The following is a 56,792-nucleotide window of genomic DNA, read 5'->3' on the forward strand; positions in this document are numbered from 1 at the left end:
GAGCAGGAGTAGTAACGAGGGCAATGAGGGCTGGTCGGCCCCTCCTGGATTCCCTGGGTCTGCTTCGAAGGGCGCTCCGTTCGTGGGCTCCATAAGCGGTGGAATCGGCGGGAGAGATGAGGGTGTAATCAACGCGGCGAGCAGAGACAGTACTCCGAGAATCACGGCAACCGCGAGGAGAATCCCGAGTGCTGTTCTCCAGTGGTAGTACAGATACACCACCACAACGAACACAACCAGAAGTGCCAGCAGTGTGAGAAACTCCGAGAGGTACGGTATCTGTAACGTCTCTCCGGGCGATGGGCCGGGATCCGGTGGCGGCGCCAGACCGCCAGTAGTGCCGCCCCCGCCATCGTCCGGCCCGGGGAGACCATCCGTCTCTGGAAGGACGGTCGACTCGATCGTCGCCGCGACCAGGCCAACAGCGAAGATAGCGAGGACTGCAATCAGTCCCGACCGAGTCGTGTCGTTCATGGAGGTAGTGTGGACGTAATGCCGAGTACATATATTGGCGTTTGGGTCATCGGCGTTTGGGTCGCCGAGTGCTGTCGTCGGGCAGCCGTCCGAACGCTGTGAGAGCGTCGCGACAGAACTTTTTCGCCTGAGGATTTCGGTAGGGACGTGACTTCAGAAACACTGACAGACGAAGCCCAGTACGACTGGCTCACGCTCGAGGCCGACGAGGAACTGCTGTGGTCGAGTCGGCCACACCGGAGTAGTCTCGTCCCCGCATTCGTCGTCGGAATTCCACTCTCTATTGTTCTCATCGGGCTTGTGATCCTGCTCGGAGCGTATCTCACCTACAAGAACACGAACTACGTCGTCACCAGCTCTGGGCTGTACAAGAAAACCGGCATTCTCTCGCGGGACGTCCAGAAAATTGGGTTCGACAAGGTGCAAAACATCTCTTACAGCCAGAGTGCGATCGGTTCTTACTTCGGCTACGGCGACGTTCAGGTGAGTACTGCCGGAAGTTCGGGCGTCGAAATGACGTTCCGAAGCGTGCCGGCGCCGGCGGACGTCCAGGAGCTCATCGACAGCCGGATCGAACGCGGGGAGGACCGCAGCGACGGCGAAAAGGAGGACGTCCTCGTCGAAATCCTCTCGGAACTGCGTGCCATTCGCCACGCCGTCGAGGAAGGAAACGACGGAACCGAGGAAGGAAACGACGGAACCGAGGAAGGAAACGACGGAACCGAGGAAGGAACCGAGAGCACCGACGGCGACCTGACGGAACGATGAGTTCGGTGGCGGCCGACGACTGGCGTCGGTTCGACGAGGAGGCCGTGTTGTGGGAGGCGACACCGCGAACGACACGCGCGCTTCCGGGCATGGGACTAAGCGTCGCCTTGCTCGTGGGCGTGTTCTGGCTCGCAGTCACCGTCAGCGGTTGGGCGCTGGTGCTCGTTCCGGCTGCGGCCGCTCCCGGGTTGTTCCACTACTTGCGCGTGGTCACGACCGCGTTCGTGTTGACAGACCGGGAGATCACTGTGAAAACTGGAATCCTCGGCCGTTCTGTTCGAAGCGTCGAATACAGCCGCGTCCAGAACGTCGGCTATTCACAGGGGGTCACCGGCTCGGTGTTCGGGTACGGCACCGTCGAGATCGAAATCGCCGGCGGCCGCGATCTGCAACTGTACGACGTGTACGATCCGACGGAGCCGTACGAAATCGTCCGGGAATGTGCTACCGGAACGGCCACCGAGATCCCGGGGTCGCTCGAGACGTGGGAGGCGATCCGCGAGGAAGTGACGGCGTTACGGGAGCGTATCGAGTCTCAATAGCGAGACGGAGTAATTCACCCCGAGTCAGAACGGGATTTTCACTCGCGATCGTTCTCCCGGGCAACGAGCGTCGATACGCGTGCGTTCTCCTTTATACGAATGCCCGATCCGCCGACGGCGAGGGGAACTCGAGGCAGTTCGTTCACCTGGAGCGTCGGATGGAACACACCGCGTTCGAGTAGTTCCTCGCGGGTCTGGAGCGTGAACGTCCTGTCATGGGTGAGGAGTGATTCGTTGTATTCGAGGAGGTACTGTCCGGCGTCCAGGTGCCACCACTCGTAGTCGTCATCGGGGTGTCGCTTCCGGCTGTCGTGGGGGGTTGTTTCAGCGGGCTCCAGTTCGCCGCCGCCGAAATCGACTCTCCCGGGACCGTCGACGTCGTACACGCTTGCCACCGTCAGATCGAAGCCGCGATCCCGGCGTTGGGTCGGTTCGTGGACGATTCCATCCAGGATCTGCGTGTACACCACCATATCGATATCATATGCGGCCAGCCAAGTTGAGTGTCGGGGTCACACCGTTCGTCTGTGTTCGTGTTCCAGGAAAGCGAACGGAAACTGAACCCGACGGACGAAACTCGCCACAACCGCGCCGGGTTTCCGAACCGCTACGGATGCGCGTAGTAGACGACCGATTCTTCCTCGCCGTGATCGTCCACGCGGACGAACCCGACACGTTCGAACTGGATCATCTCGTCGACCGCGGTTTCCGCGAAATCCGGTTCTGCAACGCCACGGACGTCGCCGTCGGGCGTCCGCATGCGGACTGCGACACCGCCGTCGGCCGGGGTCCAGTGGATCACGGGAACGCCCTCCTCGCGCACGGCGTCGATGTCGTCGCCGGTCGGGACGAACGCGCCGTCGTCGCCCTCTCCGGCGTCTCCGGCCTCGTATCGCACGCAGCCGAACCCCTTTAGCCACGTTCGCTCGCCGGCGTGCGGCATGTCGTCGTCCTCGATCAACACCGCGTCGCCGACGGGAATCTCCCGCTGACCTCGGTCCTCGTGATCCGGGTGCCGCGGCGGCGTTCCGACAGCCGATCCGTCGGGTTCGTTTTCGCCGTCCCGGACTGGCACTTCGACGGCGGGCGCCCCTGCCCGGTCGCGCACCAGGAAGTAGCGGTCCGCCTCGTCGTCCACGAGATCACGGTTGTTCGCGTACACCGTCGACATCGCGAGATCAACGTCCGTGGTCGACATCCCCAGCCCGATCATCGCCTCGACGATCGCCTCCCCGCGGATTCCGCGTCGTCGAACCGACGCGAGTGTTGGGGCGCGGGGATCGTCCCATCCGGTCAGTTTCCCTTCGTCGATCAGGTCTTTGATCGTCGAGGTCGACAGTTTCACGTCGTACTCGTCGATCTGGACGTGCCCCCAGTGGAGGACTTCGGGATACTCCCAGTCGAAGTAATCGTAGACGAACCGCTGGCGCTTCGCCGAATCCTGGAGGTCGATCCCGCGGATGATGTGTGTGACGCCAGTGAGGTGGTCGTCGATCCCCGATTGGAAGTCGAGCATCGGCCAGCAGCGGTAGTCGGCAGCCTTCGGTCTGGGATGGGGCGTGTCGATGATCCGGAACGCGACCCAGTCCCGCAGGGCGGGGTTTTTGTGTTCGATGTCGGTTTTTACCCGGAGAACCATCTCGCCGGGGGCGTACTCGCCGTCGATCATCGCCTCGAACTCCTCGCGAACCGTCCCGGGATCCTTGTCCCGGTTCGGCGAGGGTTTGCCGGCGTTTTTCAGCTCGGAGAACTCCTCGGCGGGCAGATCACAGGTGTACGCCCCGCCGAGGTCGATCAGTTCGCGGGCGTGCTCGTAGTACGTCTCCAGACGGTCACTGGCTTTGAGTACCCGATCCGGTTCGAAACCGAGATAGTCGATGTCGTCGAGGATCGCGTCGTAGGCGTCGAGATCCGGCCGCTTCGTCTCGGGGTCGGTGTCGTCGAACCGACAGATGAACTCCCCGTCGTACCGATCCTTGTACGTGCCGATCACGGCGGGCATGCGGGCGTGTCCGAGGTGCCACGGCCCGTTGGGATTGGGGGCCGCACGCATCACCACCTCACCCCGCTCGGCGTTCGGCAGCTCCGGCAGCACGCCCTCCTCGTCCTCCACTTTTGCGTCGAGTTCTTCGACCATCTCGGGCGCGAGGTCGGCCAGCCGATCCCTTCGTTCGCTCTCCGAAAGGTCGGCGACTTCCGCAACGACGCCGGCGACGACGCCGGGAACCTCGTCGCCGTGGGGTCTGAATTCGGGGTTCTCTCCCATGAGTGGCCCAATGATCGCGCCGACATCCGGATCGCTCCCGTGCTTGAGGGCGTTGAACAGGGCGTGTCGTTTCGCCTCCGCTCGGACGCGCTCTTCGAGTGTTTCGTCCATTGACGGAGGCTTCGCCTGCACGCAGTAAAAAGGGATCCGAAGACGCTCGGATCCACAGACGCGCTCCTGTAGGAGCGGAGCACACCCGGGTAGGGGCATCTGCTCGTTCGGATGCCGCGAGTAAAAGTCGACCGTCGTTTTTGACCCGACAATACCGACCAAATACCGCCTGTACCGTGAACGATCCCCGGGTTTTAAGCGTGCCTGTAGTGCCGGACCACATCCGACATTTAGCAGTCGACTCTGTGACTGGATGGATCGTGACCGTCACGAACCAGGACGAGAGACAGCTTTTTCGCTCCGAGACTGCTTCGTTCGGTCATGGACACGGGCGAGGGCGTCGTCCGATCGCTGTTCGAGGATCCGGAGCGGTTCGCCGCGATTCTCGACGCCGACGGGACCGTCCGCGAGATCAACGACGCCGCTACCGATCGTCTGGACACGCCGCGGGAACGGCTGGAGGGAAAGCGATTCTGGGCGCTCCCGTGGCACGGCGGTACCGAAAGCCGGCGAAAGCTCCAGCACGCTGTCGGTAGCGCGTCGAGCGGCGAGTACGCGAACGTCGAGGCGACGGTGGAGCCGCACACGAACGGCGCCCCTGGTGGCGACGGAGTCGCCGGGACCAAACTCGAGTTCCGGCTCCAGCCGATCGACGGAACTGACACCCGGGCGGACGGCTGTCGCATACTCGTCCAGGGGACGGTGCAGGCGGAGCGGGAACGACTCGAACGGGAGCTACGGGAATCCGAGGAACTGCATCGGGTTACGCTCGCTAACATGACCGACACGGTGCTCGTGACGAACGACGACGGCGAGTTCACGTACGTGTGTCCGAACGTTCACTTCATCTTCGGCTACACAGTCGAGGAGATCTACGAGTTCGGTACGATCGACGCGCTCCTCGGCGAGGACCTCTTCGACAGACAACAACTGGAGTCGAAGGGAGTGCTCACCAACCTCGAATGTACGGCGACCGACAAGGACGGGAAGGAACACGCGCTGCTTGTGAACGTCCGAACGGTGTCGATTCAGGGAGGGACAACGCTGTACAGCTGCCGGGACATCACCAAACGGAAACAGCGCGAGACCGCGCTGACTCAGTTACAGGAGACCAGCCGCGAACTGCTGTACGCCGAGACGAAACCGGAGGTCGCGACTCGGGTGGCGAAGGACGCGACGACTGCGCTTTCGGAAGGCGGCGTCGCGCTGTATCGGTTCGACAGCGAAGAGAACGTTCTGTATCCAATGGCGGTGTCTCGGCCGCTGTTGCGGGCTGCCGGATCGCTGCCGGACGTGAGCCTGGATCAGCAAACCTGCATCAGCAGAGCCTACGTCGACGGTCGAACGACCTCACGAACCGACGTGGGCGAAAGCGACCTCCCGGACAGTTTGCTCGGGACCCTGTCGGGCGTCGTCGCCGTTCCACTGGGCGATCACGGCGTGTTGCTCGCGGCTGTCACGGGGGATGCAGATCTCACCGACGTCGACGTGGAGATCGCCGAACTGCTCGCGGCGACGGCCGAAGCGGCGTTCGACCGCCTGGAACGGGAGACGCAGCTCCGGGAGCGCGACGAGACACTCAAAAAGCGAAACCGGCGGCTGTCGGAGGCGAACCGTCTAAACGAGATCATCCGGGAGATCGACCGGATCCTTGTGAACGCAGACTCCCGAGAGGAGATCGAACGTGGCGTCTGCGAGCGGCTGGCCACGAGCGATCGGTTCACGTTCGTGTGGATCGGGGAGGCCACTGCGCGCGATCGTCGCCTCCGGCCGCGGGAATGGGCCGGGGACGGCAGCGGCTACCTCGACGATGTCTCGTTGTCGGTCCAGGACGATATCGGCGTTCAGGAACCGACACTCCAGACCGCACGGAACCGGTCGACGACGGTCGTCCCGAACGTCGCAGACATCCTCCAGGAGGCCGACTGGTGCAAGCAGGCAGTCTCCAGACAGTTCGACTCGATCATGTCGGTCCCGCTTTTGTACGACGACGTCCTGTTGGGAACGCTCACGGTCTACGACGACGAGCCCGACTCCTTTAGCGACACCGTCCGATCGGTGTTCGAAGAGCTCGGTGCGACGATCGGCTCGGCGATCAACGACGTTCAGCGGAAGGAAGCGCTCCAGAGCGACACCGTCTTCAGGCTCTCGTATCGTCTCGAGGATCCGGCATCGATCCTCTCGCGGCTGGCTGGCAGCCTCGATTGCCGCCTCGAGGTCCGAAGCGAGGTGACGCGTGCTGACGAGAGCACGGTGGTGTTCGTCGACGTCGACGGCGTCTCCCCGGAAGCGGTCGCGTCCGAGGCTGCCGAACTCGTTTCCGTCCGGGACTGTGAGGTGATCCGAACGGGGGACGATAGCGGTCTCGTCAGCCTGACTGTCGACGAGCCGTTCGTGACCTCGCTGCTCGCGAACCACGGTGCGACGCGCAGAACCCTGACGGCCACTCCGGACGGGCTCGAACTGGTCGTCGACGTTCCGGACGCGTCCACCTCGCGGGCAGTGGACGAACTGCTCTCCACGCAGTTTGCGGAGGTCGAACTGACTGCACGCCAAAAGCAACTCCGGTCGAGAGACACCGACCGCGACGTGGGGGCGCTGTTGACCGCGAGACAGGAGGAGGTGGCCCGAGTAGCCTACCACAGCGGTTTTTTCGAACCTGACAGGGACGTTTCCGGGCGCGAGATCGCGGAGACGCTGGACATCTCGCATACGGCCTTTTACAACCACATCCGGCGGGTCCAGGACAAACTGTTCACGTCGCTGTTCGACGGCGGCGACGGGTATATAGAGGTTGAATAGTAAACACCCTCATTTCCGTCCAGGGTTTACAGTTCAACCTGTGCAGCTATCTTCGGGTAGTTCTTACCCATTTTTGTAACAATGTGTCGCGACGCAGCTTACGACGTCGACGGGCGCTCGGAGTACGAATGTTCCAAATGCGGCCGGACCGTCACCGCGGCGAGCTACCCCGGCGACTGTCCGGAGTGTGCAGCGCCGTTGCGCAACCGAGCCACACCGTTCGAGTAATTACCCTCCATGTCTCAACTAGCGACGATGGAAGCTACTGGTGAGGAATCCGAAAACGAATCTGCGCTCGAAACCGCAAGACGTCAGCTGCGCGAGGCGGCCGCCCACGTGGACATCGATCCCGGCGTGATCGAGCGACTCAATCACCCGACCCGCGTCGTCGAGGTGTCCGTGCCGATCAAACGCGACGACGGCTCAGTCGACGTGTTCACGGGGTACCGCGCACAGCACGACGACGTTCGTGGCCCCTACAAGGGCGGCATCAGGTATCATCCCGACGTCTCTGCCCAGGAGTGTGTCGGGCTCGCGATGTGGATGACCTGGAAGTCCGCGGTGATGGATATCCCGTTCGGCGGCGCGAAAGGCGGTGTGGTCGTGAACCCGAAGGAGCTCTCGACGCGGGAAAAAGAGCGGCTCACCCGTCGGTTCGCAGAGGAGATCCGGGACGAGGTGGGACCACACCGGGACATCCCCGCCCCCGACATGGGGACCGACGGGAAGACGATGGCGTGGTTCATGGACGCCTACAGCATGCAGGAGGGCGAGACCTCCCCCGGCGTCGTCACCGGGAAACCGCCCGTCATTGGTGGCAGTCACGGCCGCGAAGAGGCGCCGGGGCGCAGCGTCGCGATCATCGCCCGGGAGACGATCGACTACTACGACATGGACATCCGTGACACCACTGTCGCCGTCCAGGGGTACGGGAGCGTGGGGGCAAACGCCGCCCGACTCCTCGACGACTGGGGGGCAAAAGTCGTGGCTGTAAGCGACGTGAACGGGGGGATCTACGACACCGGTGGCCTCGACACTCGGACGATCCCCTCTCACGAGGAGGAGCCCGAGGGAGTCATGCGCCAGGACGCACCCAACACCGTCACGAACGAAGAGCTGCTGGAGCTCGACGTTGACGTGCTGATCCCGGCGGCGATCGGCAACGTGCTCACTCTCGAGAACGCCGACCGGATCCAGGCCGACATCGTCGTCGAGGGGGCGAACGGCCCAACGACCTCGGGCGCCGATCGGGTGCTCGAAGAGCGGGGAATCCCGGTCATTCCGGACATCCTCGCCAACGCCGGCGGTGTCACGGTGTCGTACTTCGAGTGGCTCCAGGACATCAACCGCCGGAAGTGGTCGAAAGAGCGCGTGTACAACGAACTCGAGTCGGAGATGCTCTCTGCATGGGACTCGGTCCGCGAGGAGGTCGAAGCCGGCGACGTGCACTGGCGGGACGCCGCGTACGTCGTCGCCCTCGAACGGATCGGTGCAGCCAAAGAGGCGCGGGGACTGTGGCCCTGATCGTCGGTTCGCTCTCTTCCCGGGCGAACAGTTAAGTCCGGAGCCGGGACCATCCCGGCACGATGGTGCTTCGACGTCATCCGTCGGCGACCTGTAATCGGTGTGATTCGGCGTTGTACTACCGATATCTCGAGGAGTCTACTGGCTGGCAGATTTCCGTCACGTGTGATCCGGAGAAGGGGTGTGGCCGGGACGTCGTCTCGAAGCGTGCCCCGAGACACCACGTCGATCGACCGGAGGAAGCGCGGGCGGTCGCGAAACGCCTCGCCGGCGAACTGTGAGACGGAACGCAGTCCCGGAACCGTATCTATCGGGCCCTTTTTAACCCCCTGGGCGACAATAGCAGTTCAATGAGTACACCGTGGGACAGCTGGGACCACGTGCTGAAAGTCGATCCCGACAAGGATCTGGTGGCGGGAGAGACGTTCGCAGACGTCTGCCGGACCGGAACCGACGCCATCGAGATCGGCGGAACGCGCGGGATAACCGAAGAGAAGATGCAACGAGTGATCGAGGCGTGTTCTCGACACGACGTTCCGCTCTATCAGGAGCCGTCGAACCCGTCGGTGGTCATCGACTCCCCTGCCCTCGACGGCTACCTGATCCCGACAGTGTTCAATGCAGGAGACACCTTCTGGATCACCGGTGCCCACAAGGAGTGGGTTCGCATCGAGAACGGTCTCGACTGGGACCGCACCCACACCGAGGCGTACGTCGTGTTGAACCCGGATTCGGCGGTCGCAGAGTACACCGAGGCCGACTGCGATCAGTCCGCCGAGGACGTCGCCTCATTCGCCGCCGTCGCCGAGAAACTGTTCGGTCAGGAGATCGTCTATCTCGAGTATTCCGGGACGCTGGGGGATCCCGACGTCGTGTCTGCCGCCGCCGACGCACTCTCGAACGCGACGTTGTTTTACGGCGGAGGAGTCTCCGAATACGACGACGCCTATCTCATGGGGAGACACGCGGATGTCGTCGTCGTCGGAGACCTGCTCCACGAGGAGGGCGTCGACGCGGTGCGCGAAACGGTCGAGGGTGTGAAAGACGCCCACGCCGAGTCGTCGCAGGTCGACGCCGCGGGGCCGGACGCGGAGTGAGAACTCGGGACCGGATACTTTTAAGTCGGCCCTGGTGGAGGCCAGAACGTGCGACTCGTCCACCGTCGCGGTCCGCCGGACGCACGCGAGGAACGGACACTGGCCACGTCGGTCGAATTCGCCGACACCACGCTCCAGCAGGCCAGGGGGCTGATGTTCCGGCGATCGATTCCCGACGACTACGCGCTCGTGTTCCAGTTCGACCGCCCGGAGACGCGAACGCTTCACATGCTGTTCGTTCCGTTCCCGATCGACGCGGTCTGGCTCACGGGACCGGAGGTGGTCCGCGTCGAGCGACTCCGCCCCTGGATCGGCTTCGCCCGGGCGACTGCCGACACCGTGATCGAGCTACCGGCCGGTGCGGCCGCCGACGTGAGTCCTGGAGACACGGTCGACCTTCTCGAGGAAAACGCCGAGTAGGTCATCTACTCGGGGGAGAAAACCTCGGCCCGGGCGTCCGTGACGATCCCGTACTCCGCCCGGTCGACCGACGAAGGCGGCGGATTCTCGCCATATCGGGCGTGCAGGCTGGCCCGAACTGCCTCCCGAACGCAGGCGCGGGCCGCGTTTCCGACGGGGGTCGCGCTTCCCGAAAACCCCGTCTCCGGTCCGGACGGGTCAGCGGCGACGACGACTGCGTCGCTGGTTGTCCCCGGCGCGCCGATTTCGAAACACAGCGTCGCGGCTTTCGCTTCGGCCGCCACTGCCACGAGGTTTGCGAGTGCCCCCTCCGAAAGCGCGGCGGTTGTTCCGACGACGAGATTGACCGTTCCGATCGGGCGGTCCCACTTCCCTCCGTCAGGGAAGTCGGTTCCCACCGGATCCATCGGGAGCTCGGCGAGATTCGACACGCCGGCGGTCGCGTACGCCTCTACCGGCCCGAGTCTGGCTCCGCGTGCGTTCTCCGCGTCGACTCCGGTCAGGAGTATCGGTGCTGTTCGCCCGATCTCATCGGCCGGAAGGTCGACTACACCTGCGGCCGCCAACCGGTCGGCGACGTCGAGGGCGATCTCGTCGGGATGCCAGCCGTCCGGAACGGTGACGCTGTAGGCGGCGTCGGCGACGCGGCGCCCGCCGCGCCAGCCGGTGGACAGCCAGACGGTTTCGGGTCGCTCGATCTCGAGGATCCCCCCGTTGGTGCGGGCCTCAAACATCCAGCGCCTCCAGCATCCGGTCGTTCGCGTCTGGCCCTTTTATTGCAACCCGAACGTGGGAATCGAGCCCGCGGAAACTCCGCGCGTCCCGAACCGCGACTCCCCGATCGCGGGCGGTTTCCACGACTTCGTCGACTGTCCGTCCAGACGGAGAGACGTCGAACAGCACGTACGGCGCAGCCGGCTCCGAGGGCGGCGGAGAGACGGTATGGAACGCCGTCGAAAGCCGGCTCCAGATCCGTTCGCGCTCGGATTCGACCGATTCGCGGGTCTCTTCGACGAACGGATCGCCTCGCAGATCCGCTGTGAGACAGTGCGTCCCCACGCGGGCGGCGGGTGTCGAGAGGTTCCACGGTCGTCTCGCGGTTTCTATCCGTCCGCCGAGTCGGGCGGTCGCGACCGCGTAGCCGACCCTGATCCCGGGGAGCCCGAACAGTTTGGTCAGCGACCGGGCGACGACGACACCCTCGGTTCCCGCAAGCGACGGGGAATCGAGGAATCCGAGGAATGCCTCGTCGACCAGGAGGAGCGTCCCGGCGTACCGACAGCGGCGTGCGAACTCCCGTAGTCGAGCGGGATCCGGAAGCTCCCCTGTGGGGTTGTTCGGCGTGCAGACGACCGCGAGTGCGTACGGTTCCGGATCCGTCTCGAGCAGTTCGTCCTGTTCGAGGAACGTGGGTGTCCCGCCCTGGAGCCGGACCTCGCGCTCGTATTCGGCGAAGCTCGGTGCCGGAACCAGGGCGTCGTCGCCGGGCGAGACGGAAACCGAGACGGCGAGCCTGATCGCAGCCAACCCGCCCGGCGTGACGACGACGTTCGCGGGATCGATCCCATCGGGTGAAGCGTCGTCGGATTCGATGTCCCGATCAGCGTGGGACCGGTCGAGGAATCCGGCGGCGGCCCGCCTGAACGCGTCGTATCCGTCGTCAGGATATCTGCGGGCGTCATCGAATGCGGCCTCGTATATTTTCCGAGTCCCCGTCGGGGATCTCGGGTTCGTGTTTGCGCTGAAATCCAGCAGGTCATCGCGTTCAGTGCCACCGTGTATCGCGCGTTCGACGCCGTCGATCGAGTGTGGGTCCATCTACCGTTCCTCCACCGTACAGAAACGTTCGGCCACGCGAACGTCGCGTTTGCGGTTCACGTTCACCGCGAGCCGTGCGTCCCAGGTCCGGAAGCGTCCATCCCCGGAAGCGGTTTCCCCGCCGTCGGACCCGCCCACGTCTGTCGTCTCCCGTTTGGTGTGGTCGACTGCGACCACGTTGAGGCCCGCCGGTATCCAGGGGGCGTCGCCGTCGATGCTCACACCGAGTTCCCGCTTGAGCGCAGCCGGAACGACCGTCGTGGCCGATTGCACGCGAAAGACATCGCCGAGGGATCCGTCGTCGCCACCCCGAGAGTCGTCCTGTGCGTGCGCGATCAGACGTTTTATCGGTCCTGAAGCGAGCAACGGGAGGTCGGCGACGGCAGTGAGAACGGGGGGTTCGACCGGCCCCTTTTCGAGAGCGGTCTGTAGATCGGAAACGTAGCCGTTCCCCGGCGTCTCGATGCACGGCAGTTCACCCTCGAGGTGCGATCTGGTCGCCGGTGCGTGCGGCGATACAACCGCGTAGACCTCGTCGACGTGGCTGTTCTGGAGAGCGTTTCGGACCCGATCAACCATGGGTGCGCCGCAAATCGGTACGAGGGGCTTTTCGGTGTCGGATTCGAGACGGGTTCCCCGCCCGCCACACATCACGAGAGCGTCCATGCGATCACCCCCACGTGCAGGCCGACGAGTCTGGCAACTTCGTTTGTCGCGCCGAACACGTCGCCGTTGACGCCGCCGAGCAGGCTGTTCGCACGGGACGCGAGGAGCCAACCACCCAGGACCGCCCCGACGAGGGCGCCCGTGACGGGAAGTATGGCGCCGACGGGAGCACCCACCGCGACGACCGGCAGTGACACGACAGCGGGAACCGCCAGATCGGCGCTTTCGGCGTTTTCCGTAAACGCCGACCCCAGCCCCTCGTGTCTGGCAGTGCCGACGCAGGCGATCCCTGCCATCGACAGCTTTGCACCGACTTCGGCGGCCATCACGACCCCGAACACCGCCACAGGGCCGACGCGTCCGAGCCCGTAGAACCCGAATGCGAGCGCGACGAGCGCGACGACAGCCACGGATACTGCGCCGACGCCGACGGTGGTGTCCTTCAGGACATCGGCCCGGTCATCCGGGTCGCCGTGGACGACGGCCGCGTCGCCGAGATCGATCAGGCCGTCCAGGTTGTTGATGCCGGTGATCGCATACACTGCGAACAGGCCGACGACAGCCACGCTCACGGTGGGGAATCCCAGTGCGACGACGAGGGCGACCGGCAACCCGATCGAGGCACCGATGAGGTACCCGGAAAGAGGGAACGCAGCCGGCGTGCGTTCGAACGCCTCCCAGTCTCGGGCCCCTCTGCCGATCGGGACGCGCGAGAGGAACCCGACCGCCCCGCGAACTGCGGGGAGCAACCCGGCGGTCATCCGAGCACACCTCCGAGTCCGAGCACCCAACCGCCCGAAAGCAGGAACGCCGCGATCGCGGCGCGATCGACGATGCGAACGCCCTCGAGCCCGCGATCGACGTCGGGAAACGCTGCCGCGGGGTTGAGAACGTACGATCCCGGCTTCTCGAGTCTGACGTCGGCGACAGCCGACAACGTCGCCATCGGCCACCCCGAATTCGGCGAAGGCGGCGCTTTCGCCCACCTACTGGCCCGACGGACTGCCCCGGGATCGAGCGAAACCGCCGCAATGAGAACTGCACTCACGCGCGCCGGAACCGCCATCACGAGATCGTCGAGTCGGGCGCTGGGGCCGCCGACGGCTTTCGATCGGTAGCCGAGCATCGAGTCGAGCGTGTTGACGCCTTTTACCCAGGCGGCGGCCGCCGCGGCGATCGGGAGCGAGACGAGCGCGCCGATCGCGAACGCCACGAGTGGGGCGACGAGCCCGTCCGCGAGGTTCTCCGCGGCGCTTTCGACCGCCGCGCTGCGGAGTTCTTCGGCGGCAAGCGGCTCCGAATCGCGGCCGGCAAGCGCAGGGAGTCGCTCCCTCGCTGCGACCAGGTCCGACTCGCTGTCGGCGATGACTGCCCGCGCCTCCGAGAGGAGCAGCCGGCGACTGAGTGTCACGAACAGGGCGATTCCGGCCACCACTGCGTCCGCGGGACCGGGCGTGATGTGGACGACAGCCCACACTGCCGCAGCCCCTGCCAGGGGAAGCCCCAGTGCGAGCGCCCCGACCAGCCCGGGGCGCGCCCACTCGCGATCCACGGTCGCGACGACCGTCCCGAACCAGACGACCGGATGCAGCCCTTCGGGGGGTTCCTCGATTATCGCGTCGAGGAGAAACGCGATCGCGACCGCGAGGGTCGCCGACGCGCCGACGGAAAGGCCCGCGGGAACGCTCATCGAAGACGCGACATCGATCATCGGGACTGCACCTCCGAGAGTCGAGTCGGGACCGCCGAAAGCGGCACATCCCCGAGCAGTATCGGGGTTCCGCCGATCTCCTCGATCCCGCCGTCAGTTTCGGGGTCGTCGCCGACGTGAACGAGGGCCGTCGGATCGACGCCGAGCCGGTCTGCGGCGGCCTCGAACGCCCGTGGGTCGGGTTTGCGGTAGCCGACGTCGACGCTCGCGAGGACGGCGTCGAAGCGGTCCCCCAGTTCGACCCGTTCGAGCGTGCGCTCGACCAGGCCCGGTACCGAACAGTTCGAGAGCACGCCAACCCGCCCGTATTCGTTGGCGGCATCGATCGCTTCCGTAGCCCCATCGCGCAGTTCCGCCCGTCGGTCGAACGCGGCCCGAACCGCGGCTGTGACGACGTCCTCCCCGCCGTATTCGGCCCCGACCTCCTCGAGTGCCGCCCGAACGTGATCCGGAAGGGGAAGTTCCATCCCGGGCTCGATTTCGACGTGGGGGGTGGCGTACAGTTCGCACCAGTTGTCGGGAACGGAAACCTCCCGTGCCCGGAGTTCCTCCGCGACGGCCCCTGCCGGATCTTCCGGGCGGGTGGTCGACACGAGGGTACCGAAGAGGTCGAACGTCACCGCGATCTGTCGGTCGTCGTTGCTCACGAACGTGTCCCCTCCCGGGACGTGCGCGCTGCCGACGACAGGTTCAACGGTGAGAGATCCAGGTTGGTGGCGACGAGGGCGGCGGCAGCGTCGTATGGGTCCGACACGCCCGCGTCGTGGTCGTCGACTTCGGGTGGACGACGGCCGGCGGCGTCGAAGGCCGCCTCGAGAAAGCCACGCCGTGCGAGTTCGTTTTCGAACAGCCCGTGGAGATACGTGCCGAGCACGGTGCCCACTGACACGCTCGTCGGGCCGATCGGGCGATCGACCTCGTCCGTCGGGGCAGCTGTCTTCTGTCCGAGTTCGGTTTGGCCCATGTGGATCTCGTAGCCAGAGACGGTCCCGGTCGCACCGCCGAGAGCCGCCGTCGGTGCGAGCGTACGTTCGACGGGTTCGACCTGTTTGTCGGTCGAAAACCGGGTCTCGACGGGGAGCCGGCCGATCCCCTCGACCTCGCTCTCGCCGCCGGTTCCCTCCAGGTCGGCGTTCAGGATGCGCTCGCCGAGCTGCTGGTAGCCGCCACAGAGCCCGACGATCGGTCCCTCGAAATCGTCGATCTCCGCGACCATGCCGGCCTCCCGTAGTGCGAGCAGGTCATCGACGGTGTTTTTCGTTCCCGAGAGCACGAGGGCGTCGACGTCGTCCAGTGACGCGTCAAGTGGGAGGTACACCACGCGGACGCCGGGCTCGCGGGCGAGTGGCTCGAGGTCGGTCATGTTCGAGGCCCGGGGGAGCCGCGGGACGCCGATCCGCACGGTTCGGTCGTCGGGAACGCCGTCGTCGTCGCCGATGACAGCGCGTTCGCCGACCGCCGGCAGGGAGACGCTGTCCTCCTCGGGGAGTCCGGGGTCGTCGTAGGGCAGGACGCCGAGGACTGGCACGCCGGTGCGTTCCTCCAGTTCATCGATCGCCGGTTCCAGGATCTCCCGGTCGCCCCGGAACTTGCTGATCACGACGCCAGCGACCCGGTTTGTGACGTCCTCGGGAGCGAGTTCGAGGGTGCCGACGACGCTCGCGAACGCGCCGCCGCGTTCGATGTCGGCCACCAGCACTACGTCGGCGTCGGCAAAGCGCGCGGTTTCGACGTTCGCGAGGTCGCGATCGCGCAGGTTGGGCTCGCCGACGCTGCCGGCACCCTCGGCGACGATCACCTCGTGATCGGCGACCAGCCGCTCGTGGGCTCGTTTGGCCGCCTCGAGTGCGTGCTCCCAGTAGTCGCTGTAGTACTCTCCGGCCGCGAGCGTCGCGACCGCGTCGCCGTCAACGATCAACTGGGAGGAACCTTCGGCGTGGGGTTTCAAAAGGACGGGGTTGTGATCAGTCGTCGGATGGATCCGGGCGGCGTGCGCCTGAACGTACTGGGAGATCCCGATCTCGCCGAAGGCGTTCCCGCCACCTTCCGGGGCTCGGGTAGCCTTCGCCTTCGGGACCGCACGCGCGTTGTTCGACATGTTCTGGGCCTTGTACGGCGCGACGTCGAACCCGCGATCCGCGAGATGACGACAGAGGCCAGCGACGACGGTGCTTTTGCCGACGTGTGACGCCGTGCCGGCAACGAGGATCGTTCGGGTCACTTGTCCATCCATCTGTCGTGATCCGTCAAGAACGTACGGGATCCACGGCGACCGGCTCGGTACTTGCTTCGGGTGGTTATCGTCCCATGCGTGCAGCCTGCCGGGCGAGTTCGATGTCGTGGGACGGGTTCCGGGTGACGCTTGGGCCGTGTCCGACGTGCATCTCGGTGACGTCGTCTCCGACGAGTGCGTGGATTCGGTCGATGCTCTGGGTCAGTGTCTGACGGTCGCCCTCCGCGAGGTCAGTCCGGCCGAACCCGCCGTTCTGGAACACCAGATCGCCGGCAAAGAGGATCCCCGGGCCAGGGGCGTAAAAGCAGAGATGATCGTTCTTGTGTCCCGGCGTGTGGACCGCGAGGTAGTCGTGATCGCCCAGTTGGATGGTTTCCTCGTCTTCGATCCGATTGTCGGTGGCGGGCTGGTCGGTGTCGAACCCCCAGGTCTCGACGTCGAACGCCCCCTTCACCTCCGGGACGTTGCCGACGTGATCTGGATGGGTGTGGGTGAGCACGACGGCGTCGAGCGTCGCCGATCGGTTCCTGTCGCCCCCGGCGGCAGCGTCGTCGGGTAGCTCCTCGAGTTCTCGACGGATTCGGGGGACGATATCGAAGTTGGCGCCGGTGTCGACGAGCACGGTCCGGTCGCCCACCACGAGGAACGTGTTGCTCGTAAACGCCTGCACGCCGGCCGCCAGGTTGCGGATCATGGTTCCCTCTACGGGGGGTTGGTAGTTCAATGATCTGTATCTATTTGTACCTGGGCCCGGTCGTCTCCATCGACAACCGAGCCATGCAACAGTACCTCGATCTCGTCGAAGACGCGCTCGCAACCGGCACGTACAAGCCGAACCGGACCGGCGTCGACACGATCGCATCGTTCAGCCAGCACTACACGATCGACCTCTCTGCGGGATTCCCGCTGCTCACGACCAAGAAACTCGACGGCTTCCGCTGGAACTCCTTGATTCACGAAGTCCTGTGGTACCTCTCGGGAGAAGAGCACGTCCGAAACCTCTCGGAGGAAACCGGGATCTGGGACGCCTGGGCCGACGAGAACGGAACCCTCGACACCGCCTACGGCCGATTCTGGCGGCGATACCCCGTTCCAGCGGATTCGGGCCAGCTCCCGGGGGAGTCGTGGCCGGACGACAACAACCCGTGGATCACCGTCGAAGCGGAGTCAGTGGAGGGCGACGACGGAGGCGACGATCAGGGCGTCCGCCGAACGTTCGATCAGATCCAGTACGTGCTGGATGGGCTCCGTGAGGATCCCCATTCCCGGCGCTACGTGGTCAACGCGTGGCACCCCGCCAACGCGGCGGTGTCGACGCTTCCGCCGTGTCACTACACGTTCGTCCTCAACGTTCAGGGTGGGAAGCTTCACTGTCAGCTGATGCAACGATCCGGCGACATCGCACTGGGGATTCCCTTCAATATTGCCGCCTACTCGCTGCTCGCGAACGCGATCGCCCAGCGCACCGAGTTCGAGCTCGGCGAGTTCGGCCACACGATCGTCGACGCCCACGTCTACTGCGGGCAGGGCGATCGCGGGGAGTGGTACGCCGAGAACCTGCCGGCACTGCAGCGACGCCTCGCGGACGTCGACCGGGCGGCCGACTACGCGGACGTCAAGGTGTGGGTCGAGTCGGAAGCGCCCGCGGAACCCCCCGATGAGGAGGGGTACGATCACGTTCCCGGGCTGCTCGAACAGCTCACCCGCGAGCCGAACGCACGCCCGGAGATCGATATCGCGAACAAACCACTCGACGAATTGACCTTCGAGGACGTGACCCTTCGGGGGTACGACCCGGAACCGGGCATCGAGTTCGCGGTCGCAGAATGACGACGTTCACGCTGATCGCCGCGGTGGCGGAAAACGGCGTCATCGGCGACGGGGGCGGGATCCCGTGGGAGCATCCCGAGGACCTCCGGCGGTTCAAGCGCCTCACGACCGGTCATCCGGTGGTGCTTGGCCGGCGGACCTACGAGGGGATCGAAGCCAGGCTCGGCGGACCGCTTCCCGACCGGCGAAACGTCGTCCTCTCGCGATCGAATCCGGACGTCCCCGCAGAGGTGCTCGTCGCCGAGTCGATCGAGGAGGCGGTCGACATCGCCGAGGCGGCGGCCGACGAGATGGGCGTCTCGGAGGTGTACGTCGCCGGCGGGGAGACGATCTACGAGGCGTTCCTTCCGCGGGCCGACCGCATGGAGTTGACCGAAATCCACGAGGCTCACGAGGGAGATACCCGGTTCCCGTCGTGGGAGCGCGACGAATGGACGGAGGTCGAACGGGACGATCGGGAGGACCTCTCGTTCGTGACGTACGAACGGCGGTCGTAGACGGCAGCGTTTCACCTCAGAGACGCCCTGGAGGACTGGCAGGTGTCGTGCCGATTCGCGAGGCTTTTTCACCGCGGCAGCCATAGCCATCTTCGATGACCGAACAGACGGCCGGATCACTGTCGTCGAGAATCCAGGAGGACGGACGATGAGAGGCAACGACCAGCAGGCGTACGACCGCGGTACGTCGCTTTTCTCGCCCGACGGGCGGATCTACCAGGTCGAGTACGCCCGCGAGGCGGTCTCGCGTGGCGCGCCGAGCGTCGGGATCCGGACACCCGAAGGCGTCGTGCTGGCAGCGCTGGCACAGCCCTCCTCGGAGCTGATGGAGGCCGAGAGCATCGAGAAGCTCCACAAGCTGGACGATCACGTGGGGACGACGAACGCCGGCCACGTGGCCGACGCGCGGAACCTGATCGACTACGCGCGACGGTTCGCCCAGGGGAACCAGCTGCGATACGGCGAGCCGGTCGGTGTCGAGGCGCTGACGAAACACGTCACCGACTACATCCAGGAGAACACCCAGATGGGCGGCACTCGGCCGTTCGGGGCTGCCCTCTTGATCGGCGGGATCGAGGACGGCAACCCGCGGCTGTTCAGCGCCGACCCCTCGGGGACACCCCACGAGTGGCGAGCGACCGTTATCGGCGCCGACAGAAGTGAGATTCAGTCGCTCCTCGAAGACGAGTGGGACGAGGAACTCACGCTCGAAGACGGGATCGAACTTGCGGTTCGGGCGCTGCAGGTCCGCTCCGAGGAACTCGAAGCCGAGCACGTGAACCTGGTAACAGTGACGCCCGAGGAGGGCTACCGCCAGTGTCCCGTCGAGGACGTCCAAGACGTGCTCGATCGGATCCTGGAGGACGACGGCGAAGGCGACGAGGAAGACGGCGAAGGCGACGAAGACGAAGCTAGCGACGACACCGAGGAGTAACCGGCCCGTTCCGCCGACTGCGATGATTTTACGCCCCCGGGAGGCGACCCGTGGGTATGCACCTTCTGTATGGCGGCCACGTGGCCGACGCGTCGGGAACGAGGCGTGCCGACGTCGCGATCGAGGACGGACGAATATCCGCGATCGGCACGAAAGACCCCGCACTCGATGAAGAAAACGCCGAGACTGTAACGGACGTCTCCGGCGGGTATATCGCGCCGGGACTGATCGACAGCCACGTCCACCTGCCGATGGACGGCCGTCCGGACGTCGAGGAGTACCTCGATGACACGGCGTACATGGCCTCCTACCGCACGGCCGAGAACCTGCAGACAGCGCTTTCGGCGGGCGTTACCACGGCACGGGATCTCGGGTCGCGGGATACGTTGGCGATCGACGCCGCCGCGGCCGTCGCGGAGGGAACGGTCGATGGGCCGACGGTGGTGCCCGCAGGCGAAAACGTCGTAATGACTGGCGGTCACGGCTACTGGTTCGGCCGGGAGGCCGACGGTCCGGCCGAGGTGCGGAAGGCCGTCCGCGAGCAGCTCAAGGCCGGCGCCGAGGTGATCAAGTGCATGGCAACCGGCGGCGTGTTGACCAGCGGCGCCCGGACCGGCGCGCCGGAGTTGACTCCCGACGAACTCGAGGCACTCGTCGAGACGGCGAGTGCGAAGGGCGTACCGACGGCGGCCCACGCCCACGGCGACCGCGGGATCGAAAACGCGGTCCAGGCTGGGATCACAAGCATCGAGCATGGGACGTTTATGAGCCGCGGGACGGCGGAGTTGATGGCCGATCGGGGAACATATTGGGTGCCGACCGCGAGCGCCCTGCGGGGGATCGTCGAGCATGGCGTCGAGTCGGGAATCCCCGGGGAGGCAGTCGAGAAGGCCGAAAAGGCGGCCGAGGCGTTCGGGACCGCATTCGAGAACGCGCTGTCTGCGGGCGTCCGGGTGGCGATGGGGACCGACGCCGGGACCCCGTTCAACTTCTTCGGTGACATTCCGAGGGAGCTTTCATACATGGTCGAGTACGGGATGAGCCCCGAGACGACACTGGAGGCGGCGACTGTCAACGCCGCAGAGCTGCTTGGACTGGAGGACGTCGGTCGCGTGGAGTCGGGGTATCGGGCCAATCTGGTGGTGCTCGAAGCGGATCCGAACGCGGATGCGACGGCGTGGCAGTCCCCGACGGAAGTTTATAAAAGCGGGTCGAAGGTCCGGTGAGGTGCGAGCGGGGTCAGATCGCGGTGGAACGAAGGTGACTGACCGCACGGCGGCGGCGAAACGGAAGCGTTTTAGGGGTCACATCGCTACTCGCTATTGCGTTCGAGAGAACGTGGACGCTCCGATAGTGTAGTCCGGCCAATCATATTGCCCTCTCGAGGCAATGACCGGGGTTCGAATCCCCGTCGGAGCACTTCACCCCGTCGCCTTCTTTTGGTTTTCGGTCGTGACTAACCCGAGGTAAACGTATGTTCGAAGGCAATACGATTCGACGGGACGTATCGACCCCGACGCTTGCAGGCGATTCACGTCTCAAGCGTGAAATAAAAGGCATCGAAACTCGACGGGAAAATTCCGGTTGTGTCTGGCGATCGCCCAAATTCGTGGGCAATCACCCGGGTTCCCGAACGGAGGGTCGCCAATGACTCCTGCTGCCGGGAACTCCGACCAGTTCGACGAGATCACCGTCATCACCGAACCAGTTCGCAACCAACTCACCGACCGGCAGCTCCTCGATTACCGAACCGAGCGGGAGGACTGTCTGGACTGGCTGTTGACGTTTGGGAAAAACCCGGAGAAAGCCGAGGGATACGCGGTAACGACGGTGTCGAACCGTGCGTATCGCATGGACCAGTTCTACAGGTGGGTGTGGCAGGAAACCGACGGCTATACGTCGACCATTACGATCGATCACGCCGACACGTACCTCAAACACCTTGCCCGGCAGGATACGACGAACGAGCACAAGGACACGTGTCGGAAGGCGTTGATGATGCTGTACAAGTGGCGCCACCACGAGCGGGGTGGTGATCCTTGGGAGCCATCCATCACGTTCACGCGGCGGAACCAGACGACCACACCCCGCGATTACCTGATGCAAGCGGAACGTCGGAAGGTGCGGGAGGCTGCACTCGAATACGGCAGTATCCCGAGTTTCGATAGCGTCCACGGGGAGAAACGCGAGCGGTGGAAGCGGTACCTCGCACAGCGGTGGGAAAAGCCGAAATCAGAACTCTCGCGAGACGATTGGGAACGCGCGAACAATTGGAAGATCGCGTCACTTACGTGGGCGAGTCTCGACGCCGCTTTGCGTCCGATCGAAGTCGAGCGAGCGAAAACCTCGTGGGTGGATACGGAAAACGGCGTGCTTCGAATCCCGCGAGAAGACGCATCGAAGAATTCCGAACCCTGGGTCGTCGGCCTGAAGACCCAGACGAGCAAGATGCTCGATCGGTGGGAAACCCAACGCGACACTATCGCGCAGTACGACGACACGGATTCCCTGTGGTTGACTCGTGAGGGAAACCCGTACGGGTCGGCCGCGTTACGAACGGTGCTTCACCGGTTGTGCGACATCGCCGGGATCGATATCGAAAACCGGAAAATGAGTTGGTACTCGATACGTCACTCAACTGGGACGTACATGGCTCGAGAAGAAGATTTGGCAGCTGCGCAGTCTCAACTCAGGCATCTCGACCCGAAAAGCACCATGAAATATGACCAGGTACCTGTCGAAAATCGGAAAAATGCGTTAGATAGAATGGGATGAGTGGCCTACCGATTTCCGACTGAAAGCCCGTGGAATGACGGTGAATACCGCTCCTCTGGGTGACGTCACTCGTCGATGTCCTCGAGGATTTTTCTGGTGATGTCGACCCGGCCTTTTGTGGTATCCGGGATTTCCGCATCGACGTGCGCGGTGGAGTCACTGGTCGGCGTCACAACGTCTGTCGACCCGATACTAGTGAAGTCGCCCGTCACTGTCTCAGTCGATTGGCGATCGCCCGGTTCGGCATACGGATCGTATTCGGGGTCTGCAGCGGATTTATTTGCTTTCTCGTGGGTTGTATTGACGCGTTTGACGAGTTTCGGCACTGGCGTCTTGTCGTAGCCTTTCGTCGATTTCTCGAGTAAGTGCCGGAGTTGGTCGTTCGCTTCCGAGAGGTCTCCTTCTTCTTTGACGTTAGTGCCCATGGTGTACCGGATACTGTACCACTTGATCTCCCTCCCGTCGGTCGGGATGTCGGCTTCCTCACAGAGTCGTCGAATCAGGTAGCACAGGTTCCCGGAATCGTACGGGTTGCCGCGTTGATTGAGCCACAGGTTCGACGTGTCGTCGTATTTGCTGAGTTGCTTGCGTTTTTCGAGCCAGGTTTCCAAGGCGCCTGCGCTCACGTCGGCGAGTACCGCGGTTTCTTTTTCCCGCTGCTTGCAGGCGATTTCACGTGGAATGGTCAGCGTTTGCTTGTGCGGGTCGTACCAGTCCGGTTGTGCTTGCGCGATCTCGACCGGCGTTAACCCGGCGTCATACCCGACGGTGACTAGCGAGTATATGTGTGTGCTGCGGTCGGCGCGACGCCACTCCGCCGGGCCGATCTCCGCTTTCGGGATGCCGAGTTGTTGGGCGACGCGTGCGGAGAGTCGATCACGCCTGTCCGGTGGTGTTTCCTGGTACTCCGGCAGTGCCGTGTACGTCTCGGCTGCCTTGAACAACCGACCTAGTTCGTCGTATTCTAACCTATACGGTTTCGTCGGTCTGTTGTCTTTGAACTTTACTGGTGGGTCCCATTCGTGTTCTCGGTGGCCTGCATCGAGTCGCCAGTTGAAGTACGCTCGTATCGAATTGGAATTCTTGCGCTTGGATGACTCATCGTATGGGTCGCCGTTCCGCTTGGTGATTTCGTCACGGTCGAGAGCGTGGATGTATTCGTCTGCTTGGTGGCCGGTGATTGGCAATGGATCGTCTGGGTCGTTCGTTTCGAGGATGCGTCGGTGGATGCGATCGACTCGTTTCACGTAGTTCTTGGCAGTGCGTTCCTGGAGGGGTTTGTGGCGATTCGGGTTTTTCCCTTTTGTCACCAGCCATCGATAAAAACTGTCGTAAGCGGCTTGCACTGTCTGTGCGTCAGTTCCGACGTTGGCTGCGAGTTTGTCCGTGATTTCGACCTCGTGTTCGGTTCGTGTCATGAGAGGGAGGGGAACAGGCATATGAGCGATTTACTTAAAAACCCTCGTCAGTCAGGCAGTTGCGTAGCCGGTGATATCCATTAACGATTGGTCTGTCAGCCTCTCTATGGAGTTGTGCCTGGAGGGGTGTCGACGAGTAGGTACGCGTGAGGTTCGCCAGTTACGGGACGCTCGTCGCTGTCATCCATGGATTGCAGGGGGCGAATAACACTGATGCAGTTTTAGGGTCTCAGCCGAAATCCTGGTTGGGAGTTGTCCAGAATGGTCGCTCTCGGTGAGTGTCGTCGAACCGAAACGGCAGGGTAGGTACCTCCAATCAATCGCTGAAAATTCCTTCTTGAGAGGTCTGGACGTACTCATTGCCTCGAGAGGGCATCATGCCCCTCGCGGGTTCGCACCCGACCTCGCCGCATCTCTTGGTGCTGTCGCCCTCGGTTTCGGCCGTGTATCCTAATAATCTGCTTCGAGACACATAAAAGTCCCAGATAATTGCCTGCGCGGTCATTTCGACCCAACAGGATCACCGTCTGTCGGACCATTCACCAGGTTCAGTACTGCCTCAACGAGTATTGCTCAGTGTTCTCACCGCCACGTTCAGATTCCCGTTCGCTCACGCCGACGAGAATTCCCTATCGGACGCCACACTCCAGTCAGTCAGTCAGTCGATTCGTTCAGGTCGATCGGCGGGTTGAGTCTGAGTTCCGTCGTGATCGGATACGCTCTGTGCGTCGTCTCGAACACCAGTGTATTTGCTGCATCAATAGCGAGGGAGAACCACGCGGCGCGCGATTTTACTGCTTCGTACATCGTTAGTAACCGATTGATGTCGTAGGACACGCTACAGACTCCGGCATCGTAGGCGTTGAGTTGCGGCTCTGACACCCAGTGTTCCATGCTGTCTACGTCCCCAACAGCGGAGAAACACACGACTGGGTCGTCATGACGCGTTTCGATTGTCAGTGCATTGCCGCAGAGATTGGCAGCGCGGAGACTCCGGGCGAGCGGTGTCGAATCCATCGGGAATATTGCCTCGACACGATGTTCTGGAGTGTCATCTGAGTCGTCGCGAGTTCTCACGCTTGCCTCGGCATATGGGTAACACCTATATTGCGAATCGGTTGTCTCAACCGTAACTCGCTCCGTTACGGGCGGTCCAGTAACCGTGGTCGGGTCGCTCGCTTCCAAGATCTCCAAAAACGAGGACAGCGTCTGAATCTGTGTGCCTACTGCACCCTCCTGCGCGGACTCGGGTTCGTCATCTATGGCGACTGTGGCGGTGACACTCGCCGTTCGATCAGGCGTCAGGCCAGTGATGACGAGTTCGGTTTCTCTCCGAATGAACAATGCTTCGTTGATGATCTCTGATATCGGTTGGAGCGCGTCACGTAACGGTGCTGCCTGCAGTGTCACTTTCATGGACCGACCACCTCCAAGTCCTGCTTGAATCCGATATCTCGAACTGCGGTCAGCAGTTCCTGACCAGTGACCGTAAGCGGCAGTTTGTATCGGGGCGAGGGCGCGTTGTTGACGAGCGATCGCCAGTTCAGAAACATCGCTGCGATGTTAATGATGTAAATCCGGACCAGTTCGTCATCTGATCCTGACTCGGGTAGGAAGCCACGTTTCAATGCCCGAATGAGCGTTTCGATAGCCCATCGATCACTATAAACGTCGGCAACGTCTACGGCGTCGTGTTCGGTTACGCTCAAGTACGATATATAGACTATGTGAGAACTGATGTCTCTCGCAAGAGAGTTGTCTACATTATGCGCAGCTCCGGTGAACTGTGCGAGTGTCTGCTGGTTACCCGCATCTTGAGTAGTGGTTGGTTTTGGATCCTGCTCTTTCGGCACGATAAAAGCGTTCGGATTTGGCGTCGCACTCGTCAGGTCCACATCAGGTTCTGTATTCGGTTGTCCGTCCGGTGTCGGCCCAATAAGCTCCTTTTTTACCTTCTCATAGTTTTGGGCTTTGACGATCAGGCCCGGACAGTCGTGCTCGTAGACCGTTTCGATGATGTCCCCGTCGTAGAACTCCTTGTCGAAGAGGGCGTAGTTGATGTCGATAAACCGGGTCGCACGATCTAACGACTCTTTGAACGCGGCTGCATACTGGTCTTTGCTCTCGACGAGATTAACTCCAAAACAAACTGGGGCGTCCGTATTCACAGTCGCCATTACCGCATACTTCCATGCCGGAACGGAATCGTTCACTGGGTATGCCCGGCCAATCGTGTGCGGGTTCTTCCCGCCCCACCACAACTCGTCGGTCGTGTCTCCCGCAATATCAACCGTGCCATCACCGAACAGTCCGTGCGAATCGAATCGCTCCAATACTGAGGAGTGAACGGCATCGAACTGGTCTTCGATTTCAGCTTTCCCCAGTGAATTAGCGTAGGCTGAATCCCCTCGTAGTAACTCCGTAACGGTGTGCCCGCTCGGAACGGTGTCCTCGTCGTACAGGTACGCAGCTGTTGTTGAGCCGTTGGTGAGCCCGACCGTTTGCAGCGCGGAGTGTGCGAAGGCTGCGATGATCTGTTCGAGTTCGTACTCGACTTCGCCGATACGGTTGAACGTGAGGTGCTGTGTTGCATCACCGACCAAGATGCGTGCCCAGTTCCGCACGGCCTCTCGGCGAATGCTCGGGGAAACCCAGTTTTCTGACACAGTCATTTCGGTATCGAGCCCCCAACACTTGGCGATTTCCGGGGGAAGGGGGTATTCTCGCCACACGGCGTGCACCGCCTGTTTCGCAGCTTCTGCGATCAGTTCGGTGAGTCCTCCATCACGCATCGTGTTCTCGCGCCGGTACAGCGTTGGGATGCTCGGAAGCGGTTCGACTCCGAGTCGTTCGAGGGTCTGGGTCCGTGACTCTAGGTGTTCGTACAGTTTGGGGATCGAATCCATTCCCCATGCCTCGTGGAGGAGATACGCGTAAATGTAAAATGGTTCGACCTCCGCCTCAGGGACGGTGACACCGACGCTGTTGAGCGCTCGATCTGCGACTTGGAGGAGTTTGGCGTCGAACGCCTCGGGGGTGAGCGTGTCTCGATCGTTCGCGGAGTGGTTGTATGCAGCGAGTTGCGCGTTCAAGTACCTCCGCTCGTCTAGATCGTGACTGTCAGTGGTTGGATGGGTGAGCGTGACAGTCCCTCCATCTATCGGGTCAGTTTCCGGAGCCTCTTGTGTGGATTGGTGACCGCTTGCGTCTGAATTCACAGTCTCCTCATCGTCATTTTCATCGTCTTCCCCACCGTCGTCCTCTTTCATTGAGAAGGTTTTATCGATACTGTAGGATCCATTGGATCCGAGGTCACGGCTGTAGCTATCCTCGTGATTGATTACCACCTCCGCTTTTCGAGATGACATGTTTGTAGTTGAAATTATCTATTACTAATGTAAATAACCTCGCCCAGGAAGCGTGATAATATAATGGAGTGTTCTAAGTTACATTAAGGACGTGATTTCCTCCACTTCCTAATTGATAGCATCCAACCGCAGTCATGCGAATTTACTAGCTCAATTGTCCTATTGCAACGAACATCTAATCGTTTATTTCTCTTAAAGTACGGATGATAATTACAAGTAGACGAAACCAATTAGAATTTCCAACTGTGTTCTCAGAAACTTGGGGGGGTGGACAGACAACGACGGTGTGAAGTGCAATTGTCAGGCCACGAAAATCGGTGACAGTTGCATCCGGGACTGGTGAGTTGGTCGAATAGGGACCGGACGACGGGTACGTACATTTCGATTTGCGATGAGAAGTTTTGGTAGTTGAGTAGTCAGACTAGATTCCACGATCCAACGTATGAGAAACGGCCACCAGAGAATCTCCAGACCATAACTAGAGGTGCAGAACCCATATTGCTCTGAGGAACATTGATGCGGTAATGGACGAATCGGTCTCGACACAGAACCAGTCCCGCATCTATACGGCTCCACGAACGGAGGTTTCGCAGAACCAGGGCAAGTTCCGAATTCACTTCAATTTTCCCGGCCGGGCAGTCCCCAACCACGACGACCACGGCTACGGTCCGCTCGCAACTGTCGTCGAGTCATTCATGGATCCGGGAACGTTGATCCGGATGCACCAACACCGCAACGAGGAGATCATCTCGTGGGTGCCCGACAGCGTGATGCGCCACGATGATCGCCAGGGTAACGAGTTGGTTACCGATCCCAATCACCTGATGGTGATGAACGCCGGCAGCGGTTTCTGGCATGCCGAGGAAACGTTATCGGACGACCCGCCGCTACGGATGCTCCAAATCTTTGTCCGGCCGTACAGCCTCGCTCTCGAACCGGGGATCCAGCACGAACAGATTCCGGATTCCGTCGCGAACGAGTGGCGGCATCTGTTCGGACCCGAAGGAACTGACGCTCCGCTATTCGTCCGCAACGATGTCGAATTCTACGACTGCTACCTCGATTCCGGGGCCACGATCAGGCTCCCGTCTCGATCCGATTGGGACACCTACCTGTACGTCTTTGAAGGAGCAGTCGAGGTTGATGAGGAGTCCGTTGAGTACACCGAGAGCGCACTCGTGATCGGCGACGACAACGTGCCAATCACGGCAACCGAGGACGCTATCATCGTCGCGTTCATTATTAACCCCGACGCCCCGATCACGTGTCAGGGTACGATCGGCCGCTGAGACATCGGCGAACGGGACGCCAGTGGTGTTTTTGTTCCCTATGAGAGATTGGGGCTTCATCGAACACTTCCACAGTCACGAAATTTTCGTGAGTCAAGGTAATAGCGGTGACCGGTGAGTAGGAACTGGAGGTTGAAGGGAACGAATCGAGCGAGACCGGTTTCTTGGAACCTTTCCGCGTCGATCTTCGTCTCGGCGCGGGCGAGTAATTCGTCGTAGTCCTCCCAGAGGATCCTTCCCTTTTGGGCGCCGGCTTCGAGCCGTTGGCGGTGAAGATGGTGTGCGAACTCACGTGCGAATTCTTGGAGACGGTCGAAATCGGCGTTGAAGTTATCGCGGCGATCGTCCGTGCCGACGAGTCCACGTCTACCCACCAGCAGAGAGTCAATACAGACACCTAAAACAGAAATAATTCAGCATACCATAGATATATATCGCTTTCGGGCGGGTTAATTCCGGCGGTTGTGGCGGAGTTGTCGGATTCATCCCCACCGTGAACGCCTGTCTCTTACCCATAACTCAAACTCACCGAGAAAAATTAACCAAATTGAGACTGAGATAATCAAATCAATCAGGAAAATAGTACTTCTGAGGCACACTCACAGAATTCGAGGTGTAGGCAGGTTGGAAGGTTTGAGGAAGGTCTAAATCCACGATGAGTTTCGCTGAATGAGCGACCCGGCGCTCATTCAGCACCGAGTTCGTAGCCTTCTGCCCACATGCGGAGCTTCTGAAGCCCTTTCCACATCGTCTGCCAACCGGGAGGAGGATCCGAACCGCGATCTAGATACCCGCCTAACTTCGCTACATGTACCGCGTAGGCTTTCCCGCTTTGGCCGCGCAGTTCTGGAAATTTCGTTTCCAGAACGGCGCGCTCAGCCTCGCTTAACAAGACCTCTGGAGCAACCGAATCTTCTCCGCGAGCTAGCTCTCGTAACTCCAAAACCTTCCACGCAATCACTGAGTACACACTCAACAAGACCTCCATCCGCTCCCACGTCTGGAGTTGCCGATCTTCGATCTCACAGCCACTCTTCAGTACTTTGTGCCACTCTTCGATCCGCCAGCGAAGGCCGTAATACTCGATAACGGTTAGGATATCGTCGAACGTGTCGACCGATTCAGTGGTGAGTAACACCCACTGAATCGGCTCGTCAGCCTCGCTCACTTCATCCACCCTCACCACATTCACTTCGATGGATCCTTGTTGATCCGGATTATTTCGCGGTGCGCACAACTTACAGGTTCCTGCGGTGATTGAGACTTCGGCTGTTCTGGCTTCTCGTCCACCTCCCTGTTGAATCTCAATGGAGTGGCGACCTCGCTCGACGAGGTCGCTACTCCAATCGAAGAGTTTCCCAGCCTCGCCGCTCTCTGTCAAGATGCGTCGATTCTGATTGGCTCGAACGACGAAACCAGCGGTGGCGCTCTCTTTGCTTAGCTCCTCGTACAACGAGAATGCATCCCCGCCTCGGTCATGGACAAAGATCGGATGCACGTCTTCGGGAAGCCACTCGGCGGCCTCCTTATCACCACGCAACCACTTTTCATGCTCATTCTCAAGGAGAATTGGGTCGTCTCTGCCGTTTGTGCTGTAGGTGGCACTTGCCTGTTGGTCCTCGACCAGCACCTGCTGGTCGATGACCCCCGTCATCTGCTGAGTGTCTGGACGGATACCAACTGACGTGTGTAATTTGACGCCTTCTACGTCGATATCTGCGGAACTAATATCGCCAAGACCGTCCTTGGCTGGGTGGCGAGGAAAGGTGAGATATGTCGTGTCGGAGACGACCAACAGCTCGTCTCCGCCACTCACCCGTGATCGCTGTGCCTGCTTGTGAGCAGAGAGAATCTCGCTCGGTTCCACACTCTCATTATCGCAAAATCGGTATGTAGCCTTTGTGGACGCCCAGTCCTCACAGGCTGCGGGGATGGACTCGGCAGGTGAACTGCCGAGTTCATCCCCAAGTTGAACCAGTCGATCAGTCAGACGCTTATCTCCAAACTCCGCTGAACGGAACTCTGCACGAATCCATCCCGAGACATCCATGTCACACAGCTGTCCATCCTCATTGAGATCTGGTCTCCAACTCCGTGAACAACGCCCCATCTTCCAGTCTCAGTTCGTTAACTCCGCCGTTAGAACTTGTGGGTAAGAGACAGGTCTCGGAGGCGGATAAACAGCGTTATCATCTCTCGCCCATGTCGTCAATATTCTACGAATCGTGCATGTTTAGGAACGGCCCTCACCCAGTAGAGAACATGCGAAAGGATATCCTGCTTCTGGATTTTACCCGTCAGCCAGATGAAGAACTAGAGGTTGAGGCACAAACCACGGTTGGATATCTAAAAGAGATCAAAAAGCAACTTGAGCGAACAGTTGAATGGGGACAGCCGTGTGTCAGCTTGGAAATTGCCAGAAATCCAAAGATGGTTGGTCGAATCGGTGCTCATGTAGCCGGGGATGACTATGAAAAGATTTCGGGGGGTAAGTTGGGTCCTTCTCATACATCATTTACTAAGGTGGAAGCAGAACGGATCAAAGTACAACTCCAACTTGACCGGAAGCAATTGATCGAACTGGCTACGATCAATAACTTTGACACGGGCAAAGACCCACATCGTTGGACAACTACCATCCCTCACGAAGCTGCGGACAGGATAATTGAACAGATTGAGCAGTTGTAATTCATGCTCTATTGAAAACGACAGACAGCGACGGGATTATACCGTAACAGTTTGAGAGAACGAGGTCGAGAAGTCGATTATGGCAGTCGCGCTCCTCAACCTCGTTGAGAAAGCACTACGTGTAGCCAAACAAGCTTTGGGAAATCACGCGGGGAAGCCCGAATCCGGCGGGCTTCCCCGCGAGGCCCACATCGTTGCCCACTGTATTCGCAAGGAAGAGGGACATACCTTCACCGAACTCGTTGATCGGATCGGGCTGATGCCAGAGGTATGTGACCGCCTTGGCATCCACCCCGAAGCGTTACCTGACCCAACCACGTTCTACCACTCAGTAGATCGATACGCGATGTATGTGTGGCGGGCGTTGCTGCGCGTTTCAGCGCAGCAACTCCGCCAGTCTGGACACATCGCCTTGGACAGCACGTTCTTCGAACGTGACCAAGCCTCTCAGTACTACCTTCAACGACAGAATCGGACAGTCACAACGATCAAAGCGACGACACTAACCGATACAGAGTCACTGGTAGTGCTGGACGTACATTGCTGTATCGAGCGGGAGCATGATACTAAGGCTGGCCCGCGGGTCGTAGTGGCTGACAATGGCTTCCAGGACTGGCACACCGAATACGAGTTGTCCGCGTACGATCTCGACTATTGTGTCCATCACCGTGGATCGAAACCGATGGCTGTGGCACACAATGCGCTCAACCGGGCGAACGGGTACGAGCAGCGATGGATGGCAGAAACCTCCTACTCAACTACGAAGCGAACGCAAGCCTCCGCCTTGCGTTCGCGGTTCTGGTACCGACAGTTCCGTGAAGTTGTCCTCATGTTTGCTCTCCACAACATCAAAAAGACCGTTGAGAAGTTATGATCCTATCGCCGTACCGCATTTTCAATAGAGCAAAATTATCCTGTCGCAAGCGACTGATCCTGAATAACGTCACTCCCGAGTTGCCGCTCTATCAGTCCAAACACGGTGTCCAGAGAAATCGCAAGTAGGGCACCGGGAATTGCACCAGCTAGAATTTGAGGTGTGTTGAACAGGTCGATGCCGCTGATAACCCACACTCCGAGACCTCCACCTCCGATGAATACTGCGAGATATGCGGTACCGACGGTAATAACAACGCTCGTACGTATTCCTGCAAAGATTACGGGAATTGCTAGTGGTATCTGTATTTTTCGGAGGATCTCGTTTCTTGTCATACCCATTCCTTTGGCCGCTTCAATAGTACTTTCATCGACCTGCTCTAAACCGGCGATCGTGTTCGTGAGGATTGGCAAAATAGCATAGACAAATAGCGCAATGATGGCAGAGTTGAATCCGAGGCCGAAAATCGGGAACGCCAATGCGATAACGGCGAGTGTTGGAACCGTCTGCGCGACGTTCCCGGCAGAGCGGATGTATGTTCGGAGCCATTCGTACCTCACAGCGATAATTCCGAACGGAACAGCCACCGCGATCGCCGCCAATTCCGAGACAAGAACGAGGATTAGGTGCTCTTGCAGGAGACCCAGAAACGTGTCGAAATTTTCTATCAAATATATTATCCCTTCAATAAATACATTGTTTTCTGACATACTACTTTCCCTCATTTAATTCGTAGATACTCTCTCTATCAATGGAACCAATAATTTCTCCATCATTCACTACCGGGAGAGAATCAGCTCTCGTATCAATGAAAGTTGCAAGCGCAGTTTGAACAGAATCTTTTGGATTTAGACTTTTTTGTTTATTAGTTGTTGGTTTGTTATTATGTACAGAGCCTTGCTTGTCTTGTGAGGGTAGTGGATTCATGATTTCCTCGACCCTCGTTAACGTTAACCTCTTAAGACTACTGTCTTCCCCAATGAAGTCACTCACGAACGCATTTGATGGGTTTTCAATAATATTTTTAGGAGTGTCATATTGCACAACTTTCCCGACATCAAAGATAGCTATTTTATCACCCATCTTGAGTGCCTCATCGATACTGTGGGTAACAAATAGAATCGTCGTATTGATTTCAGATTGAATCTCAAGGAACTCGTCTTGGAGATCCGCTCGGGTGATTGGGTCAAGTGCTCCGAACGGTTCGTCCATGAGAAGGACGTCCGGATCGGCAGCAAGCGCCCGCGCGACACCAACTCTTTGCCGCTGACCTCCCGACAACTCCGGCGGGTATTGGTCCCGGTACTTCTCCGGTGGGAGATCCATCAATTTAAGAAGTTCATCGACCCGTGCATCGATCCGTTCACTCTCCCATCCTTTGAGTTTTGGGACTGTCGCAACGTTCTCTGCTACGGACATATGATTGAACAGTCCGATCTCCTGGATCACATACCCGATATTTCTCCGAAGCTTTGTAACGTCTATCTCTTGGGTATCCGTCCCATCATAGTATACAGTTCCCTCCGTGGGGTCTTCAAGGCGATTGACCAGTTTCATGGTCGTCGTCTTCCCACATCCTGACGGTCCTACGAGGACGGTTGTCGTCCCTTTTTCAACTTCAAAGCTAACGTTCTCGATTGCTACGGTATCCCCGTACACTTTTGTTACGTTTTGAAACTCAATCATGGGAGTGCCCTTGTTAGTAATTTAGCTCCCCAGGTGAGGGGAATTTCCTCTCCGTTACGTAGTTGGAGGATCTGTTCAATGGATTTGAAGCCATAATCAAATACGAGTGCGAGGAGTGAAACAACAATCGTTGTTACAACCACCATTTCCACGTTCGCCTGATAAATGCCGGTGAATATATAAAACCCTAATCCGCCTGCACCGACATATGCACCGACTGTGGCAACGCCAATGAGGATTACAATGGCGTTTCGTATTCCAGCGATCATTACTGGTAGCGCTATCGGAATCTGCAATTTATAGAGCCTCTGCCATTTTGTCATTCCGACTCCTCGTCCTGCTTCTATTATTGACTGGTCGACAGAGGTCAGGCCGATATATGTATTCCGGATAATCGGAAGTTGTGCATATAGCACAAGTGCGACGATAACAGGAGGGTTTCCGATGCCGAGAATCGGGATGAGAAGGCCGAATAATGCGAGGCTCGGGATCGTCATCGCAACACCCGCACCCCACAATACTGTAACGGCTGCTGGTTGATAATACGCGATAAATACTCCCAGTAATATACCAAGTGGAAGCGCAAACACTAGCGTCTGCAAGACCAGTTCGATATGTTCGATCAGGAGCTCAACAAGCTCGTTACTGTGGTCGAACGTGAATTCGATGTATGATGCCATCATAATCGAAACAACCTGTAGACTTCAACGATCTCCCCCCGTATGGATACACCGCCTCCACTCATTGCTTAAATAAGTCCGTTTTCCTCAAGGTACTCACGAGCGACCTCTTGAGCATCCTCTTCTTCGATGTCAATACGGACGTTGAGCTCGATGACTTCTTCTTCAGAAGTCAACGACCGTGATACCTCGTTTAGAGGTTCCTCTATTTCGAATTCCTCAATAGTTTCTTCATTGACCAAGGGGGCGGGATTATACGGGAGGAAAAAGTCTTCATCGTCCTCAAGAACGTCCAGGTTAAACTGCTGTATGTTCGGGTTAGTCGAGAAAACCATCCCCAAGTCGGCCTCTTCTTCTCCTAATATTTGATACGTGAGGTCCGCTTCGACAGTTTGGATCTCGATATCTTCTGCAGCCTCCTCGAAGTTATAGTGATCAACGAGACCAGGCCATCCATCAGATCGCTCCTGGAACTCTGGTCCCAAAACAACGTCCATGTCAGTGTTACCTGCATTGACATGCTCTGCGAGACCGCTCAATGTTTCTATGCCCGTTTCATCGGTCCAGGCTGGATTAGCACCGATGGCGTACGTATTGTTGAACGAAGCTGGCTCCAGGTATACGAGGCCATGCTCCTCTTCCATATCATCTCGAGCCCGTTCGTAGAGTTCCTGAGGATCTCCAATCAACTCGTCACGCTGTGGTGGGATCGTCGCCCACGCACCCCCGGTGTACAGATGATAGAGATCAACTTCTCGGTTACGCACAGCTTCGAACACTTGTGCGGATCCACCGAGACCTATCTCGTCTTCGATTGTGTAGTCGGTGTTTTCTTGCAGCATTTCATACCCTAAATATCCCATTAGTCGTGCTTCACTCCATTGCATAGAAGCTACTGCAACACTTTCATCATCACCTAGGCATCCTGCCGTTGTCGCTAAACCGGCGGTCATTCCGACTCCCGATGCTTTGAGCATTTCTCTACGGGTCGTGTGTGGCCCTCTCATAGCGTCCAATCATTTATACACATAGTATATAAAATTTCGGGAGGGAGGGGAATCAGTATAATTGACAAAACCGACGGGAGTAAACCTCGATACCTTTGCAGTGCCTTTCTTGAATTAGGGCTGTATCACGCAAGTCCTATAACTAAGAGCTTTTTGACTAAGAGATGAGATTTGAATTTAAAGGGTTGTTATCTTCAATGAGGTTATAAAAAGCATGTTAGATCTAGTTTCTGGTTGGACAAACAGAGATGCTCAACCACATTATCGAGCAAGCACGAGAGGAAAGGGCGGCACAGAATCATTGACACACCTCAACTGATGTCTTTCCTGGATTAGCATCTCGTTCGTAGTTGGCAATGGCAGTGGCAAGTCGAAGACAGAGAGCCAGAAAGACGTGTGATTCGACACGGACGCGGCCTCGGACGCTCGGCGTCCCGAGGCCGCAGTCCTTGCAAGCCCCAATTGTTCGTTCGACTTGTGATCGTTGCTCGTAGGTCTCTTCGAGTTGTTTTGACCAGACGCCGACAGTGTCTGAGTGCTTTTTGATCCGTTGCTCGACTCGGTACTCGATATCGTATGGATCATCGGTGTTCCGTTCGTTGTACGGTGCAACCGGCACGACGCCCTCTTCGATGAGGTCGTCGTGCCAGTTTAGCATGTCAAACGCTGAATCGCCAAGCATCCAGTTGGGATCGCCGACGGCGAGCGCGTCCTGCGTGACACGTCTCGCTATCTCCTGATCGACCTGCTTTTGCTCGGTGAACGCTGCTGCAACCGGTAGTTTTGGACCAGTTGTCACTACCAGATATCCGTAGCCAAAGTAGTAGCCACCGTTTCCTTCCTCGTCTTGTTCATCATTATTGGACGTGTCCTGGTCGGACTCGTCCGACTGGTCGCCATCGGAATCATCACTTCCTGCTGTCGGGTCGTAGTTCCAAGACGCCTCGCTATCACGAGGATCAGCGTGAACAACCGTCGAGTCGATCCGAAAGGTGTTGTCGAGCAGGTCGCGGGCGGCGACCTGCTCGACGAGATATTCGAAGATATCTTCGACAACCAGTGAAACATCAGTGAGAAACCGACGAATCGACTGATGAGACGGTGGCTTATCGAATCCACACTGGAGGTAGAGCAATTCATCCTGGAGTTCTCTGGCAATCTCTTCAGGGCTGTAGATCTCCCGACTGAAGCAGTACAGCACGCCCTTCAACAGTTCCGGTGGTTTGTGATCCCGTGTTCGCCTCCACGGGTCGGGGGCGAACACGGGGAAGTCGGTGAGAAACGAGAAATCAAGATGTTCAAACAGCGCCAGTGGAATCGTCTCCACATGCTTGAATACCTCTTCGACCGAAGGATGATTCTGCAGGGACGTGGTGCTCATGTACCATTTGCCACTCCCTGCTCTGACTCACCTGAGATTTACTGTAGATGCTATTAGTGTTGCTTGTTAACAGTAGCCGTGTCAAGCTTTCTGTGGCACCCTCGTACAGTATTCAGGAAAGACTCTTAGATCGTCGTGCACCCAGTGCACGGCTTTCTTAGTCCGTTATAGCGCTCTCGCGGAGTGAGTTTCAAACCTTTTCTCATTCATTATGACGCGAACCTCTTCGACCATCTCCCCAGTCTCATCCATTACTGCCACCTGTGCGTACCGTTTGTGGACATCAATTCCGAGGTACATGGTCTGTTCACCCGGGACGCCAGTGCGTGAAGCAGAGATGCACCTATTCGGGCTTTCCCGGATGCCGCGGGCGCGGCATCCGGGCTGTCACGCCCATGACTCGGCTTCTTTCGCACACGGACCAGTCAGCTGCACGTGCTCTGTGGCACAGTACGACCGTCGGTCTCTTGCGCCCCATGCTTTGTTTCACGTTCTCATGGCGTAGCAGCGTTTCCATCGAGTCAGCTGCGCCGAGTGGCGCAGCAGCACTCGCCAGACTGCCATCTCAATCCTGTCGAGCCACTTATTCAACGTCGGTAGTTCCCATCGAGTCAGTGGATAGTCACAACTGACGAGGTTACGTTCTCAGAAAGTGTCTGGATGGGTGTTGTGAATTGCCTATACCATCCAGACACTGTCCTTACGGCTTCTGACCTTGAAACCTTAGCGCTTGATCTCCTCGCAGAGATCCCAATCCCCGGAGTCGAAGGCTGCGGCTTCGACTCCTTGATTCTCCGTCAAACGCTTCTGCAAGCCGCTGTCGATCAGAAGTCGATCAAAGCCGTCACCGACACCACTCGCGGAAGCTACTCCGACGATTATACCCTTACACAACTGCACACCGTTCCAGCAGATGACCTCGAATCCACCGTCAACAACCTCTTCGCCCAACAGGCGGCGATGATCCTCGGGCCGGGGCCGAGGATCATCTGCCTCGATTTCGTCGATATCCACTACCACGGCTGTCCACACGCCGAGGCTGGTGAACTCTGTCGCACGAAACCCCGCGATGGCACCTCCCAGTGCCATCGCTACCTCGCTGGATTCGTCCTCTGTCGAGCCAAACCACTCGTCGTCGCGGTTACGCCAGTTCGTGGCGATGAACCCAAAAGCGACGCGGTCGAGCGTCTGCTCGACCACGTCGCGGCCCTTTCGTTCGACGTAGCTGGCCTCCTCGCTGATCGTGGCTTCTATGACGGAACCTCCATCGAGCGACTGGACGCCGTCGCGCCAGTCGCTCTTCCAGTCATTCGTCGTGGGAAGCAGATGGCCGAGAAACTGGACACGACGGTCTCCTACTGGACGGAGTACGTGATGTACGAAGGAAGCGAGCGGGAACTCCGCTTCCCGCTCGCGGTCTGTGTCTCCTACCAGCAGGGCAACCGGGGTAAACACGGATTGCTCGTGCGGGCGTACGTGGCGTGCGATCTGACCGATCGCACGCCCAAAGAAGTCGAAGCTCTCTACCAGCAACGCTCAGCCATCGAGACAGCGTTTCGGACGATGCGCGAAGCGCGTGCGCGTACGAGTACAACTGATCCAACCGTTCGGTTGTTGTTCATTTTCGTGAGCTTCCTGTTGCGGAACCTGTGGGTGATCGTTCGGTGGGGCGTGCTCGCCACGCCGCGACGCGGCGGGCGAGCACTGCCCGTGTGGTTCCGCTTTGAGGTGTTTCGTGAGTGGATTGACCACGCACTCGACGACACGTTGGAGCGGAAGTGGGAAGCACCGACCAACCGTGTCGGAATTCCCCCGACATACAGCCAGCTGGACGCGGGCTGATTTGGCCCGCGTCCAGCGAATGCTCTGTTACTGAGCGATGGCTTCGCATCTTGGCAGGCTTGACGGCGTTCTCACTGGCGTGAGATCGCCGTCTCTGTCCAATCCAGCGAAGGAGTCAATCTAATCTCTCTCAGACTCCCTCAGAAATCCAGTCAGGAATCAGGAGTGATGGGAACTACCGAACGTGGATGGTGCCGGTAAATCGTCCGGTTCAAGGCCAATAATCTCCAGAATTTGGGACATTGTCTCTAACAGGTCGATTGTCATCACGTAGGATTTCTCAAGGAAAATTCGCAAGCCGTGAAGCGAAATCATCGCCCATTCAGCGAAGCTGCCGCCCCGGAAGGTGGCGGCAGCTTCCTCAGCATCGTCGGAATAACTTTTGGCGAGCGAGACTAACTCCTCGGTGAGGCGGGTGGTAAGGTCGGTACTTCCCGAACGAGTCGATACAGCGTTGTCTGAACGCCCAGAAATAGTCACTTTCTGTATGGTTCTACGCCGAACTCCGGTCATGACTGAAGAGTAACTGACCGGAGAAGCGAATCACCGTTTCAGTCGGACGATTTCACCCGCTTATTGTCGCCTCTTGAAGAGAGCAGTCGCTCGCGGCGTGGCAGACTGGCCGTGGGCTGACCCCGGTCAGCCCGCGGCCACAGCCTGTGACGCCGGCACACCAACCCCGTTCATCTTGATCTTCCACTGGCGCCGCAACTCCTCTTCCAGCTCGTATCGAATCCAGTCGCAGAACGTCTTGAACGTGAACTCCTCGGGCAGGTCGCGCCCGCCCCGTCGTGGGCGGGCGACGACCGCCCATCGCAGCACCAACCACAAGTTCTCCAGCAGTGCTGCGACGAGCATGATCGCAAACCGCACGACGGGATCACGTGTCGTCGTGATCCCTCGTGCTTGCCGAAGCAGTCGGTAGCTCGTTTCGATGCCTGAGCGTTTCCTGTAGAGTCGTTCGACCTGCTTTGCTGATCGATCAGTCACGCCGCAAGCCACGTAGCCACGAACAACCTCACCACTCTTGCCTCGATCTCCTGCGTGATAGGAGACAGCGACCGCGAGCGGGAAGCGCAGTTCCCGCTCGCTGTCCTTGTACATGCGATAGGTCGTCATGTACGACTTGTGGACATCGAGTTTGTCTTTCATCCGCTCGCCCTTTTTGGGCACGTGAACGACTGTTGCAGCGATCTCACGAGAACGGCGGATGACACGCTCGTTGTAGAAGCCGCTGTCGGCAAGCAGCAGGTCAATCTCGAAGGGATAGGTCTCGACGCGGGCGAGCACGCGCTCGACCGCGTCGGCCTCGTCTTCGTCGTTGCGGACGTACGTCATCGCTAGCGTCACCGGCTTTTCGTTTGAGACGACGTACGCCGTACAGTATCGGTGGCAAGTGGTTGTCCCGTCTGTGGGAGCCATCGAGCAGAGTTCGCCTTCATCGACGTAGTGCTCGCCGTGGTAGGGGTTGTCGATGAAGTCGATGGAGACGATTCTCGACCCTGACCGGTCGAGAATCGTCATGGCAAGGCGTCTAAGCAGGAGGTTAGCAACGACTTCGAGCCACTCGCGGTTGAGGGTGTGGAGCCACGTGAGGGTAGTGTCGTCGCACGGCGTTCCGTCCGTGTCTTTGCAGGTTTCCCAGATGGAGGTCTCGTTGACACAGGCTAATATGACGACGAGCCAGATGTCGCCGGGGTCGAGGGGACTCCCCTCGACACCCGGCAACGGGAGTGGAGTGATGACTTCTTCCGCTACGCCTTTTACGTCCGAGGCCGAAAGGTAACCGTCTGGGTCTGGTATGCTGAACACATCCAAACCCAGACACTTTCTCGTGGTCAATTCGGCGATTCAATTCTGCTGATTACGTCAGTTGGGAAGTACCGAAGGTTCATCCAAACTGCTACTCACTCGCCTCAAATCCTTCGATTTACCGACTTACTACGGCGATGTCTGGCGATTCAATGGAGCCGAATCAACCGAAAGCTGGCTCAAAGCCTTTACCGCTCTCCACACAGCGATGCTCCAAAGTAAACATCTTAGATTCCATAATACCGAAAATTTATACGATACAACGATGATGATGAGGTATGCATGAAGCTGCAAATCCTGTGAAGACCCTGAAGACAACGGAGGAGATAATCAATGCGATTGAGAATTTAGAGGGTGGATCGGTCTCTCAAATAGCGACATACACGGATCGTCCGCCGAGCATCGTTCATAATCACTTGGATACACTCCGTGATTTAGAATACGTTGTTAAAAATGAAGGCGAGTACGATTTGGGATTGAAATTTTTACAGCGTGGTGAAGAATCCCGGTATCGGAATTCATTGTATATAGCCGCTGCTGATGAAGTAAAACGGCTTGCTGAAAGCTCAGGTGAGTTAATCACTTTACTAGTTGAGGAGCATGGAAAAGGAGTATATTTGGATATCGCTCATGGTGGGGATGATATCGAGTATCCGGCGAAGCCTGGAGAACGTATTATGCTCCACTGCTCAGCCGTTGGTAAATTAATCCTCGCCCATATGACTAAGTCTGAGGTAAACCAAATAATAGATTACTATGGGTTACCCGCCCAAACTGAAAATACGATTACTGAGTCTGAGGAACTCTTTGAGGAACTAGCTGAAATTCGAACTACAGATATTGCTTATGATCGTCAGGAATTTAGAAACGGACTCAAAAGTGTTGGTGCACCAATCACAGAAACGAATGGTGAGGTCATCGGCTCTGTGAGTATCGCGGGTCCAATCCATCGTATGAATGAGAACCGAATAAACGATGAACTGAAACCGCTACTCAAGCAATCGATCAGTGTCATCGAATTGAACCTGAACGAGCCAAACGTCCACCGATGAGTTGTAAGAGGTATGTATATTCGTCTTCAGTTTAGCGAAGAACCAGCAGACAGCAGTTGCTAATCGGCGTAGCTTTCCGAGAGGAATGAGGAGACTGCTGTGTGCACCAACAAGCCTCTTCACGTCGGATAGAGCGTCGCCTTAATAGCCTCTTTCCCTCTTTGATGCTGGAAGACCACGCCGAGGAGGTCGGCTTGGTCGAACGCAACCGAAAGCTCCAGATGCCACCGCTGGTCTGGTCGCTCGTATTCGGCTTTGCCACCGGCGAGAGTCGCTCTCTTGCTGACTTCCGGCGCAGCTACAACTCCACAGCTGACGACACACTCTGTCCAAGTGGCTTCTACCAACAGTTGACACCAGAACTCGCGGAGTATCTGAGTGACCTCGTCGAGGCCGCGCTCGACGAGGTCACGGTTCCAGACACGACTTCCCGAGAGATCGACCGCTTTCGGGACATTATCAGTGCAGACGGCACTGTCCTGCGATTGCACGAACTGCTTGCCGACGACTTCGAAGGCCGCAAAGAGGAGCAGACTGGAGCACGGCTCCACCTGCTCCATAACATCACCGAGCAAACCATCGACGACTACAGCGTTACCGACGAGAAAACCCACGACAGCACGCAATTCGACACAGGACCGTGGCTCGAAGATCGCCTCGTTCTGTTTGGTCGGGCGTACCTCTCCTACCGCCGTTTCGCGCTAATCGACGAGAACGGCGGCTACTTCGTGACCCCATTGAAAGACAACGCTAAGCCGGTGATAACGGAGGAACTACGGGAATGGCGTGGCGACGCCATTCCCTTGGAAGGCGAACAGATTCACGATGTCACGGAGGACCTCTATCGCCAGTACATCGACGTAGAGGTCGAAGTTGAGTTTGAGCGCCGTGCGTACGCGGGAGAGCAATCGGAAGACAGCAAGCGGTTCCGAGTCGTCGGCGTCCGTGACGAGGGCGCCGACGACCGCGACTATGAGTTGTACATCACGAACGTTCCCAGAGAAGAATTTCTCCCCGATGAGCTAGCGACGATTTACAGCTGTAGGTGGGAGACGGAGTTGTTATTCCGCGAACTGAAGACACAGTACGAATTGGACGAGTTCGACACGATCAAGAAACACGTCGTCGAGATTCTGCTGTATGCAGCGATTTTGTCACTGCTGGTGAGTCAGGAGTTGTTGGCGTTGCTGACCGAGCACGCTTCTGCAGAGATTGTGTTTCCGCCGGAACGCTGGGCGGCGACCCTGCGGTCGCACGCCCAGCTTCTGCTGTATAGACTCGGTGACTACCTTGGGTACTCGCCGCCACCGTTGCTTGACCGACTCGTCAAAGAGGCACAGAAGATCCATCAAGAACGCCAAACATTACAGGAAGAGCTCGTCACTGCCATGCAACCGACTGCGGAGGCCTAAAGTGAAGACGAATAGAGGTATGTGTAGAAGTTGAATCCGCTCCTGCACCAATAATGAGGAGGCTTTCGATAATATGGAAATATCATAAAGGTTACGTAATTTCGAGTGATTAAGAATTACAATATTATGTTTGTAATTCCTAACCAGATGTAGATTAATTCCCCCCAACGGTATACCCGATGATATCTAATTCTATAATATGAAATCCTTGTTGAAGAGCTCAATAATACCCATTGTAGGTCATTCAGCTAATCCAAACGAACAATCATTGATGGTTGATCATACTCCCCGAAATAGATCCCTTCCCAGAAATACCACGACTCCAAATCAAAGTATTCCCCAGTAATGTAGGAAAGAAACTGACCTCCACAGATAGCTCAGAATGATTCATCTAGGGCGTACACTTCTCTCATGCTTGAGCACCAGATTTTGTTTGCTACTATGGCTATACCTTACCACGGGAGTAACATGGAAGCATACCCCAATACTTAATTACAGAAGGAATGAATGAATCAGCATGGGTAATCGTAGTCCCCCTAATGTCCTGTGTATCGTAGCCGATCAGCTACGGTACGATCATCTGGGCTGTATGGGTAATGATGAAGTCCAGACACCAAACATCGATGAAATAGCTAATAGAGGAGTAACATTTGATCGAACGTACGCGAACAACCCGATGTGTATGCCAGCCCGAGCAACCATGTTTACCGGGCGGACACCCCACAAACACGGTGTCCGGAGCAATGGCGTCCCTCTTTCGGACAGTCTTCCAACAATTCCGGACTTGTTCCAGGAGGGAGGATATGAAACGTACTCTGCTGGGAAACTTCACTTACACACGTACACACTCCCGGTCAGAAATCACATTCACCACTTGTTAAACGAACTCGATGGAGACGAATCGACGTTCGGTCAACGATTGTATGAAGCGGTCGAGACCGCGGTCAGAGCCAATATCTCTTGTCCAGAAGTCCTTGTGGATGATACAAACTCATCAATCTATCACAAAGGATTTTCTACCCGAGGCCACAATCCTCTCGTCCGTAAACTCGAGGAGATTCATATCCCGCGGTGGTCAGATGCGGCCGTACTATTCGAAGAAGTTGCACAGCGGGCGATCGGAGATCGTCCGCTTGACTCCTTCTCAGAGGATGATTTCGAGGCGTTCACTGAAGAGTTAACGGAAGAACTCTCACGGGTGTTTGAGAAGACAGATACCACAGAATATAGAGATTTACAGTTTGATCCCGAGGACTTTCCTGAAGCGCGTGAAATGTGGGAGACTGGCCGACTCACGAGTATGCCAGATGGATATTATGGGTTCGACTCAGTCGATTTTACCGGAGGGCACGTCAACGAAATATTTGGCGAGTACAAGAACTGGTTGAAGGAAAACCATCCGGAGGCTTACGAGCAACTTGCAAAAGATCATCCTGACAATAAACCCGGGAAAACGTTCCACGTATACGATACGTGGTCGATTCCCGAATCGCTTCATTACAATCGTTGGATTGGGGATCGAACTATAGATTTCATCGAAGGAAGAGAAGAAGACGAAGACCCGTTCTTCGCGTGGTGTTCATTCCCGGATCCTCACAATCCGTATGCTGCACCGGAACCATGGGGATCGATGTACGATCCGGACGATGTTTCTCTGCCGGTTAGACGTGATGGGGAATTTGAGGAACTTCCGCCTTTTTACGAGGACGTCTATAATGGTGATTTCAAACAATTGCAGGGGCTCTACAGTTGTCCTGAACCCGAAGTTCAGGAGGACGAAATTAGAGAGATTATTGCCAAAAGCTATGGGATGGTCAGCTATTTGGATCAAGAAGTGGGGCGTGTTATAGACGCGCTCGAAGAACACGATCTCCGAGAGGACACGATAGTGGTGTTCATTTCCGATCACGGTGAAATGATGGGAGACCACTGGATGATTCGGAAGGGGCCCTTCCAATTCGATGGATTGGTTCGGATACCCATGATTTGGAGCTTCCCAGGTACATTCGAAGAAGGAAAACGGGTGGCATCCCCCACAAGTCACATTGACTTCAGCCAGACCCTGCTGGACCTCTGTGACGTACCCGATCCGCATTCATCATTTACACCATCGTATCGGCATGACCCCTCAAGTTTGCCCGGAAAATCGTTGCGACCGGTGCTAGAGGGAGAAGAGGACGAGTTCCCGAACAGTAGTGTCGTTATCGAAAACGACGAGGACTACCTTGGATTACGGGTACGGACGTTGGTCACGGATCAATATAAACTCACTATTTATCCCGGCAAAGACTACGGGGAGCTTTACGATCTAAAAAACGATCCCGACGAACTCCAGAACCGGTGGAATGATCCCGAGTACGCCGACGTAAAGCAGGACCTATATCGGGAGCTGGCAGAACAGATGGTGCTCCAAGAAGGAGCACAGGAAGATCGGATCACGATCGCTTAACCGGCTGCGATCTATACCCGATTCCGAATACATAGTTCCAATAAATATGGACCGATTTATGCTTTGAACTTGTATAGTATCTGAAGACGTTTCGAGAGCTGAGAGTACACAGGCGGCTCCTCTCCTTCCAACTCATTTGTGAAAATTTTCTCTGAGCCGTCCAGTTAGTACGCGTCGCGGGCGATTTCAAGCAGGTCCTCGGCGTCGGCGTCCCGAGGATTGTCGTGGATTTCGATCGTGTACAGCGCGTTTTCTGCGATCTCGGGGAGGTCCTCTTCAGCGACACCGAGTTCCGCGAGGCTCTCCGGCAGATCGACCGCGGAAATCAGCTCCTCGACGGCCGTGACCGCCTCGCGGGCGGCCTCCTCTTCAGTGAGCCCGGAGACGTCGACTCCCATCGCCTGTGCGACCTCGGCGTACCGATCGGGCACTTCCTCGAGGTTGTACCGCATCACCGCCGGCGTGTAGGCGGCGATCGCCTCCCCGTGGGGGATCTCGGGGTACATCCCGCCGGTCACCTCCGCAAGCGAGTGGATCGCACCGAACCCGGCGAAGTTCTCGCAGATCCCCGCCACGTTGGAGGCGAACATCATCCGCTCCCGGGAGGCCATCGTCCCCTCCTCGTAGGCCTCCACCAGGTTCGCAGAAACCAGTTCCATCACGTTGTACGTAAGCGGCTCTACCACCGGCGGCCGGGCCGAGGAGACGTGGTTCTCCAGGGCGTGTGAGAACGCGTCGAACCCGGTCGCGGCCGTCTGGCGGGGCGGCAGCGAGGCCGTCAGTTCGGGATCCACGAGTGCGATCTCCGCGCCGAGGTACGGCCCGCCCGGATACAGCGGCGGCTGCCCCATCGCCATCTTGAAGTCGCGTTCCTCGTCGGTGATGACCGCCCAGTAGTCGACTTCGCTGCCGGTGCCGGCCGTTGTGGGAACCGTAACCAGCGGCAGCGGCTCCGTCCGGATCGGCGCCTCCATCACGTCGTCGGCGGACTTGACCTCGTAGTCGGTGATGTCTCCGGGATTAGTCGTCATCAGCGACGCGCCCTTGCCGACGTCCATCACGCTGCCGCCGCCGACGGCGACGACCGCGTCACAGCCCTCGGATTCGAGCACGCCGGTCGCCTCCTCGACCATCGACGCTGTCGGGTTGGGTTCGACCCCGTCGTAGACGACGTACTCGATTCCCGCCCCGTCGAGCGACTCCTCGATCCCGTCGAGCAGACCGACCTCCCGAATGCCCTCGTCGGTGACGACCAGTACTGACTCCCACTCCTGGGAGTCGACGAGCGGGCCGACGCGGTCGCTTTTGCCGTTGCCGAACTCCACCCAGATGGGGAACGACAGCGTGTACTCGCCGAAACTCATGTTCGACCCTCCATCGTCGCGGCTGCTGTCGCGTTCGGGACGTTCGAGACGTTCGATCGACGATCGACGGACTCTCCTCTCCGTTTACGTAGGGCTTGCCTTCGCATCTCGTGTTGGAGATTTTCCCCGCAGTTCATAAAAGTATCCGTACGGAGAGTGATAGGAGAATAGATTTAAGAACACCTGCATCGATACCCGAACCATGGCAGAGCCACACGGAGAGACAGCCATGCGCGAGCGACATCTATCGGCACACGAGGATGCAACCGACGGAATCGAGTTTTCCGCCTGGATCGGCGGGGACCACTACCGGACGGAAGAGGGCGTCGAAACCCGCGACCCCGCGATCGACGAACCGATTCTCGCGGTCCCGCGGTGTGACGCCAGAGACGTCGACGCCGCCGTCGAGGCCGCCTGGGACGCCTTCGACCGGGAGTGGAAGTCGACGACCCCGCGCGAGCGCTCCGGGGTGATGTTCGAGTGGATCGACGTCCTTACCGACCACGTCGAGGAACTGGCACTGCTGGAGTGTCTCGATACGGGCAAGCCGATGGCCCAGGCCCACGGCGAGGTCGAAGGCGCGATCGACACCCTCGAGTACTACGCGTCGGTGTGTCGTGCCCAGCGGGCCGAGCAGATCCCCGCCGGCGAGGACCTCCACCTGTACACGAAACACGAGCCCTACGGCGTCGTCGGGCAGATCGTTCCGTGGAACTTCCCGATGTGGGCGGCCGCCTGGAAGCTGGGCCCGGCGCTTGCGGCCGGCAACGCCACCGTACTCAAACCCTCGACTGATAGCCCGCTTACGACGATCCGGATCGCACAGCTCTCGGAGGGCATCCTCCCGGACGGCGTGCTCAACGTCGTGACCGGAAAGGGTAGCGAAGCGGGCGGGGCGATCACCGAACACGAGGAGATCAGGAAGGTGTCCTTCACGGGCAGTACTGCCGTCGGTGCCGGCGTGATGCACGCGGCCGCAGACCGCGTTGCGCCCGTGACACTGGAACTGGGCGGAAAGTCGCCGTTCGTCGTCTTCCCCGACGCCGACCTCGACCGGGTCGTCGACGCGGTGGCCGACGGCATCTTCTACAGCACCGGCGAGATCTGTGACGCCTTCTCCCGGGCGCTGGTCCACGAGGACATACTCGAGGAGTTCACCGACCGGTTCGTCGAGAAAGCCGAGTCGTACGTCCTCGGGGATCCCCTCGACGAGGAGACGACGATGGGGCCGCTCACCTCCCAGAGCCAGTTCGATACCGTGACCGAGTACATCGAGACCGGCAACGGGGAAGCCGAGCTGCTGTGTGGGGGCGGACGTCCGGACGATCCGAAACTCGAGGACGGCTGGTACGTCGAGCCGACCGTTTTCGGAGACGTGAAAAACAGCGACACGATCGCACAGGAGGAGATCTTCGGGCCGGTACAGACGATCATCCCGTTTTCGAGCTACGAGGAGGCGATCGAGATCGCAAACGACACCCGGTACGGGCTCGCAGCCGGGATCGGGACGGAGTCGACGTCGCTGGTCCACAACGCCGCAGCCGACATCGACGCGGGGTTGATCTACGTCAACGAGTACGGGCCGATCCTGCCGGAGGCACCCTACGGCGGGTTCAAGGAGTCAGGGGCCGGCAAGGACCTCGGGCTCGAGGCGCTGGATCACTACCGCAAAACGAAATCCGTCTACGTCAACCTCTCGGAACCGTCGGTGTAGTCCATACCAGCACGAAACAATTCATGTGAGCGAACAGATCTATTTCGTTCCGTTCGGATGAGATCGGCTGATTACGAGGATATCAGGATAATTGCTAAGATTGCGAATACAATCCCCAAAAAGTCGCGAACCGTAATGCTTTCACCGAGAAATAGTACTCCGGCTATGGCTGCAACGACGAAGTAGAGAGCGCTAATTGTGGTAACGATCGCTGCGTCCCCCTTACCGAGCCCGGCGTAAAGCGTGAGCCCACCGATCGCTGACACGATCCCCGCGAGGATAGCGAACTCCGTACCCGCCGGCACCGAAAGGAGGTCAACCCTGATTCCGCGTGTAACTACGTACGCTAATGTAACCGCCGTCCCAGCAGCGTAGGATAACACTATCGCGATCGCTGGTGGTAACGATTGCGTGGAAAGAGTGGCGAATATCGCCCAACCACCCCACGCAAACATTGTTACGATTGCTAATACTATCGGCTGGTTGATCATGTCATACTGAAACAATCGGAGGAAAAAAGATGTTTTGATACAAAATTAATTGGCTTCAGAGTCAAATATTCCTAGGCTATAACCACTTGTCATGGAAACCCTGGGACTTTTCGCTGTATCAGGGATATCAACCCAATAGAAACTTTTATTTCTAATTGATTGTGTCCTTGAGTATGGCCGATAGACCAACTGAAACTGGAGTGGCTGATCTTCCTTATAACGTAATGGCGATGCCTACCGGTCCATCATGTAACCTTGAGTGCGAGTACTGTTATTACCTAGAAAAATCAGAGTTATATCCTGAGCGGGCTGAATTTGCAATGTCCGAGAATACGCTTGAGGAATTCATTCGTCAGTACATAGAATCCCAGCCAACACAACGGGTGACCTTCGCGTGGCAAGGGGGAGAGCCGACACTGCGGGGTCTTGACTTCTATCGAAAGGTTGTCCGACTTCAAGAAAAGTACGCTCCTCCTGACAAACAAATCATGAACAGCATTCAAACGAATGGAACTCGACTGAATGAAGAGTGGTGCAAGTTCTTTAAAGAAAATGAATTTCTTGTTGGTATCAGTATAGACGGTCCAAAAGAGCTTCACAATAAGTATCGAAGGACACGGAGCGGACACGGAACGTTTGAGGAAGTTATTGATGGTCTTTCACTACTAAAAAAGCACGGTATAAAATATAACGTATTATGTGTAGTTAACAATTATAATAGTAAATATCCACTCCGTGTGTACAACTTTTTAAAGAACAAAAATGTAAATTGGGTTCAATTTATCCCGTTGATTGAGGAATTTGACAAAAAAGAAGAAAATACATCTACGTCACGGTCTATTGATCCAATATCGGATATTGATCATGAAAATAAAGGAGAATTAAAACGGTGCGACTACAGGTGGGTGAATGAAATGGTCAATTATCCGGATAATAACGATACGGAGTATAAAGAACTAATAAAATTGGCAAGGAAGGCGCCAGTCTCTGAGCGAAGTGTCGACCCTGAACAATATGGGATATTTATGACAGAAATATTTGATGAATGGGTCCGAAACGATGTTGGGGAGATATCTGTACGGTTATTTGATCAGAGTCTCGAAGTTGCTATTCAGGGGAATCCTAGTTATTGTATTTTTAAAGAAACGTGTGGGGAGCAAGTCGCAATGGAACACAATGGTGACATTTATTCTTGTGATCATTTCGTCAACAAAGGTTTCAAACTTGGAAACATTCATGATGAGAATATTGTGACAATGATCGAGAGCAACGAACAACAACAGTTTGGAGAATACAAACGTGAGGGATTGCCAAAATTGTGTGAAAATTGTAACGTTAGAAATTTCTGTAATGGGGGGTGTCCCAAAAATCGGTGTGCTAAAACAACATCCGGAGATTTTGGACTCAATTATCTTTGTGCGAGCTACCGATACTTCTTCAACTACATTCAACCATACCTGTCGCTCCTACGTAAACAGTACAACAAAAACAAGCCACTTACTAATGTAATGAAACAAATTAAATCTCTTGATAACCACTATTCCATTCAATAACAGTACGCGTGCACCTCAAGTTCGCGTTAAGTTGGCCGTGTTTAATCTCTGGACAGCACGGGATCAAGTCGCCAGAGTAAGGGAGTTGAAGCGGAAGAGTGCGAAATGTGCCAACGCAAATCTTCCGCTTCACCGAACGTGTGGTCTTCGCAGTCAAAAGAGTTGCCGATGATTGGGACGAACCTGCCGCCCCAGAAGGGAGCGGCGGGTTCACCGATGCCGCGATGATATCCATCCACTGTCTCCGGATTTCCCTCGATACAACCTATCGAATGACGATCGACCTCCTGAAGGAAATGCCACGAATATCCCGGGAGATCGGCCTTGAACCGGCCGATCTCCCACATCCATCCACGTTATGTCTCGCGTTCGATAGAATTGAGATGGCAGTCTGCCGGACGCTTCTCCACCAGTCTGCACAGCTTCACAACACCGGACCAATCGCAGCGATTGACGCGACGTACTTCGAGCGCTCGCCTGCGAGCCGCTCGTACTGCTCCAAGACGAAATACGAAGTACAGGACCTCAAAGCCACGAAACTCGTCGATACAGAGACAAACGCGATCCTCGATTTGCACTGCACAACCACCAGAGAGGGAAGTGACGCCGACATCTGCAAGCAACTCGCCCGCCGGCAGGCGGACGAGTTGCAGATCCTTACTGCAGACAAGGGTTATGACTGTACGTGGCTGCGTGAGTACCTCCGTGAGGAACTTGATCTTCGGCCATTGATCAAACACTGCATCAACAAGCCCTACGATCACGCCCACAACGCCCGGATTGACGACGATCTCTACCACCAGAGATCCATGTCAGAAACTGTCTTCTCGTCAGTCAAGCGCTCGCTGGGCGTCGCCCTGCGAGCGCGTACCTGGTACCGAGAATTTCGTGAACTTGCACTGATGTGTGCCGTCTATAACATCAAGATGGCTGCAGAACAAGAGATCCCACTCCCTTCAGGCGATTAAACACGGCCATTTGAACAAGCTCTCCAGTGGAACACGAGTACAGGTTCTGTTAGCAGTCCGGGTCGCCTTCGTTGAACACAGAGAACAGGAGACCGCGCCCCCGTTGTTGCTTGACGAGACGCTGGCACCATTCGACGACCAACGGGCCGAAACGGTCCTCGACACCGTGATTGATTTGGCCCGAGAAGGGCGACAGGTGTTCTACTTCACGGCCCGACACGATGAACGCACACGCTGGGAGAACCGCCTCGAAGAAGCGGACATTGAATACAGTCTCCAGCAACTAACCGCGGGCGACGGGCATGACCCGATCTCGGAGCCGCCGACAATCGAGACACCCGGTGCAATCGACGTGCCAGCCCCGGAAGGCGGCGATCACTGGCAATACCGTGAGCGACTGGACGTGCCGACGTTCGACCCACGGCAGGGAGCGGCTTCGGCGCCGCTCTGGTACGTGACCGAGGATCCAGAGGTACTGTACCGACTCCGTACTGCTGGCATCGAGCGCTGGGGACATCTCAAATCGTTATTGGAGGTTGGTGCTGTTGACGGCCTCCTGTCAGAGACATCCAGAGAACAGGTTCGGCAGCATGGCGCGGCATTGGAAGCATTCGTTGAGGCGTATACAGTTGGACGCGGGAAAGCCGTTGACCGTGACGTGTTAGAAGCCATCGACGCCGTCAGCGACAACTTTATTGACGAAGTTAGTGCGGTGGCCGACCAGGTTGATGGCGATCCAGACGCGCTTCTGGAGAAGGTACCAGACATTCATCGATTCGGGTCGCGCAAAACCGAAAAACTCCGGAAGTGTCTCCGCGACGAGGGGTACCTTGATCCGCGCCCAAAGCGGCCTGACGAACAAATCCGGTCAGCAGTGGTTGATACCTACTGTCAGCACGGACTGGAACCAGCCACCGCGGCAACAGCCGCAGACAGACTCATTCATCGGATTTCAGGGGATTCGGAGTCGAGTGAGACAACGGACTGAGTGGGCCTCGATTCAAAACCTTTCCAGTGACGTTGCGCACCAAGATAGCGATGTGAATCGAATTCAGGCGATATCGGCGGCAGTCCGTCGGTAGGTGTCGTCGAGGCGGGGACCTCCGAGTGCTGTGTAGAGGTCGATGAGGTCCGCGACGTCGCTGAGACAGTAGTCTTTGAGGAGTTGTGTAAGTTCGTTGTGAACGCTGGTGTGTTCGATACCGGCTTCGATGTTTTGCACGTATGTGTCGCCGAGGATTTGCCCGATGTGCTTGCCTTGGACGGCTTTCTCGTCGATCTCAGAGAGATAGGTGTCGGGGAAGTCGTAGTCGTCGTACCAGACGCTGTCGTTATCGATGCCGACGAGGTCGTAGACTTTCCAGTCAGGAAGGATGTGCTGGTCGTCCCAGAGTTCGGCTTCATACTTATCGGCAGCCGCGAGCGCGACATCAACGTGGTTTTCGAACAGGGCCTCTGTGCGTGTCAAGAAGTCTCGGTCAGCACTATCGTCGATGTTGCGGGCCCAGTTCAGCAAGTGCGTGCCGTCGAACCAAGTTCCGTTGTAGGTGAGGAGACGATCGATGCTGCGATGGTCACACCACTCGAAGAGACGCTCGTAAAGATCGATCGTGTACTGGTCGTCCCAGTCGCCGCGTCGGAACAACACCTCAGTTTCTGGACTGTTGTTCAGGTCGTCAGCGTATGCGAGGCTGACGGCGAAGAATTCGAAGTACTGGGTGTCATTCGAGCTCTCTGGCGGCTCTTCGTGCGGGCTCGCGGTTTCAATATCGAGGACAAGTGTACCCATCTAAACGGACCTCCTAAACGTAACGCGCGTCGGACAGTAGCATGTTTGTTGTGGATGCCGCTCCGGAGTCCAATACTTCAGGAAGGAACGATTCCATGGTGATTCCATGTGAACAACGACGGTACGTGAAAGATTTACACGTCCAACTTAGCAGTCGCGGGGACTGTGGAGATCTTCACGGTTCACCGCGGGGAGGACGTCGATCGAGTACTGACACGTCACACCCGGTTGTTTTAAGTTGAGTTGAACCGTTTAGCTGTTCATGAACAGTGAAACAGTTCGGTTAAATCCTCCGTGCGACGGGACGCACATCTGCATCCCTGTCCCGGTCGGTGATCGTGACGCGTTCGCTCACAACGCAATCCCGGATCTCTTACAGATACTCACGGATAACCCGGGTGAAACGTTCACGAACAGGGAACTCCGCCGTCTCACGGGAAAAGGCATGGGGAATGTGAATGCGGCTGTCGTGTCGCTTGAAGAACTCGGTGTGGTGACAGTTGACCGTGACGGTCGCGCGAATGCCGTTCAAATTAACGCGTCGAAACTCGTTCGTGGTGATGACCGCGTTACGTCAATCCCGCAGTCTGAGTACCATGCCCCGGTTCGAGCGATTCGAGACCAGGTCCTCGAACGAATCGGCGATGATGCAGGCGTGGTGGTGTTCGGGAGTGTTGCACGCGGTGATGCGGACCGGGCGAGCGATATTGATGTGTTCGTTATCGTGCCTGGTGACCGCATGGAAGCGCAGCGGCGCGCACACGGGATCGAAGATGAAATCGCGTCCGAACGGTTCGCCGGCGATCGGTACGAACCGCACATCGTGGTGGAAACACGAGAGTCTGCTGCGCGTCACGACCGTATCCGTGACGTGTTCACGGAAGGCATCACGATTCACGACACCGCTGCATTACAAGCGGTGAAGAGTGAGGTGTTCGAGAATGGGGCTTGAAGACGTCGTCGATGCAGTTGATCGCGTTGAGACGCTGTTAGCCGACGGTGAGACTGGTCCGGTGCAGGACTCGTTGTCCTGGCAGCGAACGGATGGGGACGTGCAACTCGGGAAGGCGTGTGCGATGCTGGGGACGTGCCGGGAATTACGTCACGGAACGAACAATTATGTCAGTATCGTGGAGTTGTCGTTCAACGCGATTGAACGATCGTTCCAATTCTACTTGGTGGATCAGACTGCGGCGGAGTCGTCGGATTTCCGAACGCACGAGCAAGTGTTCGAGGACATCGAAGGACGCAGTGTGTTCTCTGACACGGGTGTTCCTGGCCGGATTGACGCGTTCCGATCGGAGCATCGCGCCCGAATTTACTACGATATCGACCGTCCGGGTCGGGATTTGGCGTCCGGGATGCATGACTTGGCCGAGGAGGTTCACGCGTACGTCGTGGAGTTCGCGGACGCTCACTCGCGGTGTAGTTGCGATACTGAGTAACTCGCCCCTGGGTTACATGAAGTCATGAAAAATAATTGGATAGAAATACTACTAGTTATTTAAATGGATTTCTTCACAGAGTTCACGGAGTCCCTACTGAAATCCAGACGGCAGAGTAATTGCTAGGAGTCCTGTCCACCCCTATGACTTTTCTCCTGACCGGGGAGTTATTCACTTATAGCAGAGAAAAAGTTAATTCACTATTGTAACCCCCCAAAAAGTATATAAATCTGAAGTTGAGAATACTACACATACGAGAAGGACAGTCGCAAAGAACGCTACAGCGCCCGACGCCGGGATCTAACGGTCACAGGTCCCCCTAGATAGCCGGGTCCAACTCGACAAACACGATCACACATGAGTGACAAAACAACCTCGGGAGAATTCTACTGCCCTTACGATTCCTGTACGTATAGCGCGCCAACAGAACGACAAGTACGCACCCATATCACCTGCGCCACGCACGGCCCTCACGACGGCGTGAACGGCTACACCATCGGCGTCAACGTCCATGCAAGCAACGGCCAGACGCACTCTTACGAGAACACAAACAAAGTACAACTTGAGGAGACTCGGTTAGAACACATCACTGACGAAATCTCATTCAGTAAACAAATCATCTTGCTGAAAGCGTACAACAATCCTGAGGCCTCCTATACCAAGATCCATGAACTAATTCGTGACGAGCGGATCGACTATTCGAATTCAGTCGTCCGAAGAACAATTAAAAAATACGTCGAAAAGGCCCCCTCTTGGTCGGATTCGAACGATGCCCAACGATCCGGTCCTAGTGAGTCGACCGAAGAGTCCGTTGAACCTGACTGGGTTGACTTTGATAAAGTGGATCCCACCCCCCTGAGTGCCTCGCCATATGACGATCCAGTCAGCGAACCGGTCCAAAATGAGGGTTCTGCAACCGGAGAGACGACTTCAGAATCAGCAGCGCCGAAACAATCGTCACGCATTACTGATGGATCAAATCAAGTAACACCTGACGACCATTCCTTGCAGAATTCGACAGAGGCAGGACCAAACTTTCCGTATGACGTCGAGGCGGTTCCGGACTGCTGGAGCCCTACGGCAACAAAGATCATCGCAGCATACGAAGCGCTTGGTGACAAAACCCGGGCTGAGGTTCACGAAATTCTCACGCAGGAACACGGCATGGAGATTTCGAAGTCACTCGTGTACAAGGTATTGTACGGGTGGGAAAAACAGAACCTGGACGATTTAACGGCAAAGGAACAACGCGCCATCAAAGCAATAGTCAACAAAGACGACAACGAAACGCTGGCTGATATAGCTAACCGGCTGGACTGCAACAAGGGCTGGCTGACATTCTTGAAGTACATTTACCCACACATTCTCGTCGCAGAAGGCGGGCACGTCTCCGAAATGAGGAACGAGTTAAACCTGTCAAACGCCCCATTCGACATCGACACGACCCTCGACGCAGATTCATGGACGAAGACGCAACGTACCATAATTAGTGCACACGAGGCAATCGACCATTCCACCGATCGAGAACTACAGAACAAACTTACTGCCATCGGGATCCACATCTCAAGGAGTACGATTCGACAAACACTTTCGGAGTATATCGGAATCGACCGTCGCAGCAATCGACTGAAAGCAAAGGAAAAGACGTACGAAGATCTCAATGACCGGCAGCAAGACGCTGTCGATATCCTCGCCAACGCTCCACCAGCGGCCAACATCACAAAGCTCTCTGACACGGTCCCTGAAACGAGAGGATACCTCTACGACATCAACGACCGATTCCACCACGTCATAGAGAATCAACGAGAAGAAAACCCTGATACCGATACTTCATCCCACGAAAAACAGCACATCACTAGTTGACAGTACCCGTTTGAACTCAGCAGATGAGTAAGAACAGCCAGTACGGCAGATAACAAACGCTGACGGCATCTTTTTCGATAATCAACGTTTCATTTTCTCTGACTTCCTTTGGCAGGCTGTCAGTGATGATGAATCGGTACGGCGCTTTGTAGTCTATGTCTCGAAGTTCTTCACTGTCT

53 protein-coding genes, 1 tRNA gene and 1 pseudogene (2 of these 55 only partly in view) are annotated in these 56,792 nt (G+C 57.8%); 28 read left to right on the forward strand and 27 right to left on the reverse strand.

Going from position 1 to position 56,792, the window contains the following annotated elements:
- On the reverse strand, positions 1-474 hold the 5' portion of the coding sequence (locus tag AArcSl_RS10990) for a DUF4129 domain-containing protein (RefSeq protein ID WP_119819009.1). Its footprint begins 423 nt before the window's first position; only the first 474 of its 897 coding nucleotides appear in the window; the start codon lies at positions 472-474; the stop codon falls past the left edge of the window.
- Positions 475-621: 147 nt separating this feature from the next.
- Between AArcSl_RS10990 and AArcSl_RS10995 the strand changes: the two genes are divergently transcribed.
- Both AArcSl_RS10995 and AArcSl_RS11000 read left to right on the forward strand, forming a co-directional pair.
- Positions 622-1,242, forward strand: a complete 621-nt coding sequence (locus AArcSl_RS10995; RefSeq protein WP_119819012.1) for a PH domain-containing protein — start codon at positions 622-624, stop codon at positions 1,240-1,242.
- Positions 1,239-1,784, forward strand: a complete 546-nt coding sequence (locus AArcSl_RS11000) for a PH domain-containing protein (RefSeq protein ID WP_119819014.1) — start codon at positions 1,239-1,241, stop codon at positions 1,782-1,784. The genes AArcSl_RS10995 and AArcSl_RS11000 overlap by 4 nt, the downstream gene beginning before the upstream one ends.
- A 38-nt stretch (positions 1,785-1,822) precedes the next feature.
- Here the strand turns inward: AArcSl_RS11000 and AArcSl_RS11005 are convergent, their stop codons facing one another.
- Positions 1,823-2,257 (reverse strand): dCTP deaminase/dUTPase family protein, encoded by a 435-nt coding sequence (locus AArcSl_RS11005; RefSeq protein ID WP_193588462.1) that lies wholly within the window; start codon positions 2,255-2,257, stop codon positions 1,823-1,825.
- A 134-nt stretch (positions 2,258-2,391) separates the two neighbouring features.
- The gene (locus tag AArcSl_RS11010) at positions 2,392-4,161 is read right to left on the reverse strand and encodes a glutamate--tRNA ligase (protein ID WP_119819019.1); all 1,770 of its coding nucleotides are present in this window, start codon (positions 4,159-4,161) and stop codon (positions 2,392-2,394) included.
- A gap of 321 nt (positions 4,162-4,482) precedes the next feature.
- On the opposite strand from AArcSl_RS11010, the gene AArcSl_RS11015 reads away from it, so the two are divergent.
- The 6 genes from AArcSl_RS11015 to AArcSl_RS11040 all read left to right on the forward strand — a co-directional run bounded on the left by AArcSl_RS11015 (position 4,483) and on the right by AArcSl_RS11040 (position 10,004).
- Complete coding sequence (locus AArcSl_RS11015) at positions 4,483-6,963, forward strand: bacterio-opsin activator domain-containing protein (protein WP_119819022.1); 2,481 nt, start codon at positions 4,483-4,485, stop codon at positions 6,961-6,963.
- Between the two features lie 81 nt (positions 6,964-7,044).
- The gene (locus AArcSl_RS11020; protein WP_119819025.1) at positions 7,045-7,191 is read left to right on the forward strand and encodes a rubrerythrin-like domain-containing protein; all 147 of its coding nucleotides are present in this window, start codon (positions 7,045-7,047) and stop codon (positions 7,189-7,191) included.
- 9 nt (positions 7,192-7,200) lie between these two features.
- Positions 7,201-8,487, forward strand: a complete 1,287-nt coding sequence (gene gdhB, locus AArcSl_RS11025; protein ID WP_119819028.1) for a glutamate dehydrogenase GdhB — start codon at positions 7,201-7,203, stop codon at positions 8,485-8,487.
- 62 nt (positions 8,488-8,549) lie between these two features.
- Positions 8,550-8,768, forward strand: a complete 219-nt coding sequence (locus AArcSl_RS11030) for a hypothetical protein (protein WP_119819031.1) — start codon at positions 8,550-8,552, stop codon at positions 8,766-8,768.
- 69 nt (positions 8,769-8,837) lie between these two features.
- Complete coding sequence (locus AArcSl_RS11035; RefSeq protein WP_119819034.1) at positions 8,838-9,584, forward strand: phosphoglycerol geranylgeranyltransferase; 747 nt, start codon at positions 8,838-8,840, stop codon at positions 9,582-9,584.
- Between the two features lie 48 nt (positions 9,585-9,632).
- Positions 9,633-10,004: a DUF192 domain-containing protein gene (locus AArcSl_RS11040; protein WP_119819037.1), complete on the forward strand. Its 372-nt coding sequence runs from the start codon at positions 9,633-9,635 to the stop codon at positions 10,002-10,004.
- A gap of 5 nt (positions 10,005-10,009) precedes the next feature.
- Here the strand turns inward: AArcSl_RS11040 and AArcSl_RS11045 are convergent, their stop codons facing one another.
- The 8 genes from AArcSl_RS11045 to AArcSl_RS11080 form a co-directional block, all read right to left on the reverse strand.
- Positions 10,010-10,738 carry an adenosylcobinamide amidohydrolase gene (locus tag AArcSl_RS11045; protein WP_119819041.1) on the reverse strand — a complete coding sequence of 243 codons (729 nt, stop codon included), beginning with the start codon at positions 10,736-10,738 and terminating at the stop codon, positions 10,010-10,012.
- Positions 10,731-11,822, reverse strand: a complete 1,092-nt coding sequence (locus tag AArcSl_RS11050; RefSeq protein WP_119819043.1) for an aminotransferase class I/II-fold pyridoxal phosphate-dependent enzyme — start codon at positions 11,820-11,822, stop codon at positions 10,731-10,733. Before AArcSl_RS11050 ends, AArcSl_RS11045 begins: the two co-directional genes overlap by 8 nt.
- Positions 11,823-12,488 carry an NTP transferase domain-containing protein gene (locus tag AArcSl_RS11055; RefSeq protein ID WP_119819046.1) on the reverse strand — a complete coding sequence of 222 codons (666 nt, stop codon included), beginning with the start codon at positions 12,486-12,488 and terminating at the stop codon, positions 11,823-11,825.
- The gene (gene cobS / locus AArcSl_RS11060; RefSeq protein WP_119819048.1) at positions 12,473-13,249 is read right to left on the reverse strand and encodes an adenosylcobinamide-GDP ribazoletransferase; all 777 of its coding nucleotides are present in this window, start codon (positions 13,247-13,249) and stop codon (positions 12,473-12,475) included. The genes AArcSl_RS11055 and cobS overlap by 16 nt, the downstream gene beginning before the upstream one ends.
- The gene (locus AArcSl_RS11065) at positions 13,246-14,199 is read right to left on the reverse strand and encodes a CobD/CbiB family cobalamin biosynthesis protein (RefSeq protein WP_245883212.1); all 954 of its coding nucleotides are present in this window, start codon (positions 14,197-14,199) and stop codon (positions 13,246-13,248) included. The genes cobS and AArcSl_RS11065 overlap by 4 nt, the downstream gene beginning before the upstream one ends.
- Entirely contained in the window at positions 14,196-14,825 is a 630-nt protein-coding gene (locus AArcSl_RS11070) for an HAD family hydrolase (RefSeq protein ID WP_119821930.1), read from the reverse strand. Before AArcSl_RS11070 ends, AArcSl_RS11065 begins: the two co-directional genes overlap by 4 nt.
- 17 nt (positions 14,826-14,842) lie before the next feature.
- On the reverse strand, positions 14,843-16,432 hold the full coding sequence (locus AArcSl_RS11075) for a cobyric acid synthase (RefSeq protein ID WP_119819050.1): 1,590 nt from the start codon (positions 16,430-16,432) through the stop codon (positions 14,843-14,845).
- 64 nt (positions 16,433-16,496) lie between these two features.
- On the reverse strand, positions 16,497-17,126 hold the full coding sequence (locus tag AArcSl_RS11080) for an MBL fold metallo-hydrolase (RefSeq protein ID WP_119819053.1): 630 nt from the start codon (positions 17,124-17,126) through the stop codon (positions 16,497-16,499).
- 83 nt (positions 17,127-17,209) lie between these two features.
- Between AArcSl_RS11080 and thyA the strand changes: the two genes are divergently transcribed.
- The 6 genes from thyA to AArcSl_RS11110 all read left to right on the forward strand — a co-directional run bounded on the left by thyA (position 17,210) and on the right by AArcSl_RS11110 (position 22,468).
- The gene (thyA, locus tag AArcSl_RS11085) at positions 17,210-18,262 is read left to right on the forward strand and encodes a thymidylate synthase (RefSeq protein WP_119821932.1); all 1,053 of its coding nucleotides are present in this window, start codon (positions 17,210-17,212) and stop codon (positions 18,260-18,262) included.
- The gene (locus AArcSl_RS11090) at positions 18,259-18,759 is read left to right on the forward strand and encodes a dihydrofolate reductase (RefSeq protein ID WP_119819056.1); all 501 of its coding nucleotides are present in this window, start codon (positions 18,259-18,261) and stop codon (positions 18,757-18,759) included. Before thyA ends, AArcSl_RS11090 begins: the two co-directional genes overlap by 4 nt.
- Before the next feature lie 148 nt (positions 18,760-18,907).
- Positions 18,908-19,693, forward strand: a complete 786-nt coding sequence (psmA, locus tag AArcSl_RS11095; protein ID WP_119819059.1) for an archaeal proteasome endopeptidase complex subunit alpha — start codon at positions 18,908-18,910, stop codon at positions 19,691-19,693.
- A 56-nt stretch (positions 19,694-19,749) separates the two neighbouring features.
- Complete coding sequence (locus AArcSl_RS11100) at positions 19,750-20,919, forward strand: metal-dependent hydrolase family protein (protein ID WP_193588463.1); 1,170 nt, start codon at positions 19,750-19,752, stop codon at positions 20,917-20,919.
- 118 nt (positions 20,920-21,037) lie between these two features.
- Positions 21,038-21,112, forward strand: a tRNA-Glu gene (locus AArcSl_RS11105).
- A gap of 228 nt (positions 21,113-21,340) precedes the next feature.
- On the forward strand, positions 21,341-22,468 hold the full coding sequence (locus tag AArcSl_RS11110; protein WP_119819062.1) for a tyrosine-type recombinase/integrase: 1,128 nt from the start codon (positions 21,341-21,343) through the stop codon (positions 22,466-22,468).
- Positions 22,469-22,533: 65 nt separating this feature from the next.
- On the opposite strand, the gene AArcSl_RS11115 is transcribed toward AArcSl_RS11110, so the two are convergent.
- From AArcSl_RS11115 to AArcSl_RS11125, 3 genes are all read right to left on the reverse strand, one after another.
- Positions 22,534-23,886 (reverse strand): tyrosine-type recombinase/integrase, encoded by a 1,353-nt coding sequence (locus AArcSl_RS11115; protein ID WP_217563443.1) that lies wholly within the window; start codon positions 23,884-23,886, stop codon positions 22,534-22,536.
- A 654-nt stretch (positions 23,887-24,540) separates the two neighbouring features.
- Positions 24,541-25,302 carry a beta clamp domain-containing protein gene (locus AArcSl_RS11120; RefSeq protein ID WP_119819065.1) on the reverse strand — a complete coding sequence of 254 codons (762 nt, stop codon included), beginning with the start codon at positions 25,300-25,302 and terminating at the stop codon, positions 24,541-24,543.
- Positions 25,299-27,254 carry a transposase gene (locus AArcSl_RS11125; RefSeq protein ID WP_119819068.1) on the reverse strand — a complete coding sequence of 652 codons (1,956 nt, stop codon included), beginning with the start codon at positions 27,252-27,254 and terminating at the stop codon, positions 25,299-25,301. The genes AArcSl_RS11120 and AArcSl_RS11125 overlap by 4 nt, the downstream gene beginning before the upstream one ends.
- A 524-nt stretch (positions 27,255-27,778) precedes the next feature.
- Between AArcSl_RS11125 and AArcSl_RS11130 the strand changes: the two genes are divergently transcribed.
- Positions 27,779-28,543 (forward strand): pirin family protein, encoded by a 765-nt coding sequence (locus AArcSl_RS11130; protein ID WP_119819071.1) that lies wholly within the window; start codon positions 27,779-27,781, stop codon positions 28,541-28,543.
- An 83-nt stretch (positions 28,544-28,626) separates the two neighbouring features.
- On the opposite strand, the pseudogene AArcSl_RS17405 reads toward AArcSl_RS11130, so the two are convergent.
- Positions 28,627-28,908, reverse strand: a pseudogene (locus AArcSl_RS17405) (transcriptional regulator TrmB); the annotation flags it as partial.
- A gap of 320 nt (positions 28,909-29,228) precedes the next feature.
- A complete protein-coding gene (locus AArcSl_RS11140) occupies positions 29,229-30,653 on the reverse strand; it encodes an IS4 family transposase (RefSeq protein WP_119818534.1) in 1,425 nt (474 codons plus the stop codon).
- A 152-nt stretch (positions 30,654-30,805) separates the two neighbouring features.
- Here AArcSl_RS11140 and AArcSl_RS11145 point away from each other — a divergent pair, with 152 nt between their 5' ends.
- Positions 30,806-31,231, forward strand: a complete 426-nt coding sequence (locus AArcSl_RS11145; RefSeq protein ID WP_119819073.1) for a hypothetical protein — start codon at positions 30,806-30,808, stop codon at positions 31,229-31,231.
- 79 nt (positions 31,232-31,310) lie between these two features.
- On the forward strand, positions 31,311-32,105 hold the full coding sequence (locus AArcSl_RS11150) for a transposase (RefSeq protein WP_119819076.1): 795 nt from the start codon (positions 31,311-31,313) through the stop codon (positions 32,103-32,105).
- 35 nt (positions 32,106-32,140) lie between these two features.
- Here AArcSl_RS11150 and AArcSl_RS11155 read toward each other — a convergent pair whose 3' ends face one another.
- The 5 genes from AArcSl_RS11155 to AArcSl_RS11175 form a co-directional block, all read right to left on the reverse strand.
- The gene (locus AArcSl_RS11155) at positions 32,141-32,815 is read right to left on the reverse strand and encodes an ABC transporter permease (protein ID WP_119819079.1); all 675 of its coding nucleotides are present in this window, start codon (positions 32,813-32,815) and stop codon (positions 32,141-32,143) included.
- 1 nt (position 32,816) lies between these two features.
- A complete protein-coding gene (locus tag AArcSl_RS11160) occupies positions 32,817-33,791 on the reverse strand; it encodes an ABC transporter ATP-binding protein (protein WP_119819082.1) in 975 nt (324 codons plus the stop codon).
- A complete protein-coding gene (locus AArcSl_RS11165) occupies positions 33,788-34,471 on the reverse strand; it encodes an ABC transporter permease (RefSeq protein ID WP_245883219.1) in 684 nt (227 codons plus the stop codon). The genes AArcSl_RS11160 and AArcSl_RS11165 overlap by 4 nt, the downstream gene beginning before the upstream one ends.
- Positions 34,472-34,539: 68 nt before the next feature.
- On the reverse strand, positions 34,540-35,478 hold the full coding sequence (locus tag AArcSl_RS11170; protein WP_119819088.1) for a glycine betaine ABC transporter substrate-binding protein: 939 nt from the start codon (positions 35,476-35,478) through the stop codon (positions 34,540-34,542).
- A gap of 298 nt (positions 35,479-35,776) precedes the next feature.
- Positions 35,777-36,859: a transposase gene (locus AArcSl_RS11175; protein WP_119819091.1), complete on the reverse strand. Its 1,083-nt coding sequence runs from the start codon at positions 36,857-36,859 to the stop codon at positions 35,777-35,779.
- 660 nt (positions 36,860-37,519) lie between these two features.
- On the opposite strand from AArcSl_RS11175, the gene AArcSl_RS11180 reads away from it, so the two are divergent.
- Positions 37,520-38,701, forward strand: coding sequence for an ISH3 family transposase (locus tag AArcSl_RS11180; RefSeq protein WP_119819093.1), 1,182 nt, complete (start codon positions 37,520-37,522; stop codon positions 38,699-38,701).
- A 159-nt stretch (positions 38,702-38,860) separates the two neighbouring features.
- On the opposite strand, the gene AArcSl_RS11185 is transcribed toward AArcSl_RS11180, so the two are convergent.
- Together AArcSl_RS11185 and AArcSl_RS11190 are read right to left on the reverse strand one after the other, a co-directional pair.
- Positions 38,861-39,214 carry a hypothetical protein gene (locus tag AArcSl_RS11185; RefSeq protein ID WP_217563444.1) on the reverse strand — a complete coding sequence of 118 codons (354 nt, stop codon included), beginning with the start codon at positions 39,212-39,214 and terminating at the stop codon, positions 38,861-38,863.
- A 126-nt stretch (positions 39,215-39,340) separates the two neighbouring features.
- Positions 39,341-40,513, reverse strand: a complete 1,173-nt coding sequence (locus AArcSl_RS11190) for an ISH3 family transposase (protein ID WP_119819096.1) — start codon at positions 40,511-40,513, stop codon at positions 39,341-39,343.
- Positions 40,514-40,791: 278 nt separating this feature from the next.
- Here AArcSl_RS11190 and AArcSl_RS11195 point away from each other — a divergent pair, with 278 nt between their 5' ends.
- The 3 genes from AArcSl_RS11195 (at position 40,792) to AArcSl_RS11205 (ending at position 45,426) form a co-directional block, all read left to right on the forward strand.
- Positions 40,792-41,565 carry an IclR family transcriptional regulator gene (locus tag AArcSl_RS11195; RefSeq protein WP_119819098.1) on the forward strand — a complete coding sequence of 258 codons (774 nt, stop codon included), beginning with the start codon at positions 40,792-40,794 and terminating at the stop codon, positions 41,563-41,565.
- Positions 41,566-41,693: 128 nt separating this feature from the next.
- Complete coding sequence (locus tag AArcSl_RS11200) at positions 41,694-42,977, forward strand: IS4 family transposase (RefSeq protein WP_281259905.1); 1,284 nt, start codon at positions 41,694-41,696, stop codon at positions 42,975-42,977.
- A gap of 517 nt (positions 42,978-43,494) precedes the next feature.
- Positions 43,495-45,426, forward strand: a complete 1,932-nt coding sequence (locus tag AArcSl_RS11205; RefSeq protein WP_119819103.1) for a sulfatase-like hydrolase/transferase — start codon at positions 43,495-43,497, stop codon at positions 45,424-45,426.
- Positions 45,427-45,590: 164 nt separating this feature from the next.
- Here AArcSl_RS11205 and AArcSl_RS11210 read toward each other — a convergent pair whose 3' ends face one another.
- Positions 45,591-46,790, reverse strand: coding sequence for an iron-containing alcohol dehydrogenase (locus AArcSl_RS11210; RefSeq protein WP_119819106.1), 1,200 nt, complete (start codon positions 46,788-46,790; stop codon positions 45,591-45,593).
- 202 nt (positions 46,791-46,992) lie between these two features.
- Between AArcSl_RS11210 and AArcSl_RS11215 the strand changes: the two genes are divergently transcribed.
- Positions 46,993-48,504: an aldehyde dehydrogenase family protein gene (locus AArcSl_RS11215; RefSeq protein ID WP_119819109.1), complete on the forward strand. Its 1,512-nt coding sequence runs from the start codon at positions 46,993-46,995 to the stop codon at positions 48,502-48,504.
- 71 nt (positions 48,505-48,575) lie between these two features.
- Here AArcSl_RS11215 and AArcSl_RS11220 read toward each other — a convergent pair whose 3' ends face one another.
- Entirely contained in the window at positions 48,576-48,995 is a 420-nt protein-coding gene (locus AArcSl_RS11220) for an EamA family transporter (protein WP_119819112.1), read from the reverse strand.
- Positions 48,996-49,168: 173 nt separating this feature from the next.
- Between AArcSl_RS11220 and AArcSl_RS11225 the strand changes: the two genes are divergently transcribed.
- From AArcSl_RS11225 to AArcSl_RS11235, 3 genes are all read left to right on the forward strand, one after another.
- Positions 49,169-50,548 carry an anaerobic sulfatase maturase gene (locus AArcSl_RS11225; protein ID WP_119819115.1) on the forward strand — a complete coding sequence of 460 codons (1,380 nt, stop codon included), beginning with the start codon at positions 49,169-49,171 and terminating at the stop codon, positions 50,546-50,548.
- 107 nt (positions 50,549-50,655) lie between these two features.
- A complete protein-coding gene (locus tag AArcSl_RS11230) occupies positions 50,656-51,516 on the forward strand; it encodes an IS5 family transposase (protein ID WP_119819118.1) in 861 nt (286 codons plus the stop codon).
- A gap of 10 nt (positions 51,517-51,526) precedes the next feature.
- Positions 51,527-52,504, forward strand: coding sequence for an ATP-binding protein (locus tag AArcSl_RS11235; RefSeq protein WP_245883222.1), 978 nt, complete (start codon positions 51,527-51,529; stop codon positions 52,502-52,504).
- 63 nt (positions 52,505-52,567) lie between these two features.
- On the opposite strand, the gene AArcSl_RS11240 is transcribed toward AArcSl_RS11235, so the two are convergent.
- The gene (locus AArcSl_RS11240) at positions 52,568-53,305 is read right to left on the reverse strand and encodes a hypothetical protein (protein WP_119819122.1); all 738 of its coding nucleotides are present in this window, start codon (positions 53,303-53,305) and stop codon (positions 52,568-52,570) included.
- Positions 53,306-53,750: 445 nt separating this feature from the next.
- Here AArcSl_RS11240 and AArcSl_RS11245 point away from each other — a divergent pair, with 445 nt between their 5' ends.
- The 3 genes from AArcSl_RS11245 (at position 53,751) to AArcSl_RS16645 (ending at position 56,613) form a co-directional block, all read left to right on the forward strand.
- Positions 53,751-54,257 (forward strand): nucleotidyltransferase domain-containing protein, encoded by a 507-nt coding sequence (locus tag AArcSl_RS11245; RefSeq protein ID WP_119821939.1) that lies wholly within the window; start codon positions 53,751-53,753, stop codon positions 54,255-54,257.
- Positions 54,247-54,750: a hypothetical protein gene (locus AArcSl_RS11250; protein WP_119819125.1), complete on the forward strand. Its 504-nt coding sequence runs from the start codon at positions 54,247-54,249 to the stop codon at positions 54,748-54,750. Before AArcSl_RS11245 ends, AArcSl_RS11250 begins: the two co-directional genes overlap by 11 nt.
- Before the next feature lie 357 nt (positions 54,751-55,107).
- A complete protein-coding gene (locus tag AArcSl_RS16645; protein WP_133412154.1) occupies positions 55,108-56,613 on the forward strand; it encodes a hypothetical protein in 1,506 nt (501 codons plus the stop codon).
- 16 nt (positions 56,614-56,629) lie between these two features.
- Here AArcSl_RS16645 and AArcSl_RS11260 read toward each other — a convergent pair whose 3' ends face one another.
- Positions 56,630-56,792, reverse strand: the 3' end of a protein-coding gene (locus tag AArcSl_RS11260) for an AAA family ATPase (protein WP_119819132.1). The gene runs 1,517 nt beyond the window's last position; 163 of the gene's 1,680 nt are visible here — the last part of the coding sequence; the start codon falls outside the window, past its right edge; it ends in the stop codon at positions 56,630-56,632.

Source organism: Halalkaliarchaeum desulfuricum (assembly GCF_002952775.1).
Classification (GTDB): domain Archaea; phylum Halobacteriota; class Halobacteria; order Halobacteriales; family Haloferacaceae; genus Halalkaliarchaeum; species Halalkaliarchaeum desulfuricum.

What these genes read in the sequence shown, in the direction of transcription:
- AArcSl_RS11000 (WP_119819014.1), top strand. Translation starts at nt 1,239, where the DNA reads ATGAGTTCGGTGGCGGCCGACGACTGGCGTCGGTTCGACGAGGAGGCC.
- AArcSl_RS11005 (WP_193588462.1), bottom strand. Translation starts at nt 2,257, where the DNA reads ATGGTGGTGTACACGCAGATCCTGGATGGAATCGTCCACGAACCGACC.
- AArcSl_RS11010 (WP_119819019.1), bottom strand. Translation starts at nt 4,161, where the DNA reads ATGGACGAAACACTCGAAGAGCGCGTCCGAGCGGAGGCGAAACGACAC.
- AArcSl_RS11015 (WP_119819022.1), top strand. Translation starts at nt 4,483, where the DNA reads ATGGACACGGGCGAGGGCGTCGTCCGATCGCTGTTCGAGGATCCGGAG.
- AArcSl_RS11020 (WP_119819025.1), top strand. Translation starts at nt 7,045, where the DNA reads ATGTGTCGCGACGCAGCTTACGACGTCGACGGGCGCTCGGAGTACGAA.
- gdhB (WP_119819028.1), top strand. Translation starts at nt 7,201, where the DNA reads ATGTCTCAACTAGCGACGATGGAAGCTACTGGTGAGGAATCCGAAAAC.
- AArcSl_RS11030 (WP_119819031.1), top strand. Translation starts at nt 8,550, where the DNA reads ATGGTGCTTCGACGTCATCCGTCGGCGACCTGTAATCGGTGTGATTCG.
- AArcSl_RS11035 (WP_119819034.1), top strand. Translation starts at nt 8,838, where the DNA reads ATGAGTACACCGTGGGACAGCTGGGACCACGTGCTGAAAGTCGATCCC.
- AArcSl_RS11045 (WP_119819041.1), bottom strand. Translation starts at nt 10,738, where the DNA reads ATGTTTGAGGCCCGCACCAACGGGGGGATCCTCGAGATCGAGCGACCC.
- AArcSl_RS11050 (WP_119819043.1), bottom strand. Translation starts at nt 11,822, where the DNA reads ATGGACCCACACTCGATCGACGGCGTCGAACGCGCGATACACGGTGGC.
- AArcSl_RS11055 (WP_119819046.1), bottom strand. Translation starts at nt 12,488, where the DNA reads ATGGACGCTCTCGTGATGTGTGGCGGGCGGGGAACCCGTCTCGAATCC.
- cobS (WP_119819048.1), bottom strand. Translation starts at nt 13,249, where the DNA reads ATGACCGCCGGGTTGCTCCCCGCAGTTCGCGGGGCGGTCGGGTTCCTC.
- AArcSl_RS11065 (WP_245883212.1), bottom strand. Translation starts at nt 14,199, where the DNA reads ATGATCGATGTCGCGTCTTCGATGAGCGTTCCCGCGGGCCTTTCCGTC.
- AArcSl_RS11075 (WP_119819050.1), bottom strand. Translation starts at nt 16,432, where the DNA reads ATGGATGGACAAGTGACCCGAACGATCCTCGTTGCCGGCACGGCGTCA.
- AArcSl_RS11080 (WP_119819053.1), bottom strand. Translation starts at nt 17,126, where the DNA reads ATGATCCGCAACCTGGCGGCCGGCGTGCAGGCGTTTACGAGCAACACG.
- thyA (WP_119821932.1), top strand. Translation starts at nt 17,210, where the DNA reads ATGCAACAGTACCTCGATCTCGTCGAAGACGCGCTCGCAACCGGCACG.
- AArcSl_RS11090 (WP_119819056.1), top strand. Translation starts at nt 18,259, where the DNA reads ATGACGACGTTCACGCTGATCGCCGCGGTGGCGGAAAACGGCGTCATC.
- psmA (WP_119819059.1), top strand. Translation starts at nt 18,908, where the DNA reads ATGAGAGGCAACGACCAGCAGGCGTACGACCGCGGTACGTCGCTTTTC.
- AArcSl_RS11100 (WP_193588463.1), top strand. Translation starts at nt 19,750, where the DNA reads ATGCACCTTCTGTATGGCGGCCACGTGGCCGACGCGTCGGGAACGAGG.
- AArcSl_RS11110 (WP_119819062.1), top strand. Translation starts at nt 21,341, where the DNA reads ATGACTCCTGCTGCCGGGAACTCCGACCAGTTCGACGAGATCACCGTC.
- AArcSl_RS11115 (WP_217563443.1), bottom strand. Translation starts at nt 23,886, where the DNA reads ATGACACGAACCGAACACGAGGTCGAAATCACGGACAAACTCGCAGCC.
- AArcSl_RS11120 (WP_119819065.1), bottom strand. Translation starts at nt 25,302, where the DNA reads ATGAAAGTGACACTGCAGGCAGCACCGTTACGTGACGCGCTCCAACCG.
- AArcSl_RS11125 (WP_119819068.1), bottom strand. Translation starts at nt 27,254, where the DNA reads ATGTCATCTCGAAAAGCGGAGGTGGTAATCAATCACGAGGATAGCTAC.
- AArcSl_RS11130 (WP_119819071.1), top strand. Translation starts at nt 27,779, where the DNA reads ATGGACGAATCGGTCTCGACACAGAACCAGTCCCGCATCTATACGGCT.
- AArcSl_RS11140 (WP_119818534.1), bottom strand. Translation starts at nt 30,653, where the DNA reads ATGGGGCGTTGTTCACGGAGTTGGAGACCAGATCTCAATGAGGATGGA.
- AArcSl_RS11145 (WP_119819073.1), top strand. Translation starts at nt 30,806, where the DNA reads ATGCGAAAGGATATCCTGCTTCTGGATTTTACCCGTCAGCCAGATGAA.
- AArcSl_RS11150 (WP_119819076.1), top strand. Translation starts at nt 31,311, where the DNA reads ATGGCAGTCGCGCTCCTCAACCTCGTTGAGAAAGCACTACGTGTAGCC.
- AArcSl_RS11155 (WP_119819079.1), bottom strand. Translation starts at nt 32,815, where the DNA reads ATGTCAGAAAACAATGTATTTATTGAAGGGATAATATATTTGATAGAA.
- AArcSl_RS11160 (WP_119819082.1), bottom strand. Translation starts at nt 33,791, where the DNA reads ATGATTGAGTTTCAAAACGTAACAAAAGTGTACGGGGATACCGTAGCA.
- AArcSl_RS11165 (WP_245883219.1), bottom strand. Translation starts at nt 34,471, where the DNA reads ATGGCATCATACATCGAATTCACGTTCGACCACAGTAACGAGCTTGTT.
- AArcSl_RS11170 (WP_119819088.1), bottom strand. Translation starts at nt 35,478, where the DNA reads ATGAGAGGGCCACACACGACCCGTAGAGAAATGCTCAAAGCATCGGGA.
- AArcSl_RS11175 (WP_119819091.1), bottom strand. Translation starts at nt 36,859, where the DNA reads ATGAGCACCACGTCCCTGCAGAATCATCCTTCGGTCGAAGAGGTATTC.
- AArcSl_RS11180 (WP_119819093.1), top strand. Translation starts at nt 37,520, where the DNA reads ATGGGTGTTGTGAATTGCCTATACCATCCAGACACTGTCCTTACGGCT.
- AArcSl_RS11185 (WP_217563444.1), bottom strand. Translation starts at nt 39,214, where the DNA reads ATGACCGGAGTTCGGCGTAGAACCATACAGAAAGTGACTATTTCTGGG.
- AArcSl_RS11195 (WP_119819098.1), top strand. Translation starts at nt 40,792, where the DNA reads ATGCATGAAGCTGCAAATCCTGTGAAGACCCTGAAGACAACGGAGGAG.
- AArcSl_RS11205 (WP_119819103.1), top strand. Translation starts at nt 43,495, where the DNA reads ATGGGTAATCGTAGTCCCCCTAATGTCCTGTGTATCGTAGCCGATCAG.
- AArcSl_RS11210 (WP_119819106.1), bottom strand. Translation starts at nt 46,790, where the DNA reads ATGAGTTTCGGCGAGTACACGCTGTCGTTCCCCATCTGGGTGGAGTTC.
- AArcSl_RS11215 (WP_119819109.1), top strand. Translation starts at nt 46,993, where the DNA reads ATGGCAGAGCCACACGGAGAGACAGCCATGCGCGAGCGACATCTATCG.
- AArcSl_RS11220 (WP_119819112.1), bottom strand. Translation starts at nt 48,995, where the DNA reads ATGATCAACCAGCCGATAGTATTAGCAATCGTAACAATGTTTGCGTGG.
- AArcSl_RS11225 (WP_119819115.1), top strand. Translation starts at nt 49,169, where the DNA reads ATGGCCGATAGACCAACTGAAACTGGAGTGGCTGATCTTCCTTATAAC.
- AArcSl_RS11240 (WP_119819122.1), bottom strand. Translation starts at nt 53,305, where the DNA reads ATGGGTACACTTGTCCTCGATATTGAAACCGCGAGCCCGCACGAAGAG.
- AArcSl_RS11245 (WP_119821939.1), top strand. Translation starts at nt 53,751, where the DNA reads ATGGGGAATGTGAATGCGGCTGTCGTGTCGCTTGAAGAACTCGGTGTG.
- AArcSl_RS11250 (WP_119819125.1), top strand. Translation starts at nt 54,247, where the DNA reads ATGGGGCTTGAAGACGTCGTCGATGCAGTTGATCGCGTTGAGACGCTG.
- AArcSl_RS16645 (WP_133412154.1), top strand. Translation starts at nt 55,108, where the DNA reads ATGAGTGACAAAACAACCTCGGGAGAATTCTACTGCCCTTACGATTCC.